Annotated in this window: 52 protein-coding genes and 4 tRNA genes (2 of these 56 cut by a window edge); 15 read left to right on the forward strand and 41 right to left on the reverse strand. The window is 56.9% G+C overall.

The window, feature by feature from the left end:
* Positions 1–450: the 5' portion of a uridine phosphorylase gene (gene udp / locus ACR42C_RS21920; RefSeq protein ID WP_003860792.1), read on the reverse strand. 312 nt of this gene lie to the left of the window's left edge; the window shows 450 of its 762 coding nt (coding positions 1–450); the start codon lies at positions 448–450; the stop codon falls past the left edge of the window.
* Between the two features lie 255 nt (positions 451–705).
* On the opposite strand from udp, the gene ACR42C_RS21925 reads away from it, so the two are divergent.
* Entirely contained in the window at positions 706–1,512 is an 807-nt protein-coding gene (locus ACR42C_RS21925; RefSeq protein ID WP_048976905.1) for a dienelactone hydrolase family protein, read from the forward strand.
* 48 nt (positions 1,513–1,560) lie between these two features.
* Here ACR42C_RS21925 and metE read toward each other — a convergent pair whose 3' ends face one another.
* Positions 1,561–3,822, reverse strand: a complete 2,262-nt coding sequence (gene metE, locus ACR42C_RS21930) for a 5-methyltetrahydropteroyltriglutamate--homocysteine S-methyltransferase (RefSeq protein WP_302220923.1) — start codon at positions 3,820–3,822, stop codon at positions 1,561–1,563.
* Positions 3,823–3,937: 115 nt separating this feature from the next.
* Between metE and metR the strand changes: the two genes are divergently transcribed.
* Complete coding sequence (gene metR / locus ACR42C_RS21935; protein ID WP_116343712.1) at positions 3,938–4,891, forward strand: HTH-type transcriptional regulator MetR; 954 nt, start codon at positions 3,938–3,940, stop codon at positions 4,889–4,891.
* Here the strand turns inward: metR and ACR42C_RS21940 are convergent.
* The 3 genes from ACR42C_RS21940 to pldB form a co-directional block, all read right to left on the reverse strand.
* Positions 4,779–5,678 carry a carboxylate/amino acid/amine transporter gene (locus ACR42C_RS21940; protein WP_316380878.1) on the reverse strand — a complete coding sequence of 300 codons (900 nt, stop codon included), beginning with the start codon at positions 5,676–5,678 and terminating at the stop codon, positions 4,779–4,781. The two genes, metR and ACR42C_RS21940, sit on opposite strands and share 113 nt — an antisense overlap.
* An 82-nt stretch (positions 5,679–5,760) precedes the next feature.
* Positions 5,761–6,561, reverse strand: coding sequence for a sugar/pyridoxal phosphate phosphatase YigL (gene yigL / locus ACR42C_RS21945; RefSeq protein ID WP_045336944.1), 801 nt, complete (start codon positions 6,559–6,561; stop codon positions 5,761–5,763).
* 31 nt (positions 6,562–6,592) lie between these two features.
* Entirely contained in the window at positions 6,593–7,585 is a 993-nt protein-coding gene (gene pldB, locus ACR42C_RS21950; protein WP_116343710.1) for a lysophospholipase L2, read from the reverse strand.
* 111 nt (positions 7,586–7,696) lie between these two features.
* Between pldB and rhtB the strand changes: the two genes are divergently transcribed.
* Positions 7,697–8,317, forward strand: a complete 621-nt coding sequence (gene rhtB, locus ACR42C_RS21955; RefSeq protein WP_008501533.1) for a homoserine/homoserine lactone efflux protein — start codon at positions 7,697–7,699, stop codon at positions 8,315–8,317.
* On the opposite strand, the gene rhtC is transcribed toward rhtB, so the two are convergent.
* The 3 genes from rhtC to pldA all read right to left on the reverse strand — a co-directional run bounded on the left by rhtC (position 8,314) and on the right by pldA (position 11,785).
* Positions 8,314–8,934 carry a threonine export protein RhtC gene (rhtC, locus tag ACR42C_RS21960; protein ID WP_163330936.1) on the reverse strand — a complete coding sequence of 207 codons (621 nt, stop codon included), beginning with the start codon at positions 8,932–8,934 and terminating at the stop codon, positions 8,314–8,316. The genes rhtB and rhtC overlap by 4 nt on opposite strands.
* A gap of 61 nt (positions 8,935–8,995) precedes the next feature.
* Complete coding sequence (recQ, locus tag ACR42C_RS21965) at positions 8,996–10,825, reverse strand: ATP-dependent DNA helicase RecQ (protein WP_316380873.1); 1,830 nt, start codon at positions 10,823–10,825, stop codon at positions 8,996–8,998.
* 90 nt (positions 10,826–10,915) lie between these two features.
* Positions 10,916–11,785: a phospholipase A gene (gene pldA / locus ACR42C_RS21970; RefSeq protein WP_151413035.1), complete on the reverse strand. Its 870-nt coding sequence runs from the start codon at positions 11,783–11,785 to the stop codon at positions 10,916–10,918.
* A gap of 162 nt (positions 11,786–11,947) precedes the next feature.
* On the opposite strand from pldA, the gene yigI reads away from it, so the two are divergent.
* Together yigI and rarD are read left to right on the forward strand one after the other, a co-directional pair.
* Positions 11,948–12,415: an acyl-CoA thioesterase YigI gene (gene yigI, locus ACR42C_RS21975; protein WP_028014789.1), complete on the forward strand. Its 468-nt coding sequence runs from the start codon at positions 11,948–11,950 to the stop codon at positions 12,413–12,415.
* A 51-nt stretch (positions 12,416–12,466) separates the two neighbouring features.
* On the forward strand, positions 12,467–13,363 hold the full coding sequence (gene rarD, locus ACR42C_RS21980; RefSeq protein WP_479984564.1) for an EamA family transporter RarD: 897 nt from the start codon (positions 12,467–12,469) through the stop codon (positions 13,361–13,363).
* Positions 13,364–13,445: 82 nt separating this feature from the next.
* Here rarD and corA read toward each other — a convergent pair whose 3' ends face one another.
* The 8 genes from corA to lptM form a co-directional block, all read right to left on the reverse strand.
* Entirely contained in the window at positions 13,446–14,396 is a 951-nt protein-coding gene (gene corA / locus ACR42C_RS21985; protein WP_008501540.1) for a magnesium/cobalt transporter CorA, read from the reverse strand.
* 150 nt (positions 14,397–14,546) lie between these two features.
* Positions 14,547–14,603 carry a YsgD/CorL family protein gene (gene ysgD, locus ACR42C_RS21990; RefSeq protein ID WP_212743980.1) on the reverse strand — a complete coding sequence of 19 codons (57 nt, stop codon included), beginning with the start codon at positions 14,601–14,603 and terminating at the stop codon, positions 14,547–14,549.
* Positions 14,604–14,752: 149 nt separating this feature from the next.
* Positions 14,753–16,915, reverse strand: a complete 2,163-nt coding sequence (uvrD, locus tag ACR42C_RS21995) for a DNA helicase II (protein ID WP_479984565.1) — start codon at positions 16,913–16,915, stop codon at positions 14,753–14,755.
* A 107-nt stretch (positions 16,916–17,022) separates the two neighbouring features.
* Positions 17,023–17,739, reverse strand: coding sequence for a 5-amino-6-(5-phospho-D-ribitylamino)uracil phosphatase YigB (yigB, locus tag ACR42C_RS22000; protein WP_163330937.1), 717 nt, complete (start codon positions 17,737–17,739; stop codon positions 17,023–17,025).
* The gene (gene xerC, locus ACR42C_RS22005) at positions 17,739–18,641 is read right to left on the reverse strand and encodes a tyrosine recombinase XerC (RefSeq protein ID WP_116343705.1); all 903 of its coding nucleotides are present in this window, start codon (positions 18,639–18,641) and stop codon (positions 17,739–17,741) included. Before xerC ends, yigB begins: the two co-directional genes overlap by 1 nt.
* Positions 18,638–19,345, reverse strand: a complete 708-nt coding sequence (locus tag ACR42C_RS22010) for a DUF484 domain-containing protein (RefSeq protein ID WP_116343704.1) — start codon at positions 19,343–19,345, stop codon at positions 18,638–18,640. The genes xerC and ACR42C_RS22010 overlap by 4 nt, the downstream gene beginning before the upstream one ends.
* Positions 19,342–20,166 carry a diaminopimelate epimerase gene (gene dapF, locus ACR42C_RS22015; protein WP_061096761.1) on the reverse strand — a complete coding sequence of 275 codons (825 nt, stop codon included), beginning with the start codon at positions 20,164–20,166 and terminating at the stop codon, positions 19,342–19,344. The genes ACR42C_RS22010 and dapF overlap by 4 nt, the downstream gene beginning before the upstream one ends.
* Positions 20,167–20,201: 35 nt before the next feature.
* Positions 20,202–20,405, reverse strand: a complete 204-nt coding sequence (gene lptM / locus ACR42C_RS22020; protein ID WP_041911830.1) for an LPS translocon maturation chaperone LptM — start codon at positions 20,403–20,405, stop codon at positions 20,202–20,204.
* 135 nt (positions 20,406–20,540) lie between these two features.
* Between lptM and cyaY the strand changes: the two genes are divergently transcribed.
* On the forward strand, positions 20,541–20,861 hold the full coding sequence (cyaY, locus tag ACR42C_RS22025; protein WP_003860816.1) for an iron donor protein CyaY: 321 nt from the start codon (positions 20,541–20,543) through the stop codon (positions 20,859–20,861).
* A gap of 43 nt (positions 20,862–20,904) precedes the next feature.
* Here the strand turns inward: cyaY and cyaA are convergent, their stop codons facing one another.
* Positions 20,905–23,448: a class I adenylate cyclase gene (gene cyaA, locus ACR42C_RS22030; RefSeq protein ID WP_116343703.1), complete on the reverse strand. Its 2,544-nt coding sequence runs from the start codon at positions 23,446–23,448 to the stop codon at positions 20,905–20,907.
* A gap of 350 nt (positions 23,449–23,798) precedes the next feature.
* Here cyaA and hemC point away from each other — a divergent pair, with 350 nt between their 5' ends.
* From hemC to ACR42C_RS22055, 5 genes are all read left to right on the forward strand, one after another.
* Positions 23,799–24,740 (forward strand): hydroxymethylbilane synthase, encoded by a 942-nt coding sequence (gene hemC / locus ACR42C_RS22035; protein ID WP_479984566.1) that lies wholly within the window; start codon positions 23,799–23,801, stop codon positions 24,738–24,740.
* Positions 24,737–25,477 carry a uroporphyrinogen-III synthase gene (gene hemD, locus ACR42C_RS22040; RefSeq protein WP_163330939.1) on the forward strand — a complete coding sequence of 247 codons (741 nt, stop codon included), beginning with the start codon at positions 24,737–24,739 and terminating at the stop codon, positions 25,475–25,477. The genes hemC and hemD overlap by 4 nt, the downstream gene beginning before the upstream one ends.
* A 20-nt stretch (positions 25,478–25,497) precedes the next feature.
* Positions 25,498–26,679, forward strand: coding sequence for a uroporphyrinogen-III C-methyltransferase (gene hemX, locus ACR42C_RS22045; RefSeq protein ID WP_479984567.1), 1,182 nt, complete (start codon positions 25,498–25,500; stop codon positions 26,677–26,679).
* A 2-nt stretch (positions 26,680–26,681) separates the two neighbouring features.
* On the forward strand, positions 26,682–27,881 hold the full coding sequence (hemY, locus tag ACR42C_RS22050) for a protoheme IX biogenesis protein HemY (protein ID WP_116343728.1): 1,200 nt from the start codon (positions 26,682–26,684) through the stop codon (positions 27,879–27,881).
* A gap of 169 nt (positions 27,882–28,050) precedes the next feature.
* Positions 28,051–29,262 (forward strand): MFS transporter, encoded by a 1,212-nt coding sequence (locus ACR42C_RS22055; protein ID WP_116343699.1) that lies wholly within the window; start codon positions 28,051–28,053, stop codon positions 29,260–29,262.
* A 506-nt stretch (positions 29,263–29,768) separates the two neighbouring features.
* On the opposite strand, the gene ACR42C_RS22060 is transcribed toward ACR42C_RS22055, so the two are convergent.
* The 17 genes from ACR42C_RS22060 to trxA form a co-directional block, all read right to left on the reverse strand.
* Positions 29,769–29,845: transfer RNA gene (locus ACR42C_RS22060), tRNA-Pro, on the reverse strand.
* Between the two features lie 45 nt (positions 29,846–29,890).
* Positions 29,891–29,976, reverse strand: a tRNA-Leu gene (locus ACR42C_RS22065).
* A gap of 21 nt (positions 29,977–29,997) precedes the next feature.
* Positions 29,998–30,073, reverse strand: a tRNA-His gene (locus tag ACR42C_RS22070).
* Between the two features lie 68 nt (positions 30,074–30,141).
* Positions 30,142–30,218: transfer RNA gene (locus ACR42C_RS22075), tRNA-Arg, on the reverse strand.
* A 102-nt stretch (positions 30,219–30,320) separates the two neighbouring features.
* Positions 30,321–31,706 carry a bifunctional threonine/serine APC transporter ThrP gene (gene thrP / locus ACR42C_RS22080; protein ID WP_320720832.1) on the reverse strand — a complete coding sequence of 462 codons (1,386 nt, stop codon included), beginning with the start codon at positions 31,704–31,706 and terminating at the stop codon, positions 30,321–30,323.
* Between the two features lie 197 nt (positions 31,707–31,903).
* The gene (gene wecG / locus ACR42C_RS22085; RefSeq protein WP_320720831.1) at positions 31,904–32,644 is read right to left on the reverse strand and encodes a lipopolysaccharide N-acetylmannosaminouronosyltransferase; all 741 of its coding nucleotides are present in this window, start codon (positions 32,642–32,644) and stop codon (positions 31,904–31,906) included.
* 12 nt (positions 32,645–32,656) lie between these two features.
* Positions 32,657–34,009, reverse strand: a complete 1,353-nt coding sequence (gene wzyE / locus ACR42C_RS22090) for an ECA oligosaccharide polymerase (RefSeq protein WP_320720830.1) — start codon at positions 34,007–34,009, stop codon at positions 32,657–32,659.
* Positions 34,006–35,085 carry a TDP-N-acetylfucosamine:lipid II N-acetylfucosaminyltransferase gene (locus ACR42C_RS22095; protein WP_316380861.1) on the reverse strand — a complete coding sequence of 360 codons (1,080 nt, stop codon included), beginning with the start codon at positions 35,083–35,085 and terminating at the stop codon, positions 34,006–34,008. Before ACR42C_RS22095 ends, wzyE begins: the two co-directional genes overlap by 4 nt.
* Positions 35,082–36,332, reverse strand: a complete 1,251-nt coding sequence (gene wzxE / locus ACR42C_RS22100; protein WP_316380859.1) for a lipid III flippase WzxE — start codon at positions 36,330–36,332, stop codon at positions 35,082–35,084. Before wzxE ends, ACR42C_RS22095 begins: the two co-directional genes overlap by 4 nt.
* Before the next feature lies 1 nt (position 36,333).
* Positions 36,334–37,464 carry a dTDP-4-amino-4,6-dideoxygalactose transaminase gene (rffA, locus tag ACR42C_RS22105; RefSeq protein WP_320720829.1) on the reverse strand — a complete coding sequence of 377 codons (1,131 nt, stop codon included), beginning with the start codon at positions 37,462–37,464 and terminating at the stop codon, positions 36,334–36,336.
* A 4-nt stretch (positions 37,465–37,468) separates the two neighbouring features.
* Entirely contained in the window at positions 37,469–38,146 is a 678-nt protein-coding gene (rffC, locus tag ACR42C_RS22110) for a dTDP-4-amino-4,6-dideoxy-D-galactose acyltransferase (RefSeq protein WP_316380857.1), read from the reverse strand.
* Positions 38,143–39,405, reverse strand: coding sequence for a UDP-N-acetyl-D-mannosamine dehydrogenase (wecC, locus tag ACR42C_RS22115; RefSeq protein ID WP_316380856.1), 1,263 nt, complete (start codon positions 39,403–39,405; stop codon positions 38,143–38,145). Before wecC ends, rffC begins: the two co-directional genes overlap by 4 nt.
* Entirely contained in the window at positions 39,402–40,532 is a 1,131-nt protein-coding gene (gene wecB, locus ACR42C_RS22120) for a non-hydrolyzing UDP-N-acetylglucosamine 2-epimerase (protein ID WP_316380855.1), read from the reverse strand. Before wecB ends, wecC begins: the two co-directional genes overlap by 4 nt.
* A 56-nt stretch (positions 40,533–40,588) precedes the next feature.
* A complete protein-coding gene (gene wzzE, locus ACR42C_RS22125; RefSeq protein WP_479985219.1) occupies positions 40,589–41,635 on the reverse strand; it encodes an ECA polysaccharide chain length modulation protein in 1,047 nt (348 codons plus the stop codon).
* A 13-nt stretch (positions 41,636–41,648) separates the two neighbouring features.
* Entirely contained in the window at positions 41,649–42,752 is a 1,104-nt protein-coding gene (gene wecA / locus ACR42C_RS22130; protein WP_080330358.1) for a UDP-N-acetylglucosamine--undecaprenyl-phosphate N-acetylglucosaminephosphotransferase, read from the reverse strand.
* Between the two features lie 241 nt (positions 42,753–42,993).
* Positions 42,994–44,253 (reverse strand): transcription termination factor Rho, encoded by a 1,260-nt coding sequence (gene rho / locus ACR42C_RS22135; protein WP_008501566.1) that lies wholly within the window; start codon positions 44,251–44,253, stop codon positions 42,994–42,996.
* A gap of 344 nt (positions 44,254–44,597) precedes the next feature.
* Entirely contained in the window at positions 44,598–44,927 is a 330-nt protein-coding gene (gene trxA, locus ACR42C_RS22140) for a thioredoxin TrxA (RefSeq protein WP_006179218.1), read from the reverse strand.
* Positions 44,928–45,071: 144 nt separating this feature from the next.
* Here trxA and rhlB point away from each other — a divergent pair, with 144 nt between their 5' ends.
* Both rhlB and gppA read left to right on the forward strand, forming a co-directional pair.
* Positions 45,072–46,340, forward strand: a complete 1,269-nt coding sequence (rhlB, locus tag ACR42C_RS22145) for an ATP-dependent RNA helicase RhlB (RefSeq protein ID WP_123923183.1) — start codon at positions 45,072–45,074, stop codon at positions 46,338–46,340.
* 6 nt (positions 46,341–46,346) lie between these two features.
* Positions 46,347–47,831 carry a guanosine-5'-triphosphate,3'-diphosphate diphosphatase gene (gene gppA / locus ACR42C_RS22150; protein ID WP_116343688.1) on the forward strand — a complete coding sequence of 495 codons (1,485 nt, stop codon included), beginning with the start codon at positions 46,347–46,349 and terminating at the stop codon, positions 47,829–47,831.
* A 47-nt stretch (positions 47,832–47,878) separates the two neighbouring features.
* Here gppA and rep read toward each other — a convergent pair whose 3' ends face one another.
* On the reverse strand, positions 47,879–49,903 hold the full coding sequence (gene rep, locus ACR42C_RS22155; RefSeq protein ID WP_116343687.1) for a DNA helicase Rep: 2,025 nt from the start codon (positions 49,901–49,903) through the stop codon (positions 47,879–47,881).
* A gap of 85 nt (positions 49,904–49,988) precedes the next feature.
* Between rep and ppiC the strand changes: the two genes are divergently transcribed.
* Entirely contained in the window at positions 49,989–50,270 is a 282-nt protein-coding gene (gene ppiC / locus ACR42C_RS22160; RefSeq protein ID WP_004886861.1) for a peptidylprolyl isomerase PpiC, read from the forward strand.
* Positions 50,271–50,363: 93 nt separating this feature from the next.
* On the opposite strand, the gene ilvC is transcribed toward ppiC, so the two are convergent.
* Complete coding sequence (ilvC, locus tag ACR42C_RS22165) at positions 50,364–51,839, reverse strand: ketol-acid reductoisomerase (RefSeq protein WP_045261004.1); 1,476 nt, start codon at positions 51,837–51,839, stop codon at positions 50,364–50,366.
* A gap of 152 nt (positions 51,840–51,991) precedes the next feature.
* Here ilvC and ilvY point away from each other — a divergent pair, with 152 nt between their 5' ends.
* Positions 51,992–52,882: an HTH-type transcriptional activator IlvY gene (gene ilvY, locus ACR42C_RS22170; RefSeq protein ID WP_479984568.1), complete on the forward strand. Its 891-nt coding sequence runs from the start codon at positions 51,992–51,994 to the stop codon at positions 52,880–52,882.
* On the opposite strand, the gene ilvA is transcribed toward ilvY, so the two are convergent.
* From ilvA to ilvG, 5 genes are all read right to left on the reverse strand, one after another.
* The gene (ilvA, locus tag ACR42C_RS22175) at positions 52,879–54,423 is read right to left on the reverse strand and encodes a threonine ammonia-lyase, biosynthetic (protein WP_116343727.1); all 1,545 of its coding nucleotides are present in this window, start codon (positions 54,421–54,423) and stop codon (positions 52,879–52,881) included. The two genes, ilvY and ilvA, sit on opposite strands and share 4 nt — an antisense overlap.
* A gap of 2 nt (positions 54,424–54,425) precedes the next feature.
* Positions 54,426–56,276 (reverse strand): dihydroxy-acid dehydratase, encoded by a 1,851-nt coding sequence (gene ilvD / locus ACR42C_RS22180; protein ID WP_163330950.1) that lies wholly within the window; start codon positions 56,274–56,276, stop codon positions 54,426–54,428.
* Positions 56,277–56,339: 63 nt separating this feature from the next.
* On the reverse strand, positions 56,340–57,269 hold the full coding sequence (gene ilvE, locus ACR42C_RS22185; protein WP_003860182.1) for a branched-chain-amino-acid transaminase: 930 nt from the start codon (positions 57,267–57,269) through the stop codon (positions 56,340–56,342).
* Positions 57,270–57,287: 18 nt separating this feature from the next.
* Complete coding sequence (ilvM, locus tag ACR42C_RS22190; protein ID WP_003860184.1) at positions 57,288–57,551, reverse strand: acetolactate synthase 2 small subunit; 264 nt, start codon at positions 57,549–57,551, stop codon at positions 57,288–57,290.
* A protein-coding gene (gene ilvG, locus ACR42C_RS22195) for an acetolactate synthase 2 catalytic subunit (protein WP_116343684.1) crosses the window boundary here: on the reverse strand, positions 57,548–57,671 show its end. Its footprint extends 1,523 nt past the window's final position; only the last 124 of its 1,647 coding nucleotides appear in the window; the start codon falls outside the window, past its right edge; its stop codon occupies positions 57,548–57,550. The genes ilvM and ilvG overlap by 4 nt, the downstream gene beginning before the upstream one ends.

The raw sequence follows: 57,671 nt of genomic DNA on the forward strand, positions 1-57,671 counted from the left end.
GGTTGCGCCCACGGATTTCGCCGCTTCAACCAGCGCGGTGGTGCACTCGAAATCAGCCACTGCCGGGAATTCCATCGGCGCAAAGTGCAGGCTCGCGCCGTCCAGACGCACGGACGCGGTCGTCACCAGCACGTCGCCGACGTTGATGTGCGGCTGAATAGCGCCGGTGGTACCGATACGCAGGAAAGTACGAATGCCCAGTTGCGCCAGCTCTTCAACCGCAATCGAGGTAGACGGGCCACCGATACCGGTAGAGCACACAATCACCGCTTTGCCATCCAGCTCTGCGCGCCAGGTGGTGAATTCACGATGGGCAGCCAGCTTGACCGGCTTATCCATCAGCGCGGCGATCTTTTCCACACGCTCCGGATCGCCAGGGACGATAGCGAGCGTAGCCCCTTGTAAATCGTTTTTAGTGAGGCCGAGATGAAAAACATCAGACTTAGACATAGGTGACTCCTCTGTGGGTCGGTTAGTCAGAAGAAGTAAAACGGTACTTTACAGAAGCAGTAAGCATATTTTCGTGACGCACCTCACCATGAATGAAAATGATTACATTGAATTTCCATAAAAAAGTGATTTACATCACATTAACAAGTTATATCGCCAGGTGCTGCACAAAAGATAGACCGTTTAAGGCACTGTGAGTTGTTAACCTGGTGTCTATATTTACCTTTGCGCTAACTCATTGGTACGGAGAATGCCATGACTGAAAAAATCGGTTTTGCACCTGCTGCGGCCCCACATGCTTCAACCATCGTGTCGACGCCAGAAGCGGCAATTACCGCGGGTGAGACCTCCATTCCCTCGCAGGGGGAGAATATGCCTGCTTATCACGCACGGCCAAAATCGGCAGACGGCCCGCTGCCCATCGTGATTGTGATTCAGGAGATATTTGGTGTTCACGAACACATTCGCGACCTCTGCCGCCGGCTGGCGCTGGAAGGGTATCTGGCCGTTGCGCCAGAGCTCTACTTCCGTCAGGGCGATCCGAACGACTACAGCGATATTCCAACATTGCTCAGCAACCTGGTCAGCAAAGTCCCGGACGCGCAGGTGCTGGCCGATCTCGATCACGTCGCCAGCTGGGCGGCGCGCAACGGCGGCGATCCGCATCGTCTGCTGGTCACCGGTTTCTGCTGGGGCGGACGCATTAGCTGGCTGTATGCCGCGCATAACCCGCAGCTCAAAGCCGCTGTCGCCTGGTACGGCAAACTGGTGGGTGAAAAAACGCTGAATTCACCGAAACATCCCGTCGATATCGCCACCGAGTTAAATGCCCCCGTGTTAGGGCTTTACGGTGGACAGGACACTGGTATTTCGCTGGATTCGGTAGAGACCATGCGCCATGCGCTCCGTGCGGCCAATGCGAAGGCGGAGATCGTGGTGTATCCGGATGCCGGGCATGCGTTTAACGCGGATTATCGTCCGAGCTATCACGCTGAATCGGCTAAAGATGGCTGGCAGCGGATGCTGGCGTGGTTTAGCCAGTACGGCGGTAAGAAGGCGTAATAACAAAAAAGCCCGGTGGCGGCTACGCCTTACCGGGCAATCCAGCACCTACGCCTGACGCAAATTCTGCGCCGCCTTCACCATGTTGGCGAGCGCCGCGCGCGTCTCTGGCCAGCCGCGCGTTTTCAGTCCGCAGTCCGGGTTCACCCACAGGCGCTCTGCAGGGATGCGCTGGGCCGCTTTTTTCAGCAGGGCTTCAATCCACTCCACGCTCGGGACGTTCGGAGAATGAATGTCGTACACGCCCGGCCCGATTTCATTCGGATAGTCGAACTCTTCAAACGACTCCAGCAGCTCCATGTCTGAACGCGAGGTCTCGATGGTGATCACGTCAGCGTCCAGCGCGGCAATCGAATCCATGATGTCGTTAAATTCGCAGTAACACATGTGGGTGTGGATCTGGGTATCGTCCTTAGCCACCGCAGCGTTGATGCGGAACGCTTCCACGCCCCACTGCAGGTAAGCATCCCAGTCGCTGCGGCGCAGCGGTAAACCCTCGCGCAGCGCCGGTTCGTCAATCTGGATGATGCCAATCCCCGCCGCTTCCAGATCCGCCACTTCATCACGCAGCGCCAGCGCAATCTGTTTGGCAATGGTCTCGCGGGTCACGTCTTCACGCGGGAACGACCAGCAGAGAATGGTAACCGGGCCGGTGAGCATGCCTTTCACCGGCTTGTCGGTCAGGGACTGCGCGTACTTCGCCCACTCAACCGTGATCGGTTCCGGACGGCTGACGTCACCGATGACCACCGGCGGCTTCACGCAGCGGGAGCCGTAGCTCTGCACCCAGCCGTTTTGGGTAAAGACGAAGCCGTCCAGGTGTTCACCGAAGTATTCCACCATATCGTTACGCTCGGCTTCGCCGTGCACCAGCACGTCCAGCCCCAGGCGCTCCTGCTCGATAATCGCCTGCTTGATGTGTTCCGCGATGCCGGTGCGGTAGTGGTTCGCATCCAGATTGCCCTTTTTGAAGTCCAGACGCAGGCCGCGGATCTCCGTAGTCTGTGGGAAGGAGCCGATCGTCGTGGTCGGCCACGCGGGAAGGTTGAAGCGGGCGCGCTGGGCTTCGGCACGTACCTCATACGGGCTCTGGCGCTGGCTGTCCTGGGCGGTGATGGCCGCCAGACGTTTTTCCACCGCCGGGTTGTGCACGCGGGACGAGTGACGACGCGCCTGGATCGGAGCGCTCCACTCGGTGATCGCCGCCGTGTCGCCGCTGTTCAGCGCGTCGCGCAGCAGTGTTAGCTCTTCGCATTTTTGCAGGGCGAAGGCAAACCAGCTTTTCACTTCAGGGTCGAGGCGGGTCTCCACGCTGAGATCGATTGGGCTGTGCAGCAGCGAGCAAGAGGATGCAACCCACAGCTCACGTTTGCCGACGATGTCTTTAATCTGTGCGTATTTTTCGGTCAGATCGGCGCGCCAGACGTTACGGCCGTTGACCAGACCGGCGGAGAGCAGCCAGTCTGCGGGCAGGCGCTTGTGCAGTTCCACCACATCGTCCTTACCGTGAACCAGGTCAACGTGAAGGCCCTGAACCGGCAGCGCGGTAATGGTCTTCAGGTTCGGCGTCACGCCTTCGAAATAGGTCGTGAGCAGGAGTTTTACCTGTCCGGCGAGCGCGTCATACGCCGGTTTGAAGGCATCGAGCCAAACCTGGGGAAGCTCCAGCACCAGCGCAGGCTCGTCGATTTGCACCCACTGGATACCGCGCTTGCCCAGCTCAATCAGCACCTGCTTATAGACCGGAAGAATATCGTTCAGCAGGCTGAGGCGGTCAAACTGCTCGCCCTTCACTTTACCCAGCCACAGGTAGGTTACCGGCCCCAGCAATACGGGCTTCACCTGGTGTCCCAGCGCCAGTGCTTCATCCACCTCCTCCAGAAGCTGCGTCCAGGTCAGCTTAAACTGCTGGCCTTTGACGAACTCCGGCACCATATAGTGATAGTTGGTATTAAACCACTTGGTCATTTCCGCCGCTGCCGCTGGCTCACCCGTTGGTGCGCGGCCACGGCCGATGCGAAACAGGGTATCAATATCCACCGATCCATCTTTGTTCTGATGACGAGCCGGTACGTTGCCAAGCAGCAGGCTGGTCGTCAGAACATGGTCGTACCAGGCGAAGTCGCCCACCGGCAGCAGGTCAATGCCCGCCTGTTTTTGCTGATCCCAGTGGCGGGCGCGCAGCTCCCGCCCCACCGCCAGTAGTTCTTCACGGGAGGCGTTGCCCGCCCAGTAGCTTTCTTGCGCTTTTTTCAACTCGCGACGCAGGCCAACGCGAGGGAAACCGAGAGTGTGATTGCGGATTGTCATGGTGTGCCCCTTGTGAAATTCGTTATTTAGACGTCCAGATGTTTACACTTCTATAATTGGCAGGTACTGTATATTCCTCAAGCGCAAAATGTTCATGGCGGAGTGAAGGACTTTCATGATCGAGATTAAACACCTGAAAACGCTACAAGCGTTGCGGAACTGCGGTTCGCTCGCGGCGGCTGCGGCCACGCTGCACCAGACCCAGTCCGCCCTTTCTCACCAGTTCAGCGATCTGGAACAACGCCTCGGATTTCGTCTTTTTGTGCGTAAGAGCCAGCCCCTGCGCTTTACGCCGCAGGGTGAAATTCTTCTTCAGCTGGCGAATCAGGTGCTGCCGCAGATCGCCAGCGCGCTGCAGGCGTGTAACGAGCCGCAGCAGACCAAACTGCGCATCGCCATTGAGTGCCACAGCTGTATTCAGTGGCTGACCCCCGCGCTTGAAAACTTTCGCCAGAAGTGGCCGCAGGTGGAGATGGACTTTAAATCCGGCGTGACGTTCGACCCGCAGCCTTCGCTCCAGCAGGGCGAACTGGATCTGGTGATGACGTCCGACATCCTGCCGCGCAGCGGCCTGCATTATTCACCGATGTTCGATTATGAAGTGCGCCTGGTGCTGGCGCCGGACCATCCGCTGGCGGCCAAAACGCGCATCACGCCGGAAGACCTGGCGACGGAAACGCTGCTAATTTATCCGGTCCAGCGCAGTCGTCTGGATATCTGGCGCCACTTCCTGCAGCCAGCAGGCATTAGCCCGCAGCTGAAAAGCGTGGATAACACCCTGCTGTTGATTCAGATGGTGGCGGCCAGCATGGGGATTGCGGCGCTGCCGCACTGGGTGGTGGAGAGTTTTGAACGCCAGGGTCTGGTGGTCACCAAAACCCTGGGAGAAGGACTGTGGAGCCGGCTGTACGCCGCCGTGCGCGACGGAGAGCAGCGTCAGCCCGTTACGGAAGCGTTTATTCGCTCAGCGCGGAACCACGCGTGCGACCACCTTCCGTTTGTGCGGAGCGCGGAGCGACCCAGCGGCGATGGACCCACAGCGAAGCCAGGATCACCGCTCCCCCAATAAGGAAGCTCGGCCAGTGCGGCTGTTCCTGCCAGATGGCGAGGTTCACCAGCAGCCCCGCTGGCACATGCACGTTGTTCATGATCCCCAGCGTCCCGGCGTCGACCTGCGTAGCGCCGTAGTTCCACATGAAGTACCCCAACCCTGACGCCACCACGCCCAGCCAGACCAGAACGCTCCACTGCACGTTGGTGGTCGGCAGCTTTTGCGGGTTGCCGAGCAGAAACCACGCCGCCACCGCGACAATCGCCGCACCCATATAGAACCACGCAAACGCGTTGTGCTGCGGCATAGGGCGGGTTTCCATCAGGCGTTTGTAGCCTACCATGCCGATAGCAAAGCTGATATTGGCGAGCTGGACGAACATCAGCCCGGTCCAGAAGTGATCGCTTACTTTGTCATAGCGAATTATCGCCGCACCGACCACCGCCAGCGCGGCGCTCAGCAGGTATCCCCAGCGCAGACGGCGTCTGCTGAGCAGGTCGTAAATCAGCGTGATATAGAGCGGCGTCAGCACGGTAAAGAGCAAGAATTCAGAGACGGACAAGTAGACGTAAGCCCGGAAGCTAAACAGATACATGATGCCGAGCTGCATCGCGCCCACCAGCATGTAGAGCAAAATGGTTTTCAGCGATTGCCCGCGCGTGCGCAGGAACGGCAGGAATACCAGCGCCGCCAGCCCCACGCGCATCAGCACCGAGAAGTAGCTGTCGACCGAACCGGCAAGGTATTCGCCAATCAGGCTAAAGGAGAAGGCCCACAGGATAGTGGTGATAATGAGTAGCGCCACAATGCTTGTCTCTCAGAAAGAAGGAGAGGCATTGTAGCGAACTCTTTAGTTGACAACTGAGCAATAAACAACCAAATGAAGATTATTCAAGGAAAAGCTTGCGCAGATACTTCGGTACCGCGTTGTCTGCGTTGGTGCCGATCACTTCCAGCTCCGGGTGCAAATCTTTCAGACGCTGGTGTGCGTTTTCCATAATGCAGCCCTTGCCTGCCATCGAAAGCATCTCGGCGTCGTTCATGCCGTCGCCGAAGGCGATACAGTCCTTCAGCTCAAAGCCCAGTCGTTTCGCGACGGCTTCGAGCGCGTGGCCTTTTGAGACGCCCCCGGCCATTACTTCCAGACAGGTCACGGTGGAGAAGCTCACGTTGACGCGATCGCCCCATCGGGCGTTGATCGCCTGTTCCAGCGGCAGCAGCTCTTCGTGGCTGTCGCAGGTGAAGAACACCTTGCTGATCCCCTCTGGATCCAGCAAACCCGGCTCATAAAGGGAGTAGTTGAATACCGCTTCCCTGAAGAAACGCATTTCATCCGGGCGGTGGCGATTCATGAACCATTCGTCGTCGCGGTAAACGTTAGTGACGATAGCCGGGTTGTTATGCACCACGCCGAACAGATCGGCGGCAATATCGCGATCCAGGTTGTGCGTAAAGATCAGGTTGCCGTCGGTATCATGCACGCGCGCACCGTTGGAGGTGATCATGTACGACTTGATCTCAAGGTTATCGCGGATCTGCCCCACGTCCACGTGGTGGCGGCCGGTGGCAAACACAAAGTTCACACCACGGGCGGTCAGAAGCTTTAAGGTCTCTTTCGCGTAAGGCGACAGGGTGTGGTCGGGGGAAAGCAGTGTGCCATCTAAATCAGATGCAACAACCTGGTACATAGGGATTTCAACCTCTGGTGGAAAACAATAATCAATTATGCCTGTTGAAAAATTCAACAATGGCGTTAAGCGCGACTGAGCGCATAGCGTCCTTTTCAAAAAGGATCTCATGGAACGCGCCGTTGATGACCAGCGGTTTACCCCCTTCGCAGGGGTGCCCCGCCGCAGCGCGCAGTTCACAATAGCGGTCATGCATGCGGTTATCCACCACACGCTCTTCTTCCGCCTGAATCAGAAGCGTCGGCGTGTCATCATCGCCTACGCCCGCCAGCACCTGCTCACCAGCCAGAATACCCTCCCGCACCCAGTGCCAGGTCGGGCCGCCGACGCGCAAGCGCGGTTCATCGGCATAAAAGCGCAGGTTGCGGCGATAGCGCTGCCGACTGTGGGTCAAGACGTTGATGGCGAACGGCAATGCGCGCCAGCGTCCGGTTCCGATGGCATAGCCTTCACGAATGCGCTGATGGCCCTCAGCCCAGTCGAGTAGATGGCGCACCATCCAGTCAGGGAAGCGAATAACGATACCGTACATCGGCGCGGTAAGCGCAATGGCGTCGCACTGGTGCTCATACCGCTGCAAAAACAGCGTCGAAATGGCACCGCCCATGGAGTGGGCAAGGATATACCGCTTGCGCCAGGGGCCGGGCTGCAATTCCTGCTGCCAGAATGCGGCAAAATCGTCGACGTAATCGCTGAAGCGATCCACGTGCCCACGGTGCGTGTCGGGCAGCATACGCCCGGACAGCCCCTGCCCACGGTGGTCGATGATCAGCACATCAAAACCCATATGGACCAGATCGTAGGCCAGTTCGGCATATTTAACGTAGCTTTCGATACGCCCAGGGCAGACCACGATCACCCGGTCATTTTTTTCATTGCGGAAACGAACGAAGCGCACCGGGATGCCCCCGACGCCGGTAAACTCGTCTTCCTCGCGCTGCCGCCAGAAATCGGTCAGCGGCCCCATTGAGAAAGCAGCAAATGCGTTTTCTCGTGTTTCCCAGTCCTTTTTCTGCTGAAACATTGGGTTTCCACTCACGTAATCCAGGGAATATCGTTTTTTTTCGTCACTGGTCACAAAATGACTCAACAATAGCGTATTGTGGCATAAAAATAGACGGTTCGGGAGTTTCAAATGACCTTCGAGTGGTGGTTCGCCTATCTGCTGACATCCATAATCCTCAGCCTTTCACCCGGCTCTGGCGCCATTAACACCATGACCACCTCCATCAACCACGGCTATCGCGGTGCGGCGGCGTCGATTGCCGGTTTGCAGACCGGGCTGGGCATTCATATTGTGCTGGTCGGGATTGGTCTGGGGACCCTGTTCTCCCGCTCCGTGCTGGCCTTTGAAGTGCTGAAATGGGCCGGGGCAGCGTATCTGATTTGGCTCGGTATCCAACAGTGGCGTGCGGCAGGCTCCATTAACCTGAATACGCTCGCTCAGACGCAAAACCGCGGCCATCTGTTTAAGCGCGCGGTGTTCGTTAACCTGACCAACCCGAAGAGCATCGTTTTCCTCGCCGCCCTGTTTCCGCAGTTTATCGTGCCGCATCAGCCCCAGGTGATGCAGTACGTGGTGCTGGGTGCGACCACGATTATTGTCGATATCATCGTGATGATTGGTTACGCGACGCTGGCGCAGCGAATTGCGGCGTGGATTAAAGGGCCTAAGCAGATGAAGGCCCTGAATAAAGTTTTTGGCTCGCTGTTTATGCTGGTTGGCGCGCTGCTCGCGTCAGCGCGTCATGCTTAGCGAGAAATGATGAGATGAATGCCGAAGCCGGCGAACAGCGCGCCGGCGAAGCCGTCGATCCACTTCGCGATACGCTGGTAGCCGCGGCGCATCGCCGGTAAGGCGAACAGGCTGGCCACAATGGTAAACCAGGCAAAGGTTTCAACGACGATCAGCAGGAAGATGCCCCAGCGTGCGCCCGCGCCAACGCTATCGCCGACAAACAACGAGAACACGGAGCCGAAATAGATAATCGCTTTCGGGTTCGCCAGGTTGGTCAGCAGCCCTTTTACAAAGCTGCGTCCGCCCGTTGCCAGCTCTACTTTTGGTTCTTGCGGTTTTTGCTCTTCTTTCTTCAGCGCCCCGCGCAGCATCTGGTAGCCCATCCAGCACAGGTACAGCCCGCCGCCAACCATAATGATGTTATGCAGCCAGGCCATCTTCGCCAGGATCAGGTTCAGACCGAGCAGCGCGACCGCCGCCCAGATCATAACGCCCATGGTGATACCGAGCACGCCCATCATCGCTTCTTTGCGGGAGCGGCTGACGGCCGTTTGCGACACGAAGAAAAAGTCAGGGCCGGGGCTCATCAGCGCAACGATGTGCACTAACGCCACGGTGAGAAATAGCATTAACATAATTAGCTCGCGGGGAAATAATTTAGTGAGTCATCATCCTGGCACTTTTTCGCCCGGCTGACTACTCCTCATCATCACCATCAACGTGTGAACGGATGAGCGCCATAAACTCTTTACCAAAGCGCTCCAGCTTGCGCGTGCCGACGCCGTTGACGCTGAGCATTTCACTGGCGCTAAGCGGCATCTGCTCGGCCATCTCGATCAGCGTCGCGTCGTTGAACACCACGTAAGGCGGGATGTTTTCTTCGTCGGCGATAGCCTTACGCAGCTTGCGCAATTTGGCGAACAGCTTGCGGTCGTAGTTACCGCCGTAGGATTTCTGCATCACGCGAGGCTTGAGGGCGACCACGCGCGGCACGGCGAGCTTGAGTTCAACATCACCGCGCAGTACCGGACGCGCCGCTTCGGTCAGCTGCAGGGCGGAGTGCTGGGCAATGTTCTGCGTGGCAAAGCCTAGGTGGATCAGCTGACGAATAATGCTGACCCAGTGTTCGTGGCTCTGGTCTTTACCGATGCCGTAAACCGGCAGCTTGTCGTGGCCCATGTCGCGGATACGCTGGTTATTGGCACCGCGCAGCACTTCTACCACGTAGCCCATCCCGAAGCGTTGATTCACGCGGTAAATGGTCGAGAGCGCTTTGCGCGCGTCCATCAGGCCATCGTACTGCTTCGGCGGATCGAGACAGATATCGCAGTTGCCACACGGCTCCTGTCGCCCTTCACCAAAGTAGTTGAGCAGCACCAGACGGCGGCAGGTTTGCGCTTCAGCGAAGGCGCCCATCGCGTTGAGCTTGTGGCGCTCGATGTCCTGGAGCTGCCCCTGTGGCTTCTCTTCCAGACAGCGGCGCAGCCACGCCATATCGGCCGGATCGTAAAACAGCATCGCTTCCGCCGGCAGACCGTCACGCCCGGCGCGGCCGGTTTCCTGATAGTAGGATTCGATATTGCGGGGGATGTCGAAGTGCACCACAAAGCGCACGTTCGGCTTGTTGATGCCCATCCCAAATGCCACCGTCGCGACGACGATTTGCAGGTCATCGCGCTGGAATTTCTCCTGCACGTCGGCGCGGATGTGGTTCTCTAACCCGGCATGGTAAGCAGCGGCGCTAAAGCCGCGGTTTTGCAGACGCGCGGCGGTGTCTTCCACCTTAGCACGGCTGTTGCAGTAGATGATGCCGGACTTGCCGCGCTGCTCCTGCACGTAGCGCAGGAGCTGATCCAGCGGCTTGAACTTTTCCATCAGCATATAGCGGATGTTAGGGCGGTCGAAGCTGCTGACCTGAATATACGGGTCGTTCAGCCCCAGCAGGCGAACGATATCCAGACGCGTGGTGTCATCTGCCGTGGCGGTAAGCGCCATAAACGGCAGCTCGGGGAAGCGCTTACGCAACTGGCCGAGAGCGGCGTATTCCGGGCGGAAATCGTGTCCCCACTGGGAGATACAGTGCGCTTCATCGACCGCCAGCAGGACCGGGTTCCAGTGCGCCAGGTGATCGAGGAAGTTATCCAGCATCAGGCGCTCTGGCGCGATATACAGCAGGCGAATCTGCCCGGTGCGGCACCCGGCCATGACCTCTTGCTGCTGCTCGCGGGTTTGCGTCGAGTTCAGACAGGCCGCCGCCACGCCGTTGGCGAGCAGCTGGTCCACCTGGTCTTTCATCAGGGAAATGAGAGGCGATACCACGACCGTCAGGCCGTTCAGCACCAGCGCGGGCACCTGATAGCAGAGAGATTTACCGCCGCCAGTCGGCATTACTACCAGACAGTCCCGGCCTTCCAGCACGGTTTCAATGATGGTTTCCTGGCCGGGGCGGAACTGCTGGTAGCCAAAGGTTTCATGCAAAACCTGTTTAGCCAGCGACTCCTGATTCAATACTTCCGCCTGCGCCACGTTAACCCCATTTGCGAAAAATAAAACAGGCGCTATTTTCAGCGCCTGAGAGAGAAACTTCAACGTTTAACGCAAAAACATTCGAGCAGCCTAGAGAATATCGTTCAGCATTACGCCTACGCCAACGCGAGTCTGGTTAAAGTTGTAGTCGATCAGCGACTCGCCATAGCCGCTATACACTTGGGTATAGAGACGCACGTGCTTCGTCACCGGATAGCTTAAGCCCACTTCAGCACCGCCGTAGCCGGTGTTCCAGTTGTACTGGCCTTTCGCGCTCAGCACGGCTTCGCCTAGCTGGTAGCCGACTTTGAGCTGGTAGTAGCCCATATATTTGGTAATGTCCGGGTTATCATCCGTGCTACCGACCACGTACCACGGCTTCACTTCCACCATCCAGTTGCCGTTCTGCGCCATCAGGCGCGTATAGGCACGGTTCCAGCTGCGTGAAGTAGGGTCAGACCGGCCGTTAGAGTCGTGATTAAAACCGACCTCAACGTCACGCAGCGTCCAGCCAGCGAATTCATAATCCGTTGCGAAGCCGAGGAAGAGCTGCGGCTCATAGTTGGTTTCACGGAACGGTGAGGATTCGCCGCTGTTAGAGAGCTGCCACCAGGATTTCTGCGTGTAAGAGGCACCGAGCACCGAGTTCGGCCCCAGAATACCGCGCCAGAACGGGAACGCGAGGCTGAGCTGGAACTTCACCTCATCCTTACGCGCATTATCAGACCAGTTATAAGAGCTTATCGCCTCTTTGTTGAGATCGCTGGTCTGGGTATAAATCACGTAGTTCGTGTCATACGGGTAGAGCGTGAACGGGTTGTCATGCTCCTGAAGCATATTGGCGATAATGCTGCCCTTAACGGCAGGCTTATCATGGACTTCTTTAATCGTCGCTTCCTGCGCATATGCTGTGAGGGGCAGCGCAACCGCCGCCAGTAACCAGGCCAGATACGTCCGCATCGGTGGTGTTCTCCTGCAAAGAGTAAAATTACCTGAATAGTTATGAGGCGAACATTCTACAGACTTCTGCGATAACTGCTGCATCCTCGTTTCTGAAAGTGGAATTCCTTATTGCTGAGGCATAAAATCAACATTTCATTAACAATAAGGATGTAATGCCTCATGTCAGCCATGCTTACCGCCGAAGAAGTGTTAAAACTCGTGGGCGAGATTTTTGTTTACCATATGCCGTTTAACCGTGCGCTGGGACTGGAGCTGGAGCGTTACGAGAAAGAGTTTGCCCAGCTGAGCTTCAACAACCAGCCGATGATGGTGGGTAACTGGGCGCAAAGTATTTTGCACGGCGGGGTGATTGCTTCCGCGCTGGACGTGGCGGCAGGCCTGGTCTGCGTGGGCAGTACGCTGACCCGTCATGACACCATCAATGAAGACGAACTCCGCCAGCGTCTGGCGCGCATGGGCACTATCGATCTGCGCGTCGACTATCTTCGCCCGGGCCGCGGAAATCGCTTCACCTGTACCAGCAGCCTGCTGCGCGCGGGGAATAAAGTTGCCGTGGCGCGTGTTGAATTACACAACGAAGAACAGGTGTATATCGCCAGCGCAACCGCTACTTATATGGTGGGTTGAGGCGGCAAAATCGGGTAAAATTGATTCACTTTTTTGTAACGGATTTTCCCGATGGATGCTAAACAGACGCGGCAGGGCGTTTTACTCGCCCTTGCCGCTTATTTTATTTGGGGTATCGCCCCGGCGTACTTCAAATTTATCGCCTATGTACCGGCCGATGAGATCCTCACTCATCGCGTCATCTGGTCGTTCTTCTTTATGATCGCGCTGATGAGCATCAGCCGTCAGTGGTCCGGTGTTAAAACGCTGCTCAAAACCCCGAAAAAGGTCCTCCTGCTGGCGCTCTCTGCGGTGCTGATTGGCGGAAACTGGCTGCTGTTTATCTGGGCGGTGAATAACCACCACATGCTTGAAGCAAGCCTCGGTTATTTTATTAACCCGCTGGTGAACATCGTGCTGGGGATGATTTTCCTCGGTGAGCGCTTCCGCCGGATGCAGTGGGTGGCGGTGATTCTGGCCTTCTGCGGCGTGCTGGTGCAGCTCTGGACGTTTGGCTCGCTGCCAGTTATCGCCCTCGGTCTGGCGTTCAGCTTTGCCTTCTACGGCCTGGTTCGTAAGAAGATTGCGGTGGAAGCCCAAACCGGGATGCTGTTTGAAACCCTGTGGCTACTGCCGGTGGCGGCGATTTATCTCTTCGGTATCGCCGACAGCCCCACCAGCCATATGGGCAGCAACACGTGGTCGCTGAACCTAATGCTGATGGCGGCGGGTGTGGTGACCACCATTCCGCTGCTGTGCTTTACCGGTGCGGCGACGCGCCTGCGTCTCTCCACGCTGGGCTTCTTCCAGTACATTGGCCCGACGCTGATGTTCCTGCTGGCGGTGGTGTTTTACGGCGAAGTGCCGGGTGCGGATAAGAAGGTGACGTTCGCCTTTATCTGGGTGGCACTGGCGATTTTTGTCGCGGATGCGATTTATACCCAGCGCAGGGCGCGCAAAGGGCTGTGATGTTGCCCTCACCCTAACCCTCTCCCACAGGGAGAGGGAATTCGATCGTAGGGCGGGTAAGCGCAGCGCTACCCGCCAAATTTTACAGCCAGTTACGACGCTTAAAGTAGAGATACGGCGCCAGCCCGGCGAGGATCATGAAGATAATCGCCCCCGGGTAGCCAAAGCTCCACTTCAGCTCAGGCATAAACTCAAAGTTCATCCCATAGCTGGACGCCACCAGCGTCGGCGGCAGGAACACCACGGACACCACCGAGAAGATCTTAATGATGCGGTTCTGCTCGATGTTGATAAAGCCCATCGCCGCCTGCATCAGGAAGTTCACCTTCTGGAACAGGGATTCGTTGTGCGGCAGCAGGGATTCGATATCGCGTAAGATCTCACGCGCCTGCTCCAGCTGACCGCCCGGCAGACGCGCCTTGCGCACCAGGAAGTTCAGCGCGCGCTGGGTATCCATCAGACACAAACGCACCTTCCAGCCGATATCCTCCAGCTCTGCCAGCGTTGACAACGCTTCATCGTACTCATCGCCCTGATGGCCTTCCATGATCACGCGGCTCAGCTTTTCCAGATCGCTGTAGATGTTTTCAATTTCGTCCGCCAGCTGTTCAATTTTGGTCTCGAACAGATCGAGCAGCAGCTCGTAAGCATTACCGTCCACCATCGCCTGGCTGCGGGCGCGCATGCGGTAGAGGCGAAATGCCGGCAGCTCACGCTCGCGCAGAGTGAACAGACGACCGTCGCGAATGGTAAACGCCACGGTGGAGTTACCCGCGTGGTCTTCTGCATCTTCAAAGAAGAAGAAGGAGTGAATGTGCAGGCCGTCTTCATCTTCAAAGAAACGCGCGGAGGCTTCGATGTCTTCCAGTTCCGGGCGGGTTGCCAGGCTTTGCCCCAGCTCAGATTGTACGCGAAGGCGCTCATCGTCGTCCGGCTCGACCAGATCCACCCATACGGCATCAATGAGGGGCTGTGACTCTTCGGCTTCAAGCCGAGTCAGTCGGTTATTTTCGAGTTGAAATGCGCTCAACATGACCGGGACTCCCAATGCAAAAAATATCGGACAGTTCGGTGGGCACACAGAAACAAATTGGGTTTCAGACCATTAAACAGCCTGACTCAGCGCGACGGGAATAATGCAGTCGCTGACAACCACTAAGGCCATCAGCAAGAGGAGATAGCCTTAGGAGTTGTTCCTGGATGACAGGGAATTGAGCCAGTATCTACTGGGTGTGTCCAAGGCGAATGTCCTCTTAGCGTAATCGTGCGCGCATGTTACGCCAGCTATAACTGTGGCGTCAACACGCAACGGAACGCTGAAGGGCATTAATTGACCTTCAACGTATAAGGCTAGCAGATTATTACAAAATAATGATATTTTTCTGAATGTTAGACTGTTTCCAGCTTCGCATAGGCCGCCACCAGCCATTTAATCCCCTGCCCCTGGAACGCGACCTGCAGGCGGCTGTGCTCGCCGCTGCCTTCCAGATTCACAATGGTGCCTTCGCCAAACTTCGAATGGCGCACGCGCTGGCCAAGCTTATAACCGGTGTCGGTTTCAGAGATCGGCGACCCCATGCGCGGATGGCTAACCGGGCGGCTGATGCTGGCGCGCAGACGCACCTCCTCCACGCACTCCTCCGGCAGTTCGCCGATAAAGCGCGACGGACGGTGATAGACCTCTTTACCGTACAGGCGGCGGGTTTCCGCGTAGGTTAGCGTTAGCTTTTGCATCGCACGCGTCACGCCCACGTAGGCCAGTCGACGTTCCTCTTCCAGACGCCCGCCTTCATCCAGCGACATCTGGCTCGGGAACATTCCTTCTTCCATCCCGACGATGAACACCTGCGGGAACTCCAGACCTTTGGCGGAGTGCAGGGTCATCAGCTGAACCGCATCCTGCCAGGTGTCAGCCTGCCCTTCGCCCGCCTCCAGCGCAGCGTGGGAGAGGAACGCCTGCAGCGGCATCAGATCTTCGTCTTCTTCGTTATAGCTGAACTGGCGCGTTGCCGTGACCAGTTCCTCTAAGTTCTCAATACGGGTCTGGCCCTTCTCGCCTTTTTCCTGCTCGTACATGGTGCGCAGGCCGGAGTCTTTAATCACCCGGTCGGTCTGCACGTGCAGCGGCATGTCGGCGGTTTCCTGCGCCAGGGCATCAATTAATTCCAGGAAGCGCTGCAATGCGCTGGCGGCACGTCCAGCGAGGGCTTTTTTCTGGAGCAGCTCGCGGCACGCCTGCCACAGCGTCAGCTGGCGATCGCGCGAGGCCTGACGCACTACGTCCAGCGTACGGTCGCCAATGCCGCGCGTCGGCGTATTGACGACGCGCTCAAACGCCGCGTCGTCGTTGCGGTTAGCGATCAGGCGCAGGTATGAGAGCGCATCTTTGATTTCCTGACGCTCGAAGAAGCGCATGCCGCCGTAAATGCGGTAAGGCATGCTCACCTGCAGCAGCGCCTCTTCCAGCACGCGCGACTGGGCGTTGCTGCGGTAGAGAATAGCGCACTGCTCCAGCGCGCCGCCGTTGTCCTGCCAGGTTTTGATGCGGTTCACCACGAACCGGGCTTCGTCGAGCTCGTTGAAGGCGCAGTAAATCGAAATCGGTTCGCCGTCGACGCCGTCGGTCCACAGCTTTTTCCCCAGACGCCCGTTATTATTCTCAATCAGGGCGTTGGCCGCGCTCAGGATGTTGCTGGTTGAGCGGTAGTTCTGCTCCAGACGAATGGTTTCCGCGCCGGGGAAATCGTTGAGGAAGCGCTGGATGTTCTCCACCTGCGCCCCGCGCCAGCCGTAGATCGACTGGTCGTCATCGCCCACGATCATCACCTTGCCGGTATCCCCCGCCAGCAGGCGGATCCACGCGTACTGGATGTTGTTGGTATCCTGGAATTCGTCCACCAGGATATTGGTGAAGCGTTCGCGGTAGTGCTGCAGGATGTGCGGCTTGTTGAGCCACAGCTCGTGGGCGCGCAGCAGCAGCTCGGCGAAATCCACCAGGCCGGCGCGATCGCACGCTTCCTGGTAGGCCTTGTAGACGTTCTGCCAGGTCTGCTCGACCGGGTTGCCGAAGCTCTGAATGTGGTGCGGGCGCAGCCCCTCGTCCTTCTGGCCGTTGATGTACCACATCGCCTGACGCGGCGGCCACTGCTTCTCGTCGAGATTCATCGCCTTGATCAGGCGCTTCAGCAGACGGAGCTGATCTTCGCTGTCGAGGATCTGGAAATCCTGCGGCAGATTGGCGTCCATATGGTGCGCGCGCAGCAGGCGGTGCGCCAGGCCGTGGAAGGTACCAACCCACATGCCGCCCTGGCTGGTGCCCATCAGTTGGGCGATGCGGTGGCGCATCTCCGCCGCCGCCTTGTTGGTAAACGTGACCGCCATGATGGAGTACGGCGAGCAGTTCTCCACGCTCTGCAGCCAGGCGATGCGGTGAACCAGCACGCGCGTCTTACCACTGCCCGCCCCAGCCAGAACCAGCAGGTTGGTGCGCGAGGCGGCAACCGCGTCACGCTGTTTGTCATTAAGGCTGTCGAGCAGGTAAGAAACGTCCATTGGCACCGTCACATAGTCTTCAGGAACACAGCAAAGCGCCCGGTGGCGCTTCGCTTACCGGGCCTACAACTGCAAACCCCTGGTAATTTATACAATATTACTGGTGATTATATCAGCGTCGTGAGGGATGCCAACCGCGAAATTTCCACGTGCGGCAGAAGACGGCTGTCGGTTGCGGTCATCAGCTCCGCATTTTCTGGCCTGATCCAGCAGGCCTGCATCCCGCAGCGGATGGCGCCGGCCACGTCCGTGGTCAGGTCATCCCCCACGTGCAGGATCTCACCCAGCGGCAGGTTAAGTTTATCTGCCGCCAGATGGTACATGTCACTGAACGGCTTCGCGCGCCCGTGCGGACCCGCGCGCAGCACGAACTCAAAGTAATCGCTGAGGCCAAACAGCTCCGGCTGGGCATTACCGTTGGTAATGGCCACCAGCGGCCACTTTTCGGCAAGCGTCGCCAGCGTGTCGTGGGTCTCCTGCGGCACGTCGATACGGCTGCGCCATTTGGCGAAGTTTTCCATTGCCGCTTCAGCACCGATGGCCGCATCCTGCGCGCTCAGGCCAGCGTTGAGCATCGCCTGCTCAACCGCACGGCGACGCCATTCGGTCACATCATGGTAAATGTCCGGTTCGGTCTCCCGCAGGGACTGGCGCAGCCTCTGGAAATCCTTGTTCTGCATCGCTTTCAGCGCGGGGTGGTAGTTCTGTACAAACGCCAGCGACTCCTGCTCGGTACGCAGGATCACCTCGCGGTTGTCATAAAGGGTGTCATCAAGGTCAAACGTCAGGGCTGAGATCTGACCTAGTGGGCGGTAAAAACGCATTATTTCCCCCGTTTGGCGCGTGGATGCGCCGCGTCATACACCGAGGCAAGGTGTTGGAAGTCTAAGTGGGTGTAGATTTGAGTGGTCGACAGATTCGCGTGGCCAAGCAGTTCCTGCACGCCGCGCAGATCGCCGCTCGATTCCAGCATGTGTGTCGCAAAGGAGTGGCGCAGCTTGTGCGGGTGAACGTGGCTGTTCAGCCCCTGCTTAATGCCCCACTCCGCAAAGCGCTTCTGCACATTACGCGCCGAGATCCGCTTGCCGAGCTTCGATAAAAACAGCGCATCTTCTTCCGCGCCAAACAGGCCGCGCAGATCCAGCCAGTGCTCAATCCAGGAGACCGCATTGCGGCCAATCGGCAGGCGGCGCTCTTTGCTGCCCTTGCCCATCACCCACACTTCGCCGGTGTCGAGATCGAGATGCTTTAAGTCGAGGTTAACGAGTTCAGACAGACGCAGGCCTGCGCCGTACATCACCTCCAGCATCGCGCGGTCGCGCACGGCGAGCGGATCGTTAAGATCGATATCCAGCAGGCGGTTTACGTCGTCGACGTCGATATTTTTCGGCAGATGGCGCGGAGCTTTCGGCGTGGCGATCCCTTTCGCCGGGTTGGCTTTCAGGCCGCCCTGGCTGACCAGCCAGTCGAAGAAACTGCGCAGCGCGGAGAGCCGTAGCGCCAGGCTTGCCGGACTGAGATTTTTTTTTCGGCTACGCACGACGAACCCGCGTACCGTGGCAGCATCACATTGTTGCCAGCTTTTCAGGCCGATTTCGTCGGCAATCTGCATGATGGCATCAAGCTGACGCTGATAGTTGAGCAGCGTGACAGGGCTGAGCTGACGCTCAACGCCCAGATAGCGCAGAAAGCGCGAGACGTCAGTGGCGAGCAGTCCGTCCGTCATACGCGTTCAATCCAGCGCTCCAGCAGCTCGGGCAGCATCAGGGCGATCTCCTGCAGCAGGTGCGTGGCTTGCCCCTGCTCGTAGTGGTGCGCGTCGCGGCTGGTAAATAATATTACCCCCAGGTCACCATCGCGCCCCATCAGCGACATTGCCACCGAGCCAATCGCTTTGGCTTCCGGTAACACCACCAGCAGCTCTGGCCCGTTAAGCGGCCCCAGATAGTGGTGCGCATGGCCCAGGCGCTGAATGCGCAGCGGCTCAAACGCCTGACGGCTGAGCGCCAGATGGGTGAATCCCGACGGTGCGCCAATGCGCCAGCGGTCAGGGAACAGACGAATCGTTGCGCCTGCCAACCCCAACTCCCGGGCCCAGCGGTGGAAGCGGCTGAGGAACTCGTCAAGGCTGTGCGCCGACGCCAGACGCGCCTGAAGATGCAGCAGACGATAGAACAGGCTTTCGTTGGTGCTGGCCTGCTCCATCAGCAGCGTCATGTTCTCTTCAAGCTGATTGATGTGGTTGCGCGAGCGCGCCATGTGCCATTCGACCAGCGACACGGTCCCGCGAACCGGATGCGGCACGCGCATCTGTTCAACGACGCGCGCATTGCGAATAAAAAACTCAGGATTGTTCAGCAGATAATCAACAACAGCGCTGTCGTCCAGTTCCGTCACTGTTTCCTGCAGTTCTTCCCCTGGTTGTTTCATAGATGGATAAACCCGTCATAAACATGTGTCGCCGGGCCCGTCATATACAGTGGATGACCCGGTCCTTTCCACGCGATATCAAGCCGACCGCCCGGTAATTCCACGCGAACCTCTTCTGCCAGTAACCCCTGAGAGATCCCGACGGCGACGGCCGCACAGGCACCGCTTCCGCAGGCCTGAGTCTCGCCCGCGCCGCGCTCGTACACCCGCAGGCGGATGTGCTCACGCTTCACCACCTGCATAAAGCCGATGTTCGCGCGCTCCGGGAACCGCTCGTGGCTTTCCAGCACCGGACCGAGCGTTTCGACCGCCGCAGTTTCCACGTCATCCACCTGAATCACGCAGTGCGGGTTACCCATCGAAACGACGCCGCACAATACTGTCTGCTCGGCCGCACGCATAATATAGGTCTTTTCCGCTTTGTTTGCGCGAAACGGCACGGCGGAAGGCTCGAAATTAGGCTCGCCCATATTCACGCGCACCAGTTCGTCGTCAGTGACGCTGAGCACCATGCGGCCGTTGGCGGTGCTGACCCGAATATCGCGCTTGTTGGTCAGCCCTTTCAGGCGGACAAAGCGGGCAAAACAGCGCGCGCCGTTGCCGCACTGGTTAACCTCGCTACCGTCCGCGTTAAAAATACGGTAGTGGAAATCGAGGTCGGGATCGTAGGGCGGCTCAACCACCAGCAGCTGATCGAACCCCACGCCCACGTGCCGATCCGCCAGTCGACGGATCAGCTCCGGGGAGAAAAACACATTCTGCGTTACCGCGTCGACGACCATAAAATCGTTGCCAAGGCCATGCATTTTAGAGAACTGCATCATTTGCTCCATTGCGCGGGTACAGAACGTTGTCGTCAGAGGTTAACCTGAGTTGGGCCACCGTTGTCGCCACGATCGTTAGTCTTTGGCGTGGAAGACTCGATGCCGCTGTTAACAGGTTTTGTCGGCGGCGGCGCGGTTTTATCCGCAGGTGGGAAGTAGAGTGGTCCCTTCAGTCCGCAGCCGGTCAGGCTAAACAGCGTGATGAGAACGGCAAGCGTTCGGAAAGCGTTTTTCATTATAAAGTTGCCCGTAAGTTCAAATCTGTTTCTATCATCGCAGGAGAAGACACAAAAGCAAGAGTTTGCCGCTTTCCTGCAACGGGAATTATTTAGCGTTATACTGCCGCCATCACGAAAAACAGGAACAAAACCATGAACGACAGTGAATTCCATCGCCTTGCCGACACCCTGTGGATGACCATCGAAGAACGTATCGACGACTGGGACGGCGACAGCGATATCGATTGTGAAATCAACGGCGGCATTCTGACCCTGAGCTTCGAAAACGGCAGCAAAATTATTATTAACCGCCAGGAGCCGCTTCACCAGGTGTGGCTGGCGGCCAAACAGGGCGGCTATCACTTTGATCTGAAGGGTGACGAGTGGGTTTGCGACCGCAGCGGCGAAACGTTCTGGGATCTTCTTGAACAGGCGGCGACCGCGCAGGCGGGTGAGGATGTAAGTTTCAGGTAGTTTTGTTGCCCGGTAAGGCGTAGCCGCCACCGGGCGAAAAGCCTCAGGAGAAATATTGCTGCAACAGCGGTGCGGTATCCTGATTAGCGGGTACTGCTGGGGTAATCGCCTGCGTACGGAACGGGATCACCTGCGCTCGCCCATCCACGTTCACAATCTGGTAGAACTGCGGCAGGTTGAAGTTGATAAAGCTGGAACCGTAGGTAAAGCGGTCATGCGAGGAAGAGTAGAAGCGGCTGACGTCGCGCACCAGCTCCTCTTTGCTGCCTTCACAGTGGTGATACACCTCGGCGCGGTTGGTCTCATCCAGAATGTAGATGTTGAACCCGGCATCGTCGCCAGACTCTTCAAAGAAGAACTGAATAATCCCTTCACTGGCAAAGCCGTCCACCACCTGCGGCAGCTTGACGTGGTTGGTTTCCACCTGAACTGAGAGGCCATGCAGCTTGTTGTGTGAAATCGCACCGTAGAACTCAATGGCGTTTTCCAGCTTCTGTACCGACACGTTCAGACGCTCGAAGAACAGGCCCCAGGTCTGCCCGGAGACGCGCAGCGCTTTAAAGCGCCCGGTTTCCTGACGGGTGCTGGAGAGACGTAGCTCGATACATTCAGAAACCAGCTGCTGCACGCGGGTACGAATTAAACCACGCAGGTGCTGGCTGTAGCAGAACACTTCGACGCTGTCCGGCGGCGCGGCGTCCTGGTGCATCTTGCCGAGAATGGTTTTCAGCGCTTCGATCATCGCCTGCTCGCCGTTAAAGTGCAGGGTACGCACTTCGTTCCACGAGTTGCGGTACAGCAGGTCTACGCTGCCCACCAGGCAGTTTTGCTGCTCACCAAAGCTGAACACGTCCAGCTTGCGGAAGTCAAAATGAACCACCTGATTGCGGAAGGCCGCCGTCGGGTCGTATTCCAGGTTGACGATGATCGCCAGATGGCGGATCTCACACGGGCTGTAGAGCGCTTTTGGCGTTGGCGCAGGCAGACGCAGCGGGAAGTGGTGCGAGACATCCGCCACCATCTCCTGCAGCTTGGCTAAATCGACCACCTCGTTGCCCTTGATAAACAGGCGCGTGCGCGAGGTCAGCAGGCCGTTAAACCAGGCCCACGCCACCAGCTTGTTCAGGTAGCGGTTATACTCCAGCGGCTGATGGCTGATGATCGAATCCATGCTTGGCGCACGGTTGTACAGATACCACCCGGTGCGGTTTGCGCGACCCGGCGGCACGTAAATAAAGGTCAGGTTTGGTTCAGACAGGTCAGGCGAAATCTGCGGGTTAACCAGGGTCACTTTGCCCGGGAGCGCTTCAAACGCGGCGTACAGCTTACGGGTTAACACCCCGATATCCTGCGGGCTGGCGGACACGCTGAGGTTGTTGCGGCGCGCAAAGCGAATCAGGTTACGGTAGCTCTGCATCATTGCGTCGAGCAGTTCATTGTGCGCTTCACGCACCTGATCGATCTTCCAGTTGGCGCGGTTATCGAGCATGGACAGACGCGCTTCGTCCCATCCCCACTCTTTCACTAGCTGACTGACCACTTCACGACGCCAGCCCACGCAGGCGCGCTCGCGGCTCAGCTTTTCACAGACTTTGAGATAGAAACATCGACGCACCAGGTCAAGACGCGTGGAATCATCAATGGCTTTCAGGTATTCGGTAACGCGCTCCAGCATCATGCAGTAGGCATCGAGCCCGTAGGAGACAATCTCCCCGTCGTGCAGGCGCTGCTTGATATCTTTCGCCAGCAGGCGCGGCGTAGGGTATTCCCACGAGTAGGCTTCGAGCAGCAGCGTTTTCAGCACCGCTTTATACGGTGAATCGATACTTTTGTAGAGCTGCCAGAGGCTTGCGCCAAAGTACTCTTCGGCGGACAGAGAGCTGAGGCCGCCCAGGTCCAGCCATTCGTTTGGCGTCAGTACGCCCTGCGCGTAAAGCGACATGACGTAGTCGTCGTAATGCTCTTCTTCTTCGCACGGGACCATATTCCACAGAATACGCTTCCCGGCGAGGCGAACGGCAGTACGGTAAAATTCATCCAGCAGCAGGATGTGCTGAGTCGAGCCGCAGTCTTCACCACCCAGGCTGCCGCTTTCGTTATGGCGGAAACGGTTTTCATCAATCAGGAAGAAGCTCACTTCCACGCCGAGCGAGGCCGCCCAGCTCTCCAGCAGGCTGCATTTACGCTGCAGCAGTTGGCGCTCTTCGTTATCGAGCCAGGATTGATGGCAGACCCAGATATCCAGGTCCGAAGAACAGCTCTGCCCTACCGATGAGGTACTCCCCATCGAGTAAACGCCGGTGATAGGCAGTTCACCTTTCGGAGAAACCTGAGGCGGCATGCCGCGGTAGAGTTCCAGCTCGTTCAGATAATGCTGTTGGGTTTCATCAGGCGTGAAGAGGCAAATGCCCTGGGGAACGTTACCATCAAGGTAGCCAGGCATCAGCGGATGGTGATAGTGCAATAATGTCGGCAGCAGACTGTATACCTGCTGGAAAGCAGGGCCCATGGCAGCAAGCGCGCGATCCACACGCAGTTGATTTATGGCATCCAGTCTCTGTTTCAGAGTCTCAATATAGAGGTACAAGACGTATCGCCTGATGTTTCCGGGTGTCGTAAGCTATTCAAAACACGAACAACAGCGAGCCCGCAGTATTTCAAAAAGATAACCGTTACCCTTTTTTCGCCCTTGTGATTATGGTGGTACCGACGAAAAAATGGTCTAAAACGTGATCAATTTAACACCTTGCCGGTTGACCGTAAAGAAAGATGCGCTACATACAAGTGTAGCACCGTTCTGTACGTGTAAATTCCTGAATACGGCTATGGCTGACGAATACGCCGCCTTGTCCCTCTCGCGCTTCATCAACCGTAAAACTGCCATCCCAGAGTCAACAATGTTAGGATGGTTAGCGATTGATAATGACGGTAACAAGCATGTTAGACAATGTTTTGAGAATTGCCACACGCCAAAGCCCTCTCGCGCTCTGGCAGGCACATTATGTTAAGCAGCGCCTTGAAGCCTGCCACAGTGGATTGCGCGTCGAGCTGGTGCCGATGGTCACGCGCGGTGACGTGATCCTTGATACGCCACTGGCGAAAGTGGGCGGCAAGGGCCTGTTTGTCAAAGAGCTGGAACTGGCATTGCTTGAGAACCGCGCCGATATCGCCGTACATTCGATGAAGGACGTGCCCGTCGAGTTCCCGGAAGGGCTGGGGCTGGTGACCATCTGCGAGCGCGAAGATCCGCGCGATGCGTTTGTCTCTAACCACTATGACTCGCTCGACGCGCTGCCTGCAGGTAGCGTGGTTGGCACGTCCAGTTTACGCCGTCAGTGTCAGCTGGCGGAGCGTCGTCCTGACCTTATCATCCGCTCGCTGCGCGGCAACGTTGGCACGCGTCTGGGCAAGCTGGATAACGGCGATTACGATGCCATTATTCTCGCCGTTGCCGGCCTGAAGCGTCTGGGGCTGGAGTCACGCATTCGCGTGGCGTTGCCGCCAGAGCTGTCGCTGCCGGCCGTGGGTCAGGGTGCCGTCGGCATCGAGTGCCGTCTGGACGATGCGCGCACCCGCGAGCTGCTCGCCCCGCTAAACCATGACGAAACCGCTACCCGCGTAAAAGCCGAGCGGGCGATGAATACCCGCCTCGAAGGAGGGTGTCAGGTGCCGATTGGCAGCTATGCTGAATTAACCGATGGTGAACTGTGGCTGCGTGCGCTGGTCGGCGCCCCGGATGGTTCACAGATGGTGCGCGGCGAACGTCGCGGCAAGCCGCAGGATGCCGAGCAGCTTGGCATGTCGCTGGCGGAAGAGCTGCTGAATAACGGCGCGCGTGAAATTCTGGCCGAGGTCTATAACGGAGAACCCCCTGCATGAGTATTCTTGTCACCCGCCCTTCTCCCGCAGGAGAGCAGTTAGTGAGCCGTCTGCGCGCACTGGGGCAGGTGGCCTGGAGTTTTCCGCTGATTGAATTCTCCCCCGGTCGGGAGCTCTCTGCGCTCGCCGACCAGATGAATACCCTGCAGGAAGGCGACCTGCTGTTTGCGCTATCGCAGCATGCCGTGGAATTTGCCCACGCGCAGCTGCAACAGCAGGGCCTGGCCTGGCCTGTCGCTCCGCGCTATTTCGCGATTGGCCGCACAACGGCACTGGCGCTTCATACCGTAAGCGGCGCGGATGTTCGTTATCCGCTAGATCGGGAAATCAGCGAAGTCTTGCTACAATTACCTGAATTACAAACTATTGCCGGAAAGCGCGCGCTTATTTTGCGCGGCAACGGAGGCCGCGAACTGCTGGGCGAAACGCTGCGTGAACGCGGGGCTGACGTTACGTTTGTTGAGTGCTACCAGCGCTGTGGGAAACACTACGACGGCGCGGAAGAGGCCATGCGCTGGCACGCGCGCGGAATTAATACGCTGGTGGTCACCAGCGGTGAAATGTTACAACAGCTTTGGTCGCTGATACCGCTTTGGTATCGCGAAAACTGGTTACTCCGCTGTCGGCTTCTGGTCGTCAGTGAGCGTCTGGCGAACCTCGCCCGGGAACTGGGCTGGCAGGATATTCGGATCGCTGATAACGCCGACAACGATGCGCTGCTGCGCGCATTACAATAACTCTCAAATGGGAAGCCATAATGACGGAACACGAAAAATCCTCCGCCGTGGTTGAAGAGACCAGGGAGACTGTGGACATAATGCCACAGCCAGAGACGACAGAGAAAACCGCTGAGAAGAAAAACGGCAGCAATAAAACCAGCCTCGCTTTGAGCGCGATTGCCATCGCCATTGCGCTGGCAGCCGGCGTTGGCCTGTATGGTCTGGTGAAGCAACAGAGTGCTAACCAGACGGCCACCAGCGATACGCTGGTGAATCAGCTTACCTCCCTGCAAAAAGCGCAGGAAACGCAGAAAACCGAGCTGGAAGCGGTGATTAAGCAGCAGGCCGCCGCGCTAGCCGAGGCAAACAGTAAACAGGAAGAGCTGACCAAACAGCTGGGTGAAGTACAGCAGAAAGTCGCCACGATTTCCGGCACCGATGCCAAAACCTGGCTGCTCTCGCAGGCCGATTTCCTCGTAAAACTCGCCGGGCGTAAGCTGTGGAGCGATCAGGACGTGACCACCGCCGCCGCGCTGCTGAAAAGCGCCGATGCGAGCCTGGCAGACATGAACGATCCAAGCCTCATTACCGCACGTCGCGCGATTACCGAAGATATTGCCAGCCTCTCCGCCGTTTCGCAGGTGGATTACGACGGCATTATCCTCAAGGTGAACCAGCTTTCGAATCAAATTGATAACCTGCAGCTGGCGGATAATAACGACGACGACTCCCCGATGGATTCCGACGGTACCGAACTTTCCAGCTCCCTGAGCGAATGGCGCATAAACCTGCAGAAAAGCTGGCAGAACTTTATGGACAGCTTCATTACCATCCGTCGCCGCGACGAAACCGCCGTACCGCTCCTGGCGCCGAATCAGGATATCTATCTGCGCGAAAATATCCGTTCCCGCCTGCTGGTCGCGGCGCAGGCCGTGCCGCGCCATCAGGAAGAGACCTACAAACAGGCGCTGGATAACGTCTCAACGTGGGTGCGCGCCTACTACAACACCGATGATGCGACGACCACCGCCTTCCTCGAAGATATCGACAAGCTGAGCCAGCAGAACATCACCATGAACGTGCCGGATAAGCTGGCCAGCCAGCCGATTCTGGAGAAGCTGATGCAGACGCGCGTGCGTAACCTGCTGGCGCAGCCGGGCGTTCCGGCCGAGCAGACCGGCACAGCGCCAGCGTCTGAAAGCGCGCCACAGGGAGAGTAATGATGCTAAAAGTCCTTTTACTCTTCATTCTGCTGATCGCCGGGATCGTCCTGGGGCCGATGCTTGCGGGTCATCAGGGATACGTCCTGATCCAGACCGATAACTACAACATTGAAACCAGCGTAACGGGTCTGGCGATCGTTCTGATCCTCGGCGTCGTGGTACTGCTTGCCGTTGAATGGATCCTGCGCCGTATTTTCCGCACCGGTGCCCATACCCGCGGCTGGTTCGTAGGCCGTAAGCGCCGCCGCGCCCGTAAGCAAACGGAACAGGCGCTGCTGAAGCTGGCCGAAGGCGATTATCAGCAGGTTGAAAAGCTGATGTCGAAAAACGCCGATCACGCAGAACAGCCAGTGGTGAACTATCTTCTGGCAGCCGAAGCGGCCCAGCAGCGCGGTGATGAAGCCCGCGCTAACCAGCATCTGGAACGCGCGTCTGAACTGGCGTCTGGCGACCCGATCCCAGTGGAAATTACCCGCGTCCGCCTGCAGCTCGCGCGCAATGAGAACCACGCGGCGCGCCACGGCATTGACCGTCTGCTGGAAATCGCACCACGTCATCCGGAAGTCCTGCGCCTTGCGGAGCAGGCCTATATTCGTACCGGCGCGTGGGGCTCGCTGCTGGACATCATTCCGTCGATGGCGAAGGCCGAGGTGGGTGATGATGAACATCGTGATGAGCTTCAGCGTCTCGCATGGATTGGCCTGATGGATCAGGCGCGCGCCGACCTGGGCAGCGACGGTCTGAAAACCTGGTGGAAAAATCAGAGCCGGAAAACGCGCCAGCAGGTTCCTCTGCAGGTGGCTATGGCGGAACATCTTATTGAGTGTGACGATCATGACACCGCGCAGGAGATCCTCCTCGACGGCCTGAAGCGCCAGTACGACGATCGTCTGGTCATGGTGATCCCGCGCCTGAAAACCAATAACCCTGAGCAGGTCGAGAAAGTGCTGCGCCAGCAGATCAAAACCGTCGGTGACCGTCCGCTGCTGTGGAGTACGCTGGGCCAGTCGCTGATGAAGCACGGGGAATGGCAGGAGGCGAGCCTGGCCTTCCGTGCAGCGCTGAAACAGCGTCCGGACGCGTTTGACTACGCGTGGCTTGCCGATACGCTCGACAAACAGCATAAGCCAGAAGAGGCAGCCGCCATGCGGCGTGATGGGCTGTTATTGACGCTGCAAAATAACGGAACGCAGCAGTAATTCATCAGGAGGCCAGACGGCCTCCTTTTTTTATCACTGTTCTCCTGCTACATTCTTTACACCGACAGCCGCAAACGAACCCGCCAATGTAACGATATCTTTTCATTAACCTTTTTTCGCACATGCGCGATCTGCGCATGGACTAAATCGTTTCTGAAAGGAAAGCGTCATGAACTCGCTTTTATACGCGCTTATTGAAGCGCTGCGCTGCCATCGCTGGCTGCGCCTGCTTGCCTGTGCTTTTATCTTCTCTTCTCTGGGAAATGGGTTAACCCAGGTCGTCGTCTTCGGCCTGCTGTTAGCGTGGTCGGCCCCGCCAGCGCTGCTGACCCTCGCTTTTCTGTTCGCCACGGTGCCGGGGTTTATCGGCAGCATGCTCGGCGAAAGGCTGTGCTCGCGCTTTTCTCCGATATCCCTGCTGATATTGACCGAAGGACTGGGCTTACTTGCCCTGCTCTTTCCCCTGCTTGGCGTGGGTTATCATAGCGTTGCCGCGTTACTCGCCGTGCAATCCACCGAAGCGCTGCTCAGCGGGATGAGCTGGCCCGCCCTGACTTTACTCTTTAAGCGCGGACTCAGCGAAACGGAACTGCCTGCCGCCACCTGCCTGGAAAATGTGATTTTTGCGTCTCAGGTGTTATTAGGTACCGGGCTGGGCGTGGTGCTTTTTCAGAAGATACCCGTGCTCGCCTTGCTGGCCATTGATGCCATCAGCTTTCTCGGGTCGCTGGTCATGCTATGGCTGGCGGGAGGCCTGTTTACTTCGGCGTCACGCACCGGCCATGTGGAAAAGGGGGCTTCAGCGACATTGCGCTGGCAGACATTGACCGTTCGGCAGAAACGCAGCTTGCTCATTTTGCCGGCGCTGGCCGCCGTCGGGTCACCTGCGATGGCGCTTCTTCCGGCGCTGGCCCAGCAGCTCCGTCCTCAGGACGCGGCGGGCCTTGCTCTGCCTTTGCTTTTCGCGAGGAGTATGGGGCAGCTTTGCGGCCCTCTGCTGCTGCAAAGAGACAGCCTGGCGCGTTTTGCGGCTCATACGCCGCGACTGTTGCTTTGCCTCGGCATCTTTCTGGCCGCTTATGGAATGCTGCCGTTTATGGCCGGCTGGATAGGGTATGCGCTGGGGATGATCTTTGTCGCGCATCTGGCCTCAAACGTGCTTTTTGCGGCGGGTACGTTTGGCGTACTCAGTAATTTTCAGGCCGCGCAAACCGCTATAGCCAGCGGTAAAGCCTGGCGCTGGCAAACGCTCAGTGCCTCTCTTTTTACCGGAGTAGCAGCGATAGTGGCATCAGAGTTTGGCTCAGTACAGGCGCTTTATATGGTTTCGTCAGCGGCTCTGCTGATGGTTGCCCTCATCATGCGCTTTTATCGGGAATAAGACATAAAAAAACGCCTGCTATAAAAGCAGGCGTTAAAACAGGTCTGTAAGACAACATATTTGGTGCTTCACTCAACGTTATGTCCATGGTGTCTGATGAGGCCGAAGCGACATCTGTCAGTGGACGATAAGCACCGTAAATGGCTCTGCGTCATTCCTGAGTTTATGAGGCACTAAGGCGAACATAAGAGATGGAATGAGCATCTACGCGTATATTATTGCACGTAACGTGCCAGATTTACACGCAGAAGTTTTACATGGCGCAACATTTTAAGATAAAAGGAAATTATGCTGTTCAGCGGCATCTGACGCTTCACAACGTATCGGCAAAAGCATAAATATGTCGCCAGGAAGAGACAGCAAATCCCGTAAATAATTATTTCTTGTAATTTCAAATGGTTGTATGTCGCTGAATCGCGACAGTGATACAGGGCGCTGTCGGGGGATAACTACAGGGGAGAAAAGTTGCAGAAAACAAAAAACCCCGCCGAAGCGGGGTTCAAAATTGGTCGGCGAGAGAGGATTCGAACCTCCGACCCACTGGTCCCAAACCAGTTGCGCTACCAAGCTGCGCTACTCGCCGATGTACTGCTTTTTTGAATTTTTAGTTCAATTTATTAAAAAGTCGTGGTGCGAGGGGGGGGACTCGAACCCCCACATCCTAAGGACACTAACACCTGAAGCTAGCGCGTCTACCAATTCCGCCACCTTCGCAATTCACAACTCTTTCAATAATGGGGTGGCTAATGGGATTCGAACCCACGACAACTGGAATCACAATCCAGGGCTCTACCAACTGAGCTATAGCCACCACTGTATTCTTTCACGCGGTACTGACTACTTCTCAGACCACCGCAGCTCTAGCGCCGGGAACTAAAATGGCGCGCCCGACAGGATTCGAACCTGAGACCTCTGCCTCCGGAGGGCAGCGCTCTATCCAGCTGAGCTACGGGCGCTTAGCGCCGTTGCGGGGCTGGATATTACGTACCTCCGCCCCCGCTGTCTAGTGCTTTTTTGAAAAAAATGCGCGTTTGGTTATGGTTTGCACATTTTGCCGCTTATTCCTCCACTTTCTGCGTGGTGGCACGGCGACCCAGGCCAAAAAGCTTATACGCGGCCGTCACTGCCGCCAGGAAGATCAGCCCGACAAACAGCGACATGCGGGTATCTTCATTAAAGTACATTCCAATTAATACGCAAATCAGGAACGCCATCGTCAAATAGTTCGCATACGGGAACAGAATCGAGCGAAACGGATGGCTGGCGATCGCTTTTTTATGCGCATGGCGGAAACGCAGTTGGCTGATGAGGATAACAAACCACGGCACCATGCCCGGCAGCACGCTGGCGCTGTAGACGTAAACAAACACGCGCTGTGGATTAGGAATGATGTAATTCAGGCAGGAACCAATCAGCAGGATGACAATGGAGACCGCTACGCCCGCTACCGGCACGCCAGCACGTGAGACTTTACTCATTGTCGCAGGCAGCTGGTTATTTTTCGAAAGCGCGTAGAGCATACGGCCACAGCTGTACATCCCGCTGTTACAGCCTGACAGCGCTGCCGTCAGAACCACAAAGTTGATGATACCCGCTGCTGCTGTAATTCCGATCTTCGCAAAGGTTAATACGAACGGACTCCCCGTCGTCCCAATTTCGTTCCACGGGAAGATGGTGACGATGACGAAGATCGCACCCACGTAGAAAATCAGGATACGCCACAGCACTTTGCCCACCGCACTACGCAGCGTGACCTGCGGGTTTTTCGCTTCACCGGCGGTAATCCCGATCAGCTCCACACCCTGGTACGAGGCCACAACGATACACAGCGCCGTCAGGAAGCCCTTCCAGCCGCCGGCGAAGAAGCCGCCGTGTTCAGTCAGGTTGCTAAAGCCGATGGCGTGTCCGCCGTTGCCAAAGCCATAAAAAATCACGCCCAAACCAATAACAATCATCACGATGATCGTGGTCACTTTGATCATCGCAAACCAGAACTCGATTTCACCGTAAAGGCGCACGGCTGCAAGGTTTGCCAGGGCCACCAGCCCCACGGCAATGAGAGCCGGTATCCACTGGGCCATGTCCGGGAACCAGAACTGGACGTAAACCCCTATCGCGGTGATTTCAGAGATGCCCACCGCCATCCACATAAACCAGTATGACCAGGCCGTCAGGTAACCAAAGAACGGGCTCATGTAACGGTGTGCGTAAACGGCGAAGGAACCGGTCACCGGCTCCAGAAAGAGCATTTCACCCATTGAGCGCATGATGAAGAAAACAAACAGCCCGGCGATGATATACGCCAGTAATACGGAAGGGCCTGCCCATTTTAGGGTGCTTGCGGAGCCCATAAACAGGCCAACGCCGATAGTGCCGCCCAGCGCTATCAGTTCGATGTGACGAGCTTCCAGCCCACGCTGTAGCTCCGGTTGTTTCTCTGCCATAGATCCTCGATTGTGTTTGCTGTTTCCCGGCTTAATACCGGTTGTTGTTTTTTAGGGGTACTAAAATACGGTGCGAATGGTTTCTTAAAATCGGCCAAATGGCAAACGATGCATTAAAAAAATGAATGCATTGCACAGAATATCAGCAGTTTTGCAGGCGAGTTGCAGCGCGAATAGCATATCGCGCTGCATTCTGATTACATTTTCCCGGTATACTGCCAGGCGAGGTAACGAAGCAGACGAATCTGTCGTTTAATGCGCGTCGGTTGCGATAGCAGGCGGTAAAGCCACTCCAGCCCCAGATTTTGCCAGACCTTTGGCGCACGCTTAACATGGCCGGTAAAGACGTCGTAGGTGCCGCCGACGCCCATATAGAGGGCATCCGGACAGACCAGACGGCAGTCGCGCATCAGGATCTCCTGGCGTGGGGACCCCATCGCCACGGTGACGATTTTTGCCCCGCTGTCGCGCACGCGGGCAAACAAAGCCTGCTGGTCTTCAGGCTTGAAGTAACCATTCTGGCTGCCGACGATATTCACATTCCATTGACGACGCAGTTTCTCTTCGGTCTCGGCCAGCACTTCAGGCTTACCGCCAATCAGGAAGACTGGCGTACCTTCCGCGCCTGCGCGGGCCATAAGCTGCTCCCAGAGGTCGGCACCCGCCACGCGGGAAACATTAGCGTCAGGATACTTTTTACGGATAGAGCGGACCACGCTGATACCGTCCGCGTATTTAAATTCAGCCGCTTCAATCAGGCTTTTCACCTCGGCGTTATCTTCCACCGCCAGCATCTTTTCCGCGTTGATAGCAACCAGCGTACCGGATTTCATCTGCCCGTCGGCGAACAGAAAGTCCAGCGCGTGCTGCATGTCGCGCCAGCCAATAAGCTGCAGGCCACGAAGCGCATAGCGCGGTGCAGAAATTTTATCAGTCATTACTTTCCCTACTCAGACTTGCGACAGCGTTGTGTTGCCCTGTTGCTCGCGCTTGTGCACAAGCCCTGCGCTGTCGAACAGCCAGTACAACAGTTTGGCCAGTAACAGGCAGATGCCAAAAACGACCATGAAGAAAACCACGCGTGAAACGAACGAGTCCAGACCCTCGCGCGCCAGAACGATCATATTGAAAATGGCACCAAAGCAAAAACTGTGCAAAATAGCCGCCTTGTAGCGGTTGGTCTCTTCGTTACCACGCACGTAGAGCCAGTCGAACCACTTGATAATCAGCCCTACGACAAACGCGCCCGGCAGGATAAACCAGCCTCCTCCCATCACCACCAGGGAACCAATCAACGTTGGCGAGATCGCCAGGCCCGAATGGTTGTTGAGCACTTCCCAGGTAAAATAGTTCGCGGTATTGAGCACCACACCAGGGCGGTCCGGCCACAGCCAGCTCGGGATAAAGACGTAGAAGTCGCGAACAATCGGCGCCAGCCCCTGGAAATCAATCTTGTCGTAGTTTTGCAGCAGCAATGCCAGATTTTCCCACGGCGAGAAGGTGTCGCGCGTCAGGTAGAGGAACGTGTAAAACGCCTCATCGCCCGCCACGTTCATCCCGTAGCGCTTCAGCGCCAGCCAGAACATCCCCACAATGCCAAACACGCCTGCCGCAACCAGCATCCACAGCGAGATCCAGCCGCGGATAATGCCGATAAACAGGAAGATAGCGAAAGCAATGATAATGTTGGCGCGCGTACCGCCCACAATCATGTAGGTCAGGATACCGAACGCAACGGTACTGACCAGGAAGAACAGCCACGCTTTGCTGTCCTGGCGCAGGAAGAAGATCACCAGCATCGCCGGGATGAAGAAATAGAAGAATCGCTTAAGCGCCACGCCTGAGACTTCGGCCGAAAAAATCTGGCTGTAGGAGTGGAGCTTAAACAGCAGGAAGCCGTTATGCATGAAGAAGATGCCAACGCTGACCAGGGCGATGGTCATGAGCATCACCCACGTCAGATGGGTCTCCACCCGGTTCATGGTAAAGAGCGCCCGACGCGGGGCGGCGGCCTGCGCTGGCCGCAGACGCGTTTTATAGGTGACGTAGTAAACCGCATAGAAGCAGGTCGCCGCCAGCAGGGCCTGGAGGAGAATCTCCGGCGGCGCGACGCTCACGTCAAAACGGAAGACCAGAATGCTGGTCAGCGGGAAGCCGAAAAAGAAGGTCAGCAGAAACAGCAACGAGAAGAACACGTTAAAGTTGAAGCGCACGCGGCGGAACTCAAACCAGGTGAGCGTGGCGATAAACAGGGAGCTCAGAAGCCAGACAACCAGTAAGCCGCTGAATTGCAACTGACTCATGCGTTGTCTCCTGAAGCGATACGCAGCGCGCGGTGCCACGGCGTGAGGTAATTCGGGCTGAAAAAGTCGATGCTATTTTTATCCACCAGCGTGAGCTGGCGCTGTGCTTCACGCACCACTTCGACATTCAGCGTGTCTGAGGTGAACAGCACCGGAATATGCTGCTCGGCCATGTCCTGCCAGAACGGGTTGTCGCGGTTGAGCACGCACGGTACACCCGCCTGAATCAGCAGGCACAGCGTACCAATACCCTGCTGGCGGGCAAAGATGAAATAGCCCAGATCGCATTTTCGCAGCAGCGCAAGATAGTCATCAAACTCCAGCTTTTCGCTGAGAATGTGCAGATTTCCTTCGCTGAATAACGCAAGCCCCTGCTGGCGAACCTCATCAATGTAGGCGTCGTTGTTGGCCGGATAACCCATCGGCACCACCACGTTCACCGTGTCGCCAAACTGCTGGTATACCGCCCGTAGCGCGGCCACATGCTCGTTACTGCGGTCGCCGGAATTCCCCACCAGGATCGTCAGCTTGCCTTCGCGAACCGCGTCATTCGCCATGGTGTTCAGCGCCGGGTCCATACGGGTTGGGAAATAGAGTAGCTCGCCGCGCACGTTCGGGTGCTGCTTCGCAAAATAATTCAGATCGCCGCGGGTGGCAAAAACGCGGCCCACCCTTCCCTGCGCCATGCGACGCAGGGGATAGAAAAGACGGAACTTCCAGCCGCGGGAAACTTCGTAGAGATCGGCTCCCCAGATATGCCAGCTGCACTGGGAGGGTTTAATTCCCCCGCTGAGCAGAGCCAGCCACAGGCCGGTATTGAACTGCCCGTGGAAAAAGAAACGTTGCTCACGATCCGCTTTGGCTTTGGCAATAACCGCCTTCGCCAGGGAAGCTTTATCCGGCCAGAAGGCGATAGTCAGCGCCGGAAACGCCGCGCTCAGGCCATTATCCTGACCTGCAACCATAAACTCGCGCGCATCAGGATTTCCTGATGCCAGCTCGTCGTTAAAGAACCGCAAAACGGTCTGGTTATGGTGTGGGATATCCGATCCCAGGATATGAATCAGTGCAGTCATGCGCGTTTACGCCACAATAAAAATACGCCGCAGCAGGCAGCGAAATAAACGATATAGGTTGCCATATAGGCCTGAGCCGCCCCCAGCGCACCGTGCGCGGGTATCAGCCAGTGTGAAAATGCTGTCAGTAGCGCAAACTGGCTAATCTCCGCCAGGATATACAGCCGCAGCGAAGCTTTCGCAATCACCAGATAGCCGAAAACGTAAGCCCCCACTTTCAGCACATCGCCCACCAGTTGCCAGGCAAAGAGATCGCGCATGGCGGTAAACTTTGCGGAGAAAAGCAGCCAGATGGCAACATCGCGCAATAGCCAGACGGTCAAACTGGCCGCCGCCACAGCGGGTAATACGAAACGCAAGGAGCGGGAAATTTCTCGGGTAATATCCTGCCTGGACGTCAGGCGCGATAAGGTTGGCAGCAAATAAACGCTAAAGGAAGCCGTTATAAACTGGAGGTAAGCGTCGGAAATACTGCTTACCCCTTGCCAGATCCCCACCTCATCCCAGCTGTAATGCGCCGCCAGCAGGTTTCGCATCATCACGTATGCCACTGGCAGCGTGACGGAAGTAATGAGCGCCATCAGGGTAAACTTACCCAGCTGGCTGACAAGCACCTTGTCCCATTGTGGTTTCAGGTAGCTCAGAGGGATAACACCCCGACGCATCAGCATAAATGCCGCAGGCACAACAACCAGCGCCGGGACCAGCGCAAGCCCCAGCAGTGCGCCTTCATAGCCGCCCAGGCGATAGCAGAAGTAATAGGCAATCACGCCGATGACGCTGCCCAGGATTAAGGCAAGCGCGTTCCCGGCAGCATCGCGAAAACCTTTCATCAGCGCCAGCAGCAGGTTAGCCCAGGCAATGCCCATCTGGACCAGCGCAACCAGACGGACCAGCCCCTGGTAATGGGTGTGCCCGAACAATCCCTGGCTGATGGGCGCCGCCGCCAGCAGAAACACAATCGCCAGCAGGGTCGAAAAGCCTGTCACCATCGCCGACGCGGTGCCCACTACCCTGCGAAGCTGGGCCGCATCATCATGATATTGAGCAACGTATTTGGTCACGCCGTTGAAGATTCCGGCACCGGCCAGCACACCAAGGACGGTGACAAGCTGGCGGAAGTTGCCCGCCAGCCCCACACCAGAGGGCCCAAATGAGACGGCGAGCAGCTTGACGACCAGCAGTCCGGCACCAATTTTTACAAGCGTGGACGCGGCGGTCCACACCGATGCTTTTGCCAGAGACATATCAGCTGAAATAGCTCAGAAGGGTATTGATCACCGTACGCTGGTTAACTGGTGCGAGGTTGTAGAACAGCGGCAAGCGAAGCAAACGCTCACTTTCTTTCGTAGTGTAACGATCTTCACCCGCGAACGTGCCAAATGCTTCTCCGGCCGGGCTGGAGTGCAGCGGGATATAGTGGAACACCGCCATAATTTCGGCCTCTTTCAGCCAGGCGATGAGCTGGCTGCGATCGTCGTTATCGCGCAGCTTGATGTAGAACATATGGGCATTATGGATGCAATCGGCCGGAATGGTTGGCAACTCAATACGCCCGGCTTTGGCCAGAGGCTCCAGCGCGTCGTAATAGGTTTGCCAGAGGGACAGGCGCTGGAGATTAATCCGCTCTGCCGCTTCCAGCTGCGCCCACAGGTATGCCGCCTGCAGATCCGCCATCAGATAGCTGGAGCCGATATCGCGCCAGGTGTACTTATCAACCTGACCGCGGAAGAACTGACTGCGGTTGGTGCCTTTTTCGCGGATCACTTCCGCACGCTCAACCAGGGCACGATCGTTAATCAGCGTCGCACCGCCCTCACCGCCAGCGGTGTAGTTTTTCGTTTCGTGGAAGCTGAAGCAGCCAATGTGGCCGATCGTGCCCAGCGCGCGCCCCTTGTAGGTGGACATCACGCCCTGCGCGGCATCTTCAACCACAAACAGGTTGTGCTTTTTGGCGATCGCCATGATGGTGTCCATTTCACAGGCCACGCCCGCGTAGTGAACCGGCACAATCGCGCGCGTTTTATCGGTGATCGCAGCTTCAATCAGCGTCTCATCAATGTTCATGGTGTCCGGGCGGATATCCACAAAGACGATTTTCGCCCCGCGCAGGACAAAGGCGTTTGCCGTGGAGACGAAGGTATAGCTCGGCATGATCACTTCATCACCGGGCTGGATATCCAGCAACAGGGCCGCCATTTCCAGCGATGCCGTGCAGGACGGGGTCAGCAGCACCTTAGCGCTGCGAAAACGCTGCTCCATCCACTGCTGACAGCGACGGGTAAAACCGCCGTCACCGCAGAGTTTGCCGCTGCCCATGGCAGACTGCATATAGTCGAGTTCGGTTCCCACGACGGGTGGTGCGTTAAATGGAATCATCTTGTCACCTGTATAACCAGTAGGCGGTGGCGTCGATGTTGGCACCACTCGCAATATAACGTTTAAGCGCGGCGGTGTTGCCCACCTGGGTCGCCACCCGCAGCGTCTCAACCTGCTGCTGCTGCGCCCAGTGCAGCGCCGCCTGCATGAGTTTCTCACCCATGCCGCGCCCGGCTAATAAGCCAATACGCGCCTCGCGCGCGTTGAGCTTGCGCAGCGAGACAAATCCCTGAATCTGACCGTCCGCTGTACGGAAAACCAGGCAGACGTGGTCAAAGGTGCCTTTGACCGCATTCTCTATCCACTGGGCATAGAAGCGTCCGCTATCGTCAGGGGCATACCAGGGCGCGCGAAAGCGGCTCTGCGCAAACGCCCGGGCCGCCATCTGGCGCAGCACAGGAATGTCCAGTTCCGTTGCAATTTCCGCGCCGGACGCATCGTGCCGGGTAAGGGCAATGGAAAGGTCTACCTCACCTTCAACCAGCTGAAAACCACGCTGCTGGAGCGCATCAAGCAGATCGGCACGGTCCGCCGGGATTTTAGCCTGCACGCGCTGCCAGACGCTGAGGTCCGCTTCCTGCAGGGCGGGCGCATTCTCGCGCCAGCGGACTATCGCCGAGGGGCGGGCAAAAAATGTGCTTTCCCACTCAAGGGATTCAAGCACGCCGTGAAGTTCACTCAACGCCAGACACCTTTCGTATCAACCACATACTGCTGACGTACGGCATCACCGGACGTCGCTTTAAACGCTTTATGATCCACCAGCAGCACCAGCACGTCCGCCGTCGCCAGCGCGTCATCGAGCGCCGTCAGCGTGCAGTGCCCCGCCAGTTTTGCCGGCAGTTCATGAATATTTGGCTCGACCACCAGCGTTTCGCCCTTATGCCATTCGGCAATCATCTCGGCAATTTCCATCGCCGGGCTTTCGCGCAGATCGTCAATGTTGGGTTTAAATGCCAGACCAAAGCAGGCAATTTTCAGCTCGCTGGCGCGCTTGCCGCTCTCTGCCAGACAGTCCGCAACCGTCGCTTTAACCTGGTTGAGCACCCAGTGAGGTTTGCTGTCGTTCACTTCTCGCGCGGTGCGAATCAGACGCGCCTGCGCCGGGTTCTGCGCCACAATAAACCACGGGTCGACGGCGATACAGTGGCCGCCCACCCCCGGGCCAGGCTGGAGAATGTTGACGCGCGGATGGCGATTCGCCAGGCGGATTAACTCCCAAACGTTAATCCCCTGATCGGCGCAAATAAGCGACAGTTCGTTAGCAAAGGCGATGTTAACGTCACGGAAGCTGTTTTCAGTCAGCTTGCACATCTCTGCGGTGCGGGAGTTGGTCACTACGCATTCGCCTTCCAGGAAAATCTTGTACAGCGCGCTGGCGCGTTCGGAACAGACCGGCGTCATGCCGCCAATGACGCGGTCGTTTTTAATCAGTTCGACCATCACCTGCCCCGGCAACACGCGCTCCGGGCAGTAGGCGATGTTGATATCCGCCTGCTCGCCAGCCTGTTGCGGGAAGCGTAAATCAGGACGCGCTTCTGCAAGCCACTGCGCCATCTGCTCGGTGGCCCCCACCGGAGAGGTTGACTCCAGGATCACCAGCGCGCCTTTCTTCAGCACGGGGGCAATGGATTTTGCCGCCGCCTCGACATAGACCATATCGGGCTGGTGGTCGCCTTTAAAGGGCGTTGGAACGGCAATCAGGTAGGCATCCGCTTCCACTGGCGTCGTGCTGGCGCGCAGGAAGCCGCCATCAACCGCCTCTTTCACGACTCGGTCAAGATCGGGCTCTACAATATGAATTTCGCCACGATTAATGGTTTCTACCGCCCGTGCGTTGATATCCACGCCGACAACCTGTTTTTGACGGGAGGCGAATGCCGCCGCCGTGGGCAGGCCAATATAGCCAAGGCCAATGACAGAGATGGTAGTAAAACTCATAGCGATACCCGATTGTGTTTAAGTGCATGCAAAATACGGCCACAAGCCTGCCCGTCTCCATACGGATTGTGGGCCCGGCTCATCGCCTGATACGCTTCATCGTCGTGCAGAAGGCGAGTGACCTCTTCGACGATGAGCTGTGCGTTGGTGCCGACCAGACGCACCGTCCCGGCTTTAACCGCTTCCGGACGTTCAGTGGTTTCACGCATCACCAGTACCGGCTTGCCAAGAGAGGGGGCTTCTTCCTGAATCCCACCCGAATCGGTGAGGATCAGCCAGGCGTGGTTCATCAGCCAGACAAACGGCATGTAGTCCTGCGGTTCAATCAGCAGGACGTTTTCGACGTGGCCCAGGATGCGGTTGACCGGCTCGCTGACGTTAGGATTAAGGTGTACCGGATAGACAATTTGCACATCGTCGTTCTGCGCGGCGATTTCAGCCAGCGCGTGACAGATTTGCTCAAAACCCCGTCCAAAGCTTTCGCGACGGTGGCCAGTGACCAGAATGGTTTTTTTGCCGTTATTCAGGAACGGATAGCGGGCAGCGAGCTCTTTCTGCAGCTCGCCGTTTGCCAGTACGCGATCGCGTACCCAAATCAACGCATCAATGACCGTATTGCCGGTCACAAAAATGTTGTTATCGGCGACATTTTCACGCAGCAGGTTCTGGCGAGAGTTCTCGGTTGGCGCAAAGTGGTACATCGCCAGATGCCCGGTAAGCGTACGGTTGGCCTCTTCCGGCCACGGAGAATAAAGATTACCGGTGCGCAGGCCCGCTTCAACATGACCGACGGGAATACGCTGGTAAAACGCGGCCAGGCTTGTTGCCATCGTCGTCGTGGTATCGCCGTGCACCAGCACGACGTCAGGCTTGAACGACTCCAGGATAGGCTTGAGATCCTGCAGTATGCGACAGGTTATTTCCGTCAATCCCTGTCCCGGCTTCATAATATTGAGGTCGTAATCCGGGGCGATGGAAAAGAGGGTTAGGACCTGATCGAGCATCTCACGGTGCTGGGCCGTGACACAGACCTTCGCTTCAATATCAGGATCGCTGGCCAGCGCATGAACCAGAGGCGCCATCTTAATGGCCTCCGGCCTGGTGCCAAATACAGTAAGTACTTTCACATCGATTCTCTTCGATTAGACGATGAAGGCCATAGCCTTCATCGTAAACGGCGTTCTTAGTTTGTACGACGACGCGTTAACGCCACGCCAGCCCCAACGAGTGCGCCCACAATCCCCCACATGATCATCAGGAATGCACGACGCGGACTGTCGCGTTTTACAGGTTCTTCAGGCGTTCTCAAATAACGATAGGTCTGAAAACGCGGATCCAGGGAGGGGCCGACATTAAGCGTATTAAGCATCGCGCGATTTTGATCGTAGTCGAGGTCAAAATCAGGCCCAACGGCCTGCAGATTTTCCAGACGCGCCTGCAGCATTGGGCGACCAAGAAGGAACATTTCAGAATCAGGTAATTCATCAGCCGGAACATCCGTCTCAGTGCGGGAAATGTTGTGCTGTTCCGCAATTTTCAGCGCCTGCTGAATGTTATGGACGCGGCGCGCAAAAATAGTGTTTGCCACCTCTTCCTGACGTTTGACCTGTGCCTTCATCTGGATAGTGCGGGCTGCCCAGGCACCTTTGAGCTCTTCATTGAGATGGCTTGCGGCACGCTGGCTGGCAAACGCGACGTACTGGCGCAACAGATTGTTGGCGTCCGGCGCGGTTTCGGCAATCAGCTTAACGCTGTCGTTGACGTTACGCAGCGCGTCGCCGGGCATAAACTGAATATTATTAATCAGATCGTCCAGCAGCGCGGCATCGGCTTTAGTGTTATCAACCCGACGCTGCTTGTAGTAATCCGTCTGGGACCAGAAATCGCGGCGCGTATCCCATGACGCCAGTTGCATCACAAACTCTTTGTAGGCCTCATCCATAACGGAGGCCTGGTCCGGGGTGGCAAGACTGGCTTTAATATCCAGGTTTCGCAGGAATTGCTGCTGGGAATAGTACCCCCCGAGCATGTTAACCGTTGGTCTGTCCGTGATTGCCGTGGCGCTCCACTCCTGTTTCGCAAAGAACGTGTAGGCCAGCGCCAACAGTGCGAACCCCAGCGCGATTCCCGCAATCCAAAGTTTGCCTGCCCATAACACGCGAAACAAACCCCGAATATCCAGTTCATTCTCAGTTACCACTGATTTCGCTCCCGCCAACGGTTGAGTCATCATAGTCCCGGTTTTACTTAGTTAATGTTGTGTTTTTGCCACTGTTACGTCGCATCCTGCGCTTAATACGTTTAATGAAACGCGCCACCTTCCATGCGCGCTTAATGCAGTAGCCGTAGAGAGAAAATGCTAGCAAGAACAATACCAACATGGCCCACTCAGGCACAAAATGCGTATATTCCGCCGTCACGCCAATCCCCGCTAGAATAGCAGCCGCCAGCGTAATAAGCACAAATGCCTGCCGGGAAGTGAATCCGGCTCGCATGATCAGATGATGAATGTGCTGACGGTCAGCAGAGAATGGGCTCATCCCTTTACGCAGTCGGCGATACATAATCGCAACCATATCCATTAACGGGATGGCGATAATCCATAAGGCTGTTACCGGACTGATGGGATGTACATCGCCCTGAGTAGTTTCCAGCAAAATCCAAATGATAGTAAAGCCGATAAGCGTGCTACCCGCATCCCCCATGAAGACTTTATAGCGTCGGCCCAATGCGCCGAGATTTAACAGGATATATGGCAGGATTGCTGCAATCATGGCGAAACACCACATAGCAAGGCTATATTGCCCATCGAACCATAAAATGAAACCAATTGCGGCAAATGAGACGCAGGAGAGGCCTCCAAGCAAACCATCAATACCGTCAACCATGTTGAACGCGTTAATCGCCACCCACACGGCAAAAAGTGTCAGGAAATAGCCGAACGGGCCGAGTTCCATCTCCCAGGAGCCAAAAATATAGCCCAGGCTACTCAAGTGCAACTTAGCGAATACCATCATTGCAATAGCGACAGCTGCCTGAACGAAAGCGCGTATTTTGACGCTAATGTCGTATCTATCGTCAAGAGCACCGATCACGACAAGAACTGCTGCGCAAGAGAGATACAACCTGGCATGCGGAATATAGTAATCTGCAATAGCAAAAGTGAAGCAGATCCCTGCAAAAACAGAGATACCACCGACCAGAGGGATCATGCCTTGATGACGTTTACGGAAGTTGGGTTTATCCACTAAGCCCAGATATTTCGCCACCTTACGTGCCAGAAACAAAAAGCAGGTGGTAAATAAGAAAATACTGGTTAGTTCAGTAAACGTATCAAGTAGGTTCACAATGGGTGTTCTCAACAAATGTTAGTCAAGGAAGTATAACCATCAAGGCGCCGAGCCTGAAGTTATAAAGCAAACCTCTTACAATTCCATTTGTTTATTATTCAAGCTATTAATGTTTTTACTGTGCGAATTATCTTATTGTCGCACTGACCGGTCAAAATTGGGAGTAGGTGGTACTAGCGTATAGTCCATAAAAGAAAAACGCCACGTAAAAACGTGGCGTTCGCTGGCTTTATTTGCGTTACGAGCGCTTCATCATGTCGAAGAAGTCGTCGTTGGTTTTGGTCATCGCCAGTTTGTTAATGAGGAACTCCATCGCGTCAATTTCACCCATTGGATGGATGATTTTGCGCAGGATCCACATTTTCTGCAGCTCTTCCTGCGTGGTGAGCAGCTCTTCTTTACGGGTACCGGAACGGTTGTAGTCGATAGCCGGGAAGACGCGTTTTTCAGCGATCTTACGAGAAAGGTGCAGTTCCATGTTACCTGTACCTTTAAATTCTTCGTAAATCACTTCGTCCATTTTAGAACCGGTATCGATCAGCGCCGTTGCGATGATGGTCAGGCTGCCGCCCTCTTCCACGTTACGTGCGGCACCGAAGAAGCGCTTCGGACGATGCAGGGCGTTAGCATCCACACCACCGGTCAGCACTTTACCGGAAGCTGGCACCACGGTGTTGTAAGCGCGCGCCAGACGGGTGATAGAGTCGAGCAGGATGATCACGTCTTTCTTGTGCTCAACCAGGCGTTTAGCCTTCTCGATAACCATTTCCGCAACCTGAACGTGGCGAGATGCTGGCTCGTCGAAGGTAGAAGCAACCACTTCACCTTTAACCAGACGCTGCATCTCGGTTACTTCTTCCGGACGTTCGTCAATCAGCAGCACCATCAGCACGCAGTCTGGGTGGTTATAGGCGATGCTCTGCGCGATGTTCTGCAGCAGCATGGTTTTACCTGCTTTCGGCGGCGCCACAATCAGACCGCGCTGGCCGCGACCGATTGGCGATGCCAAATCCAGAACACGTGCGGTTAAGTCTTCGGTAGAACCGTTACCACGCTCCATGCGCAGGCGAGAGTTCGCGTGCAGCGGCGTTAAGTTCTCAAAGAGGATCTTATTACGCGAGTTTTCCGGCTTATCGAAGTTAACTTCATTGACTTTCAACAGCGCAAAGTAGCGTTCACCCTCTTTAGGAGGACGAATCTTACCTGAAATGGTGTCACCAGTGCGGAGGTTGAAACGGCGGATTTGGCTGGGGGATACGTAGATGTCGTCAGGGCCGGCGAGGTAGGAGCTGTCTGCAGAGCGGAGGAAACCAAATCCGTCTTGCAATATCTCCAGCACACCGTCGCCAAAGATATCTTCGCCACTCTTAGCGTGCTGCTTCAGGATGGCGAAAATGATGTCCTGCTTGCGCATACGAGCCTGGTTTTCCAGCCCCATATTTTCGCCGAGAGTGATCAGCTCAGAAACCGGCGTATTCTTTAATTCGGTAAGATTCATAATGGTGTGGGTTCTTAAACTCGGGGTGATTCTCGAACTTAATGTTGTGAATGGTATGGCAGGGTCATCCATGCCTGTTTAGCGGCCATCACCTCATGTCTGTTCGCTGTCTGGTCACAGGGAAAGAACGCAGAACTGAAACGACAAGACGGATTGAGTGACAAGCCCGGAATTTAGCCACTTCACGCATTGTTCATGTCAACAACGGGAAGTATCGGGTAAAACAAGATTCAAACAACAGATATGTTTAAAACGAAGTCATAGCTAACTTAGCACGACTTCAGCCGGGCGTCCAGAGTTCCACATCATTTAGCCGGGGGCTCTGGACGCACAGCGGAGAAACCTTACGCCAGGTTAGCGTCCAGGAACTCTTTCAGCTGACCTTTGGACAGCGCGCCCACTTTGGTCGCCGCCACTTCGCCGTTTTTGAACAGCAGAAGGGTCGGGATGCCACGGATACCGTATTTTGGTGCGGTACCCGGGTTCTGGTCGATGTTCAGCTTGGCAACCGTCAGTTTGCCCTGATATTCGTCAGCGATCTCATCCAGAATCGGGGCGATCATTTTGCAAGGACCACACCATTCAGCCCAGAAATCGACGAGGATCAGCCCGTCAGCCTTAAGTACGTCCGTGTCAAAACTGTCGTCAGTCAGGTGAATAATTTTATCGCTCATATATAACTCCACAGGAATAAGCCTGGTACGTTGGTTTTGTCTCCACCAACGACGTGTTGATGTCGCATTAACCAACTAAAGGTTGACTTTATTTCACCGGATACGCTTTCGTAAAGCAATAGTAAGCTGATATTCTACCACACTATGAGCAAAACACATTTAACAGAACAGAAGTTTTCCGACTTCGCCCTGCACCCGAAGGTGATTGAAGCCCTTGAAAATAAAGGGTTTCATAACTGCACGCCCATTCAGGCTCTCGCCCTGCCGCTGACGCTGGCCGGTCGCGATGTTGCAGGGCAGGCGCAAACCGGTACCGGCAAAACGATGGCGTTCTTAACGTCAACGTTCCATTATTTACTTTCTCACTCAGCGATTGCAGACCGCAAAGTTAACCAGCCGCGCGCGCTAATTATGGCCCCGACGCGAGAACTGGCGGTACAGATCCATGCAGACGCTGAGCCTCTGGCGCAGGCCACCGGCCTGAAGCTTGGCCTGGCCTATGGCGGCGACGGCTACGATAAGCAGCTGAAAGTGCTGGAAAGCGGCGTGGATATCCTGATCGGTACCACCGGCCGTCTTATCGACTACGCCAAACAGAATCACATTAACCTCGGCGCAATCCAGGTTGTGGTGCTCGATGAAGCTGACCGTATGTACGATCTGGGCTTCATTAAAGACATCCGCTGGCTGTTCCGCCGTATGCCGCCGGCTAACCAGCGCCTGAACATGCTGTTCTCTGCAACCCTTTCTTATCGCGTACGCGAGCTGGCGTTCGAGCAGATGAACAATGCGGAATATGTGGAAGTGGAACCTGAGCAGAAAACGGGTCACCGCATTAAAGAAGAGCTCTTCTATCCTTCCAATGAAGAGAAAATGCGTCTGCTGCAAACGCTGATTGAAGAAGAGTGGCCCGATCGCGCCATTATCTTCGCGAACACTAAACACCGCTGTGAAGACATCTGGGGCCATCTGGCTGCCGATGGTCATCGTGTTGGCCTGTTGACCGGCGACGTGGCGCAGAAAAAACGCCTGCGTATTCTGGAAGAGTTCACCCGTGGCGATCTCGATATTCTGGTCGCAACCGACGTGGCGGCACGTGGTTTACACATTCCGGCCGTGACGCACGTCTTTAACTACGATCTGCCAGACGACTGCGAAGACTACGTACACCGTATCGGTCGTACCGGTCGTGCGGGCGCAAGCGGTCACTCGATTAGCCTTGCGTGTGAAGAGTATGCGCTGAATCTTCCAGCCATTGAGACCTACATCGGTCACTCTATCCCGCAGAGCAAATACAATCCGGAAGCGCTGTTAAGCGAACTGCCGCCGCCTAAGCGTCTTACCCGCCCGCGCTCCGGCAATGGTCCGCGTCGTTCAGGCGGCGCACCGCGTAATCGTCGTCGTTCAGGTTAAGAAAATATGCTCAGCTCCACCTCGCTCTATGCGGCAATTGATCTCGGTTCGAATAGTTTTCATATGCTGGTTGTGCGTGAGGTGGCGGGAAGCATACAAACGCTGACGCGCATTAAGCGCAAGGTCCGCCTCGCGGCGGGCCTGAGCAGCGATAATCACCTCTCCCCTGAAGCCATGGAACGTGGCTGGCAGTGTCTGCGGCTCTTTGCTGAGCGTTTGCAGGATATCCCGCATGCCCAAATCACCGTCGTCGCCACAGCGACGCTCCGACTGGCGGTTAACGCCGTAGATTTTATTGCCAAAGCGCAGGAAATTCTGGGGTGTCCGGTTCAGGTTATCAGCGGCGAAGAAGAAGCACGCCTGATCTACCAGGGCGTTGCCCACACCACCGGGGGTGACGATCGCCGCCTGGTGGTGGATATCGGCGGTGCCAGTACCGAGCTGGTCACCGGCACCGGCGCGCAGGCCACGTCACTGTTCAGCCTGTCGATGGGCTGCGTGACCTGGCTTGAGCGCTACTTTACCGATCGGAACCTGGGGAAAGAGAATTTCGACGAGGCAGAAAACGCCGCGCGCGAAGTGTTACGCCCGGTGATGGACGAACTGCGCTATCACGGCTGGAAAGTCTGCGTGGGTGCCTCAGGTACCGTGCAGGCCCTGCAGGAAATCATGATGGCGCAGGGAATGGACGAGCGAATTACGCTTGCCAAACTTCAGCAGCTTAAACAGCGTGCCATTCAGTGCGGACGCCTGGAAGAGCTGGAAATTGAAGGCCTGACGCTGGAACGTGCCCTGGTTTTCCCGAGCGGGCTGGCCATTCTGATTGCCATATTCACCGAACTGAATATCCAGTGTATGACCCTGGCCGGCGGCGCGCTGCGCGAAGGTCTGGTCTATGGGATGCTGCATCTGTCGGTGGATCAGGACATCCGCAACCGTACTCTGCGCAACGTGCAGCGCCGTTTTCTGGTTGATATCGATCAGGCTGGCCGCGTATCGCAACTGGCATCACGCTTTGCCGACCAGGTCGCTAACGCCTGGGATCTTGATCATCTGAGCCGCGATTTATTGCTGAGCGCCTGTGCGCTGCACGAGGTAGGGCTAAGCATTGATTTTAAGCAGGCACCTGCTCACGCAGCGTATCTGGTGCGCAACCTGGATTTGCCTGGCTACACGCCTGCACAGAAAAAGCTGCTGGCAACGCTGCTGCTAAACCAAACCAATGCCGTAGACCTCTCCTCTTTGCATCAGCAAAACGCCGTACCGCCGCGCGTGGCCGAGCATCTGTGCCGCCTGCTGCGTCTGGCGATCCTGTTTGCCAGCCGCCGCCGCGATGATTTGCTGCCTGCCATTAATCTGCTAGCCGATGATGAAAAGCTGACGCTGACGCTGCCAGAAAACTGGATTGATAATCACCCGCTTGGGGCAGAGATGATCGAGCAGGAGTGCCAGTGGCAGAGCTATGTGCACTGGGTACTCGAGGTGAAGTAATACGCTGAACATTGCCGGGTGGTGGCTTCGCCTTACCCGGCCTTGTATTATCCTTTCTCTTTGGCTTTTGCCAGCATGGCGCGGATGTTTGCCACGTTAGCCTGCCCCTTGTGCATCCGCTCTTCTGCGGTAATCACCTTGCGCTCCTGTTCCCAGATCAGGTCATCTTGCGGCAATTCCAGCAGGAAACGGCTCGGTTCCGGGCGGACGAGTTCACCGTACTGGCGGCGCTCTTTACACAGCGTGAACGTCAGCTCCTTCTGCGCACGGGTGATCCCCACGTAGGCCAGGCGGCGCTCCTCGTCGACGTTATCTTCATCAATGCTGCTCTGGTGCGGCAACAGTCCCTCTTCCATGCCGACCAGATACACATACGGGAACTCAAGCCCTTTTGACGCATGTAGCGTCATAAGCTGAACCTGATCGGCCTCTTCTTCGCTCTCGCCGCGCTCCATCATATCGCGCAGGGTAAAGCGAGTGACCACTTGCGTCAGTGTCATCGGCTCGTCGATTTCAGAGCCCTCCAGCATTTCGGTCATCCAGCTGAAAAGCTGGTTAACGTTTTTCATCCGCATCTCAGCGGCTTTCGGGCTGGCGGAGGTTTCGTACAGCCAGGATTCATAGTCGATGCCGTGGATCAGATCGCGTACGGCTGCCACAGGCTCGCGCTCTGCCAGCCGCTGTACTTCGCCAAGCCAGTGAGTGAAGCGGGTTAAATTATCATACCCGCGCCCCGTCAGCGTCTGGCTCAGGCCCATATCAAAGCTGGCGGTAAACAGGCTTTTATTGCGGGTCATCGCCCACTCGCCGAGCTTTTGCAGCGTTGCCGGTCCAATCTCTCGCTTTGGTGTATTCACGATGCGCAGAAACGCGCTGTCATCATCCGGATTAGTGAGCACGCGCAGATAGGCCAGCAGATCTTTGATCTCTGGACGCGAGAAGAACGAGGTGCCGCCCGAGATCTTGTACGGAATGCGGTTCTGCATCAGCATCTTTTCAAAGACGCGCGACTGGTGATTGCCGCGATAAAGGATTGCGTAATCTTTATATTCGGTTTTATTGACGAAGTGGTGAGCGATGAGTTCGCCCGTCACGCGCTCCGCTTCATGATCCTCATTGTTGGCGCTGAGCACTTTCAGCTCCGTGCCGTAGCCCAGTTCGGAGAAGAGACGCTTCTCAAAAACGTGCGGGTTATTGGCAATCAGGATGTTTGCTGCCTTCAGGATACGCCCGGAGGAGCGGTAGTTCTGCTCCAGCTTAATCACCTGCAGGGCGGGAAAATCTTTGCTCAACAGCACCAGGTTTTGTGGGCGCGCGCCGCGCCAGGAGTAAATTGACTGGTCATCATCGCCTACCACGGTGAAACGCGCGCGCTGCCCCACCAGCAGCTTCACCAGCTCGTACTGGCTGGTGTTGGTGTCCTGATATTCATCCACCAGCAGGTAGCGGATTTTATTCTGCCAGCGCTCGCGCACTTCTTCATTGCGCTGCAGCAGCAGCGTGGGCAGCAGGATCAGGTCATCAAAGTCCAGCACGTTGCACGCTTTCATATGTGCATCGTACAGACCGTAGCAGTGGGCGAAGATCCGATCCCGTTCGCCTTTGGCGATCGCCGCGGCCTGGGCCGGGGTCATCAGATCGTTTTTCCAGTTCGAGATCGTCGAGATCAGCTGCTGCAACAGCACCTTATCATCTTCGATCAGCCCCTCAGTAAGCTCTTTAAGCAACGCCACCTGGTCGGTATCGTCAAAAAGCGAGAAATTAGACTTCATTCCCAGCGCCGCATACTCGCGTTTGATGATATCCAGCCCCAGCGTGTGGAAGGTTGAGATCATTAGCCCGCGCGCCTCTTTGCGCCCCAGTGTCTGGCCGACGCGCTCTTTCATCTCGCGCGCCGCTTTATTGGTAAAGGTGACCGCCGCAATGTGGCGCGCCTGGTAGCCGCAGCCGCGGATCAGGTGCGCAATCTTGTTGGTGATGACGCGCGTTTTACCGGATCCTGCGCCCGCCAGTACCAGACACGGTCCGGTGACAAATTCGACGGCTTGTTGTTGTCCGGGGTTTAAACGCATAAATGATCGCTCAATGAAAGTCAGGAGGGGAGAATAACAGCGTGGTAGTATAGCGAGCCTAATCCATACCACTCAAGGCACGATCATGGCAAAAACAGCAGCAGCACTGCATATCCTTGTTAAAGAAGAGAAACTGGCTCTGGATCTTCTGGAGCAGATTAAAAACGGTGCCGACTTCGGCAAGCTGGCGAAGAAGCACTCTATTTGTCCGTCAGGCAAGCGTGGCGGCGATTTAGGTGAGTTCCGTCAGGGTCAGATGGTTCCGGCGTTCGATAAAGTGGTTTTCTCCTGCCCGGTGCTGGAGCCAACCGGTCCGCTGCATACCCAGTTCGGTTATCACATCATTAAAGTGCTGTATCGGAAATAAACAGCAAGGCCTTCTCTTAGAGAAGGCCTTTAATGTTTGCACCCTCTCCCACAGGGAGAGGGTCGGGGTGAGGGCATCAGCCCGCACCTGGTGTTAACCTGCTACCGCGATACGTTTCATATCGGTCATGTAGCCACGCAGTTTGTGGCCCACTTTCTCGATCTGGTGGCTGCGAATGGCTTCGTTTACGTCACGCAGCTGCGCGTTGTCTACCGCACCTTCCGCAATCGCTTTGCCCAGATCGCCCGTCTGCAGGGTGGTCATGAACTCTTTCAGCAGCGGTACGCAGGCGTAAGAGAAGAGGTAGTTACCGTATTCTGCGGTATCAGAGATAACCACGTTCATTTCGTACAGACGCTTACGGGCGATGGTGTTCGCAATCAGCGGCAGCTCGTGCAGAGATTCATAGTACGCAGACTCTTCGATGATGCCAGAATCCACCATGGTTTCGAACGCCAGCTCAACGCCTGCTTTCACCATCGCGATCATCAGTACGCCTTTATCGAAGTACTCCTGCTCGCCGATTTTACCTTCATACTGCGGCGCGGTTTCGAACGCGGTTTTACCGGTCTCTTCACGCCAGGTCAGCAGTTTCTTGTCGTCGTTCGCCCAGTCCGCCATCATGCCGGAAGAGAACTCGCCGGAGATGATGTCATCCATGTGTTTCTGGAACAGCGGCGCCATGATGGTTTTCAGCTGCTCAGAGAGTGCAAACGCGCGCAGTTTGGCCGGGTTGGACAGGCGGTCCATCATCAGCGTAATCCCGCCTTGCTTCAGCGCTTCGGTGATGGTTTCCCAGCCGAACTGAATCAGTTTTTCCGCATAGGCCGGGTCGGTACCTTCTTCCACCAGCTTGTCGAAGCAGAGCAGAGAACCGGCCTGCAGCATGCCGCACAGAATGGTCTGCTCGCCCATCAGGTCAGATTTCACTTCGGCAACGAAGGAGGATTCCAGAACGCCCGCACGGTGGCCGCCGGTCGCCGCAGCCCACGCTTTGGCAATCGCCATACCTTCGCCTTTCGGATCGTTTTCAGGGTGAACCGCGATAAGCGTCGGTACGCCGAAGCCACGCTTGTACTCTTCGCGTACTTCCGTACCCGGGCACTTCGGCGCCACCATCACTACGGTGATGTCTTTACGGATCTGCTCGCCCACTTCAACGATGTTGAAGCCGTGGGAGTAGCCCAGCGCGGCGCCGTCTTTCATCAGCGGCTGTACGGAGCGCACTACGTCTGAGTGCTGCTTGTCTGGCGTCAGGTTAACAACCAGATCCGCCTGCGGGATCAGCTCTTCGTAGGTACCCACTTTGAAGCCGTTTTCGGTCGCTTTACGCCATGAAGCGCGCTTCTCGGCAATCGCTTCTTTACGCAGGGCGTAGGAGATATCCAGACCGGAGTCACGCATGTTCAGGCCCTGGTTCAGGCCCTGTGCGCCACAGCCGACGATGACCACTTTTTTACCCTGAAGGTAGCTTGCGCCATCGGCAAATTCGTCACGCGCCATGAAGCGGCATTTGCCCAGCTGCGCCAGCTGCTGGCGCAAGTTCAGTGTATTAAAGTAGTTAGCCATGGGTGATACCTCGTGATGTTGTGTGTCTTATAGTTCGGTTCGCGTTTCAGCGAGAATGTACCCACATTACAACAGGAAATTTATTGCGGAAATTGATATATTCACAACGTCATATTGCAATTTTTGCAATGTAAAAAGAGGGAGTGGAATCGGTGGATTTACGCGATCTAAAAATGTTCCTGCACCTGGCGGAAAGCCGCCATTTTGGCCGCAGCGCCCGGGCGATGCACGTCAGCCCCTCCACGCTTTCGCGCCAGATCCAACGCCTTGAGGAAGACCTCGGCCAGCCGCTGTTCGTACGCGATAACCGTACTGTCACCCTCACGGAAGCGGGAGAAGAGCTGCGCATTTTTGCCCAGCAGACGCTGTTGCAGTACCAGCAGCTGCGGCACGCCATCGATCAGCAGGGGCCATCGCTCTCCGGCGAACTGCATATTTTCTGCTCCGTGACCGCCGCCTATAGCCATCTGCCACCCATTCTCGACCGCTTCCGCGCAGCCAATCCGTCGGTTGAGATTAAGCTCACCACCGGCGACGCCGCCGACGCCATGGAAAAAGTGGTGACGGGCGAAGCGGATCTCGCCATCGCCGGGAAACCCGAAACCCTGCCGGGGGCAGTGGCGTTCTCGATGCTGGAGAACCTGGCGGTGGTACTGATTGCCCCGGCGCTGCCCTGCCCGGTACGTAACCAGGTCTCAGTGGAAAAACCGGACTGGTCCACGGTGCCGTTTATCATGGCCGATCAAGGGCCGGTGCGTCGCCGCATCGAGCTGTGGTTCCGCCGTCAGAAAATCAGCAATCCGTCGATATACGCTACCGTCAGCGGTCATGAGGCGATGGTGTCAATGGTGGCGCTCGGCTGCGGCGTAGCGCTGCTGCCGGAAGTGGTGCTGGAAAACAGCCCGGAACCAGTGCGCAATCGCGTGATGATTCTGGAACGCAGCGATGAGAAAACACCGTTCGAGCTTGGCGTGTGCGCACAAAAAAAGCGGCTGCATGAGCCGCTTATTGATGCGTTCTGGAAGATATTGCCGAACCACTAGCCCGCCAGAAAGAACCTGAACGCCGGGTTATGGGTTTCGTCGTGGCACTCATAACCCAGCTCGTTCAGCCGCGTTTCGAAATCCGGCTCGTGCTCGCCCAGTTCGAACGCCGCCAGCACGCGGCCGTAGTCGGTGCCGTGGCTGCGGTAGTGGAACAGAGAGATGTTCCAGTGCGTGCCCAGCGTGTGCAGGAACTTGAGCAGCGCGCCCGGCGATTCCGGGAATTCGAAGCTGAACAGGCGTTCCTGGAGTGGCTTCGATGGACGCCCGCCGACCATGTAGCGCACGTGCAGCTTCGCCATCTCGTCGTCAGAAAGATCGACCACGCTGTAGCCGCCGTTATGCAGCAGGCTAAGGATCTCTTTGCGCTCCTCCACGCCACGGCTCAGACGCACGCCGACAAAAATGCAGGCGTCTTTGGCATCGGCAAAGCGGTAGTTGAACTCCGTCACCGAACGACCGCCCAGCAACTGGCAGAACTTGAGGAAGCTGCCCTTCTCTTCCGGAATCGTCACCGCCAGCAGCGCTTCCCGCTGTTCGCCCAGCTCGCAGCGCTCGGAAACGTAGCGCAAGCCGTGGAAGTTCACGTTCGCACCAGACAGCACGTGCGCCAGCCGCTCGCCGCGAATGTTGTGCTGCGCGATGTATTTTTTCATCCCCGCCAGCGCCAGCGCGCCGGACGGTTCCGCCACAGCACGCACGTCCTCGAACAGATCCTTCATCGCCGCGCAGATCGCGTCGCTGTCTACCGTGACGATATCATCGAGATATTCCTGGCACAGGCGGAAGGTTTCGTCGCCAATGCGCTTCACCGCCACGCCCTCGGCAAACAGCCCGACGCGCGGCAGGTCGACCGGATGGCCGGCATCCAGCGCCGCCTTCAGGCAGGCAGAGTCTTCCGCTTCAACGGCGATGACTTTGATCTGCGGCATCAGCTGTTTGATCAGCACCGCCACGCCCGCCGCCAGCCCACCGCCGCCCACCGGGACGAAGACGCGGTCGAGATGCGCATCCTGCTGCAGCAGTTCAAGCGCCAGCGTGCCCTGCCCGGCAATCACCATCGGGTGGTCGAACGGCGGCACCCAGGTAAAACCCTGCTGCTGCGCCAGCTCGATCGCTTTGGCTTTCGCTTCGTCAAAATTGGCACCGTGGAGCAGTACTTCCCCGCCGAAACCGCGGACCGCGTCGACTTTGATGTCTGCGGTAGCGACCGGCATCACGATCAGCGCTTTCAGCCCCAGACGGGCCGAGGAGAAGGCAACGCCCTGGGCGTGGTTGCCCGCCGACGCGGTAATCACGCCGCGCGCTTTCTGCTCGTCGGTCAGCCCGGCCATCATCGCGTAGGCGCCGCGCAGCTTGAAGCTGTGCACCGGCTGGCGGTCTTCGCGCTTGACCAGGATAACGTTATCGAGGCGCGAAGAGAGTTTTTCCATTTTCTGCAGGGGCGTGACCTGCACGGCTTCATATACCGGCGCGCGTAGCACCGCTCTCAGGTATTCCGCCCCCTCGGGGGCGGCGGATAAGGGTTGAGACTCGGCCATCATTAGCCCCCAAGTTTAGATTTATCGCGCACCGCGCCTTTATCTGCACTGGTGGCAAGGCTCGCGTAAGCGCGCAGGGCGAAGGAGACTTCACGCTGGCGATCTTTTGGCGTCCAGGCTTTGTCGCCGCGCGCTTCCTGCGCTTCACGACGGGCCGCAATCTCCTGGTCGCTCAGCTTCAGCTGAATACCACGATTCGGGATGTCGATTTCGATCAGGTCACCGTCTTCGATGATGGCGATGTTGCCGCCGCTTGCCGCTTCCGGGGAAACGTGGCCGATAGAGAGGCCGGAGGTGCCGCCGGAGAAACGCCCGTCGGTGATCAGCGCACACGCCTTACCGAGTCCCATGGATTTCAGGAAGGTGGTTGGGTAGAGCATCTCCTGCATGCCCGGACCGCCTTTCGGCCCTTCGTAACGAATGACAACCACGTCGCCTTCCACCACTTTGCCGCCGAGGATGGCGTCTACCGCTTCATCCTGGCTTTCGTACACTTTCGCCGGACCGGTGAATTTCAGGATGCTGTCGTCCACGCCCGCGGTTTTCACGATGCAGCCGTTTTCCGCAAAGTTACCGTACAGCACGGCCAGACCGCCGTCTTTGCTGTAGGCATGCTCCAGCGAGCGGATGCAGCCTTCGGCACGGTCATCGTCCAGGGTATCCCAACGGCAATCCTGCGAGAACGCCTGCGTGGTGCGAATACCGGCAGGGCCGGCGCGGAACATTTTTTTCACCGCGTCGTCTTTGGTCAGCATCACGTCGTACTGGTCCAGCGACTCCGGCAGCGTCAGGCCGAGCACGTTTTTCACTTCACGGTTCAGCAGCCCGGCGCGATCCAGCTCGCCGAGGATACCGATGACGCCACCGGCACGGTGCACGTCTTCCATGTGGTACTTCTGGGTACTCGGCGCGACCTTACACAGCTGCGGCACTTTACGGGACAGCTTGTCGATGTCGCTCATGGTGAAGTCGATTTCGGCTTCCTGCGCGGCGGCCAGCAGGTGCAGAACGGTGTTGGTAGAGCCACCCATCGCGATATCCAGCGTCATGGCGTTCTCGAATGCGGCTTTGCTGGCGATGCTGCGCGGCAGCGCGCTGGCGTCGTCCTGCTCGTAGTAGCGTTTGGTCAGCTCAACGATGCGCTTACCGGCATTAAGGAACAGCTGCTTACGGTCGGCGTGGGTCGCCAGCAGCGAGCCGTTGCCCGGCTGAGAGAGGCCCAGCGCTTCGGTCAGGCAGTTCATGGAGTTAGCGGTGAACATCCCGGAACAGGAGCCGCAGGTCGGACACGCGGAGCGCTCTACCTGGTCACTCTGCTCGTCTGAGACTTTCGGGTCCGCGCCCTGGATCATCGCATCGACCAGGTCGAGCTTGATGATTTTGTCGGAGAGCTTGGTTTTCCCCGCTTCCATCGGGCCGCCGGAGACGAAGATCACCGGAATATTCAGGCGCAGGGAGGCCATCAGCATCCCCGGGGTGATTTTGTCGCAGTTGGAGATGCAGACCATCGCATCGGCGCAGTGGGCGTTAACCATGTACTCAACCGAGTCGGCGATCAGCTCGCGCGACGGCAGTGAATAGAGCATGCCACCGTGCCCCATCGCAATACCGTCATCCACCGCAATGGTGTTGAACTCTTTCGCCACGCCGCCTGAGGCTTCGATTTGCTCGGCAACCAGTTTGCCGAGATCGCGCAGGTGCACGTGGCCCGGTACGAACTGGGTGAAGGAGTTCACCACGGCGATAATCGGCTTGCCGAAATCGGCGTCGGTCATTCCGGTGGCGCGCCACAGCGCGCGGGCTCCCGCCATATTACGGCCGTGGGTGGTGGTGGCTGAACGATACTTAGGCATGCTTTATTGACTCCCGTCTGACTATTTAATGGGACGGTGGTGCGTGCCGTCCCAAATTTATGCTTAGTGATTAACCTGATCTAACCAGCCGTATTTATCTTCTGTTTCGCCGGTGAAGAGGCCAAAGAACGCTTGCTGAATGCGCTTGGTGACCGGGCCACAGCGGCCTTCGCCCACCTGGATACCGTCTACACTGCGCACCGGCGTGATTTCAGCTGCCGTACCGGACATGAACACTTCATCGGCCAGATACAGGGATTCGCGGGACAGCACCTGCTCGCGCACTTCGATACCCAGATCTTTCGCCAGCTTGATGATGGCGTCACGGGTGATGCCCGGCAGCGCGGATGAGGTGAACGGCGGCGTGAAGAGGATGCCGTCTTTCACTTCAAACAGGTTTTCGCCCGCACCTTCAGAGATGTAGCCGTTCACGTCGAGGGCGATGCCTTCCTGATAGCCGTGGCGGCGCGCTTCGCTGCCGACCAGCAGTGAGGAGAGGTAGTTACCGCCCGCTTTCGCGGCGGTCGGGATGGTGTTTGGCGCCACGCGGTTCCAGGAAGAAACCATTGCGTCGATCCCCTGATCCAGTGCTTCTGCGCCCAAGTAGGCGCCCCACGGGAACGCGGCAATGATCACATCGGTGTTGTAACCGGCCGGCGGGTTCACGCCCATGCCGACGTCACCCACGAAGACCAGCGGACGAATATAGGCGCTGGTCAGTTTGTTCTGGCGAATCACTTCGCGGCAGGCTTCCATCAGCTCATCAACGCTTTGAGAGACCGGGAAACGATAAATTTTGGCTGAGTCATGCAGACGCTGCATGTGTTCGCGATGGCGGAACACCACTGGCCCTTTGTGAGAATCGTAGCAGCGGATGCCTTCAAACACGGAGGTACCGTAGTGCAGCGCGTGGGACATCACGTGGACCTTCGCGTCCTCCCAGCGAACCATCTCACCGTTGAACCAAATGTAATCAGCTTTTTTTGTCGTCATTTTTTCGTCCTGTCACGCTCAAGCGCGGATTTGTTGTGATGTGGTTGTGCTCTGGCAGATGGCAACATGGGCAACGTCTACCAGCTTTGATAACTGACTAAACAGTAAGTCGACCGGCCGCGGGCTGGCAACGGTTAATTCGATACTGATGTTTTGCGCGTCGGTGGCGGTTTCCATATTCATAGAGCAAATCTGAAAACCACGGTGACGGACCACGCGCAAAACGCGTTCTAAAGTTTCCGGGTTGAAGCGAGCCTGCACGGCGACCTGATGTTGCATCATGATAATTTCTCCAGCATTTGTGAGTTACTGGCACCGGGCGGTACCAACGGCCAGACGTTCTCAAGCTCGTCGATTGAGACATGAAGCAGGTATGGCCCTTCGCTTGAAAGCATGGTGTCG

The organism is Enterobacter sp. MG-EB028 (assembly GCF_056673305.1).

Coding starts and splice junctions, on each gene's coding strand:
- ACR42C_RS21925 (WP_048976905.1), top strand. CDS start 706: ATGACTGAAAAAATCGGTTTTGCACCTGCTGCGGCCCCACATGCTTCA.
- metE (WP_302220923.1), bottom strand. CDS start 3,822: ATGACAATCCGCAATCACACTCTCGGTTTCCCTCGCGTTGGCCTGCGT.
- metR (WP_116343712.1), top strand. CDS start 3,938: ATGATCGAGATTAAACACCTGAAAACGCTACAAGCGTTGCGGAACTGC.
- yigL (WP_045336944.1), bottom strand. CDS start 6,561: ATGTACCAGGTTGTTGCATCTGATTTAGATGGCACACTGCTTTCCCCC.
- pldB (WP_116343710.1), bottom strand. CDS start 7,585: ATGTTTCAGCAGAAAAAGGACTGGGAAACACGAGAAAACGCATTTGCT.
- rhtB (WP_008501533.1), top strand. CDS start 7,697: ATGACCTTCGAGTGGTGGTTCGCCTATCTGCTGACATCCATAATCCTC.
- rhtC (WP_163330936.1), bottom strand. CDS start 8,934: ATGTTAATGCTATTTCTCACCGTGGCGTTAGTGCACATCGTTGCGCTG.
- pldA (WP_151413035.1), bottom strand. CDS start 11,785: ATGCGGACGTATCTGGCCTGGTTACTGGCGGCGGTTGCGCTGCCCCTC.
- yigI (WP_028014789.1), top strand. CDS start 11,948: ATGTCAGCCATGCTTACCGCCGAAGAAGTGTTAAAACTCGTGGGCGAG.
- rarD (WP_479984564.1), top strand. CDS start 12,467: ATGGATGCTAAACAGACGCGGCAGGGCGTTTTACTCGCCCTTGCCGCT.
- corA (WP_008501540.1), bottom strand. CDS start 14,396: ATGTTGAGCGCATTTCAACTCGAAAATAACCGACTGACTCGGCTTGAA.
- uvrD (WP_479984565.1), bottom strand. CDS start 16,915: ATGGACGTTTCTTACCTGCTCGACAGCCTTAATGACAAACAGCGTGAC.
- yigB (WP_163330937.1), bottom strand. CDS start 17,739: ATGCGTTTTTACCGCCCACTAGGTCAGATCTCAGCCCTGACGTTTGAC.
- xerC (WP_116343705.1), bottom strand. CDS start 18,641: ATGACGGACGGACTGCTCGCCACTGACGTCTCGCGCTTTCTGCGCTAT.
- ACR42C_RS22010 (WP_116343704.1), bottom strand. CDS start 19,345: ATGAAACAACCAGGGGAAGAACTGCAGGAAACAGTGACGGAACTGGAC.
- dapF (WP_061096761.1), bottom strand. CDS start 20,166: ATGCAGTTCTCTAAAATGCATGGCCTTGGCAACGATTTTATGGTCGTC.
- lptM (WP_041911830.1), bottom strand. CDS start 20,405: ATGAAAAACGCTTTCCGAACGCTTGCCGTTCTCATCACGCTGTTTAGC.
- cyaY (WP_003860816.1), top strand. CDS start 20,541: ATGAACGACAGTGAATTCCATCGCCTTGCCGACACCCTGTGGATGACC.
- hemC (WP_479984566.1), top strand. CDS start 23,799: ATGTTAGACAATGTTTTGAGAATTGCCACACGCCAAAGCCCTCTCGCG.
- hemD (WP_163330939.1), top strand. CDS start 24,737: ATGAGTATTCTTGTCACCCGCCCTTCTCCCGCAGGAGAGCAGTTAGTG.
- hemX (WP_479984567.1), top strand. CDS start 25,498: ATGACGGAACACGAAAAATCCTCCGCCGTGGTTGAAGAGACCAGGGAG.
- hemY (WP_116343728.1), top strand. CDS start 26,682: ATGCTAAAAGTCCTTTTACTCTTCATTCTGCTGATCGCCGGGATCGTC.
- ACR42C_RS22055 (WP_116343699.1), top strand. CDS start 28,051: ATGAACTCGCTTTTATACGCGCTTATTGAAGCGCTGCGCTGCCATCGC.
- thrP (WP_320720832.1), bottom strand. CDS start 31,706: ATGGCAGAGAAACAACCGGAGCTACAGCGTGGGCTGGAAGCTCGTCAC.
- wecG (WP_320720831.1), bottom strand. CDS start 32,644: ATGACTGATAAAATTTCTGCACCGCGCTATGCGCTTCGTGGCCTGCAG.
- wzyE (WP_320720830.1), bottom strand. CDS start 34,009: ATGAGTCAGTTGCAATTCAGCGGCTTACTGGTTGTCTGGCTTCTGAGC.
- ACR42C_RS22095 (WP_316380861.1), bottom strand. CDS start 35,085: ATGACTGCACTGATTCATATCCTGGGATCGGATATCCCACACCATAAC.
- wzxE (WP_316380859.1), bottom strand. CDS start 36,332: ATGTCTCTGGCAAAAGCATCGGTGTGGACCGCCGCGTCCACGCTTGTA.
- rffA (WP_320720829.1), bottom strand. CDS start 37,464: ATGATTCCATTTAACGCACCACCCGTCGTGGGAACCGAACTCGACTAT.
- wecC (WP_316380856.1), bottom strand. CDS start 39,405: ATGAGTTTTACTACCATCTCTGTCATTGGCCTTGGCTATATTGGCCTG.
- wzzE (WP_479985219.1), bottom strand. CDS start 41,635: ATGACTCAACCGTTGGCGGGAGCGAAATCAGTGGTAACTGAGAATGAA.
- rho (WP_008501566.1), bottom strand. CDS start 44,253: ATGAATCTTACCGAATTAAAGAATACGCCGGTTTCTGAGCTGATCACT.
- trxA (WP_006179218.1), bottom strand. CDS start 44,927: ATGAGCGATAAAATTATTCACCTGACTGACGACAGTTTTGACACGGAC.
- rhlB (WP_123923183.1), top strand. CDS start 45,072: ATGAGCAAAACACATTTAACAGAACAGAAGTTTTCCGACTTCGCCCTG.
- gppA (WP_116343688.1), top strand. CDS start 46,347: ATGCTCAGCTCCACCTCGCTCTATGCGGCAATTGATCTCGGTTCGAAT.
- rep (WP_116343687.1), bottom strand. CDS start 49,903: ATGCGTTTAAACCCCGGACAACAACAAGCCGTCGAATTTGTCACCGGA.
- ppiC (WP_004886861.1), top strand. CDS start 49,989: ATGGCAAAAACAGCAGCAGCACTGCATATCCTTGTTAAAGAAGAGAAA.
- ilvC (WP_045261004.1), bottom strand. CDS start 51,839: ATGGCTAACTACTTTAATACACTGAACTTGCGCCAGCAGCTGGCGCAG.
- ilvA (WP_116343727.1), bottom strand. CDS start 54,423: ATGGCCGAGTCTCAACCCTTATCCGCCGCCCCCGAGGGGGCGGAATAC.
- ilvD (WP_163330950.1), bottom strand. CDS start 56,276: ATGCCTAAGTATCGTTCAGCCACCACCACCCACGGCCGTAATATGGCG.
- ilvE (WP_003860182.1), bottom strand. CDS start 57,269: ATGACGACAAAAAAAGCTGATTACATTTGGTTCAACGGTGAGATGGTT.
- ilvM (WP_003860184.1), bottom strand. CDS start 57,551: ATGATGCAACATCAGGTCGCCGTGCAGGCTCGCTTCAACCCGGAAACT.